This window comes from Trichococcus patagoniensis (assembly GCF_003051085.1).
GTDB lineage: Bacteria > Bacillota > Bacilli > Lactobacillales > Aerococcaceae > Trichococcus > Trichococcus patagoniensis.
Genome location: NZ_QAOM01000001.1, coordinates 57,672 through 115,342, shown reverse-complemented (window position 1 = coordinate 115,342; position 57,671 = coordinate 57,672). Strand labels below are relative to the sequence as shown.

General features: G+C 46.3%; 55 protein-coding genes (2 of these 55 cut by a window edge). 6 read left to right on the top strand and 49 right to left on the bottom strand.

Features of this window, described 5'->3' with window-relative positions; translation table 11 throughout:
• From ftsA to C8U37_RS00455, 30 genes are all read right to left on the bottom strand, one after another.
• Positions 1-1,129, bottom strand: the 5' portion of a protein-coding gene (gene ftsA, locus C8U37_RS00600; RefSeq protein ID WP_108031332.1) for a cell division protein FtsA. The gene continues 188 nt to the left of window position 1, outside the view; 1,129 of the gene's 1,317 nt are visible here — the first part of the coding sequence; the start codon lies at positions 1,127-1,129; its stop codon lies off the left edge, out of view.
• 254 nt (positions 1,130-1,383) lie between these two features.
• A complete protein-coding gene (locus tag C8U37_RS00595; protein WP_108031330.1) occupies positions 1,384-2,328 on the bottom strand; it encodes a cell division protein FtsQ/DivIB in 945 nt (314 codons plus the stop codon).
• A gap of 18 nt (positions 2,329-2,346) precedes the next feature.
• Positions 2,347-3,447 (bottom strand): undecaprenyldiphospho-muramoylpentapeptide beta-N-acetylglucosaminyltransferase, encoded by a 1,101-nt coding sequence (gene murG / locus C8U37_RS00590; RefSeq protein WP_108031328.1) that lies wholly within the window; start codon positions 3,445-3,447, stop codon positions 2,347-2,349.
• Positions 3,448-3,462: 15 nt separating this feature from the next.
• Positions 3,463-4,851, bottom strand: a complete 1,389-nt coding sequence (gene murD, locus C8U37_RS00585) for a UDP-N-acetylmuramoyl-L-alanine--D-glutamate ligase (RefSeq protein ID WP_108031326.1) — start codon at positions 4,849-4,851, stop codon at positions 3,463-3,465.
• An 18-nt stretch (positions 4,852-4,869) separates the two neighbouring features.
• Positions 4,870-5,835, bottom strand: coding sequence for a phospho-N-acetylmuramoyl-pentapeptide-transferase (gene mraY, locus C8U37_RS00580; RefSeq protein ID WP_108031324.1), 966 nt, complete (start codon positions 5,833-5,835; stop codon positions 4,870-4,872).
• Positions 5,836-5,904: 69 nt separating this feature from the next.
• Positions 5,905-8,064, bottom strand: a complete 2,160-nt coding sequence (locus C8U37_RS00575; RefSeq protein WP_108031322.1) for a penicillin-binding protein — start codon at positions 8,062-8,064, stop codon at positions 5,905-5,907.
• On the bottom strand, positions 8,061-8,441 hold the full coding sequence (locus tag C8U37_RS00570; protein ID WP_108031320.1) for a septum formation initiator family protein: 381 nt from the start codon (positions 8,439-8,441) through the stop codon (positions 8,061-8,063). Before C8U37_RS00570 ends, C8U37_RS00575 begins: the two co-directional genes overlap by 4 nt.
• Before the next feature lie 95 nt (positions 8,442-8,536).
• On the bottom strand, positions 8,537-9,487 hold the full coding sequence (gene rsmH / locus C8U37_RS00565) for a 16S rRNA (cytosine(1402)-N(4))-methyltransferase RsmH (protein ID WP_108031318.1): 951 nt from the start codon (positions 9,485-9,487) through the stop codon (positions 8,537-8,539).
• An 8-nt stretch (positions 9,488-9,495) separates the two neighbouring features.
• Positions 9,496-9,927, bottom strand: coding sequence for a division/cell wall cluster transcriptional repressor MraZ (gene mraZ, locus C8U37_RS00560; protein WP_086943378.1), 432 nt, complete (start codon positions 9,925-9,927; stop codon positions 9,496-9,498).
• 136 nt (positions 9,928-10,063) lie between these two features.
• Entirely contained in the window at positions 10,064-11,107 is a 1,044-nt protein-coding gene (locus C8U37_RS00555) for an LTA glycolipid anchor biosynthesis glycosyltransferase, IagA/BgsA family (protein WP_108031316.1), read from the bottom strand.
• 33 nt (positions 11,108-11,140) lie between these two features.
• A complete protein-coding gene (locus tag C8U37_RS00550; RefSeq protein WP_170100135.1) occupies positions 11,141-11,518 on the bottom strand; it encodes a DUF3397 family protein in 378 nt (125 codons plus the stop codon).
• Positions 11,519-11,669: 151 nt separating this feature from the next.
• Positions 11,670-11,849: a 50S ribosomal protein L32 gene (rpmF, locus tag C8U37_RS00545; protein WP_086628343.1), complete on the bottom strand. Its 180-nt coding sequence runs from the start codon at positions 11,847-11,849 to the stop codon at positions 11,670-11,672.
• Positions 11,850-11,907: 58 nt separating this feature from the next.
• On the bottom strand, positions 11,908-12,465 hold the full coding sequence (locus C8U37_RS00540; protein ID WP_170100134.1) for a YceD family protein: 558 nt from the start codon (positions 12,463-12,465) through the stop codon (positions 11,908-11,910).
• Positions 12,466-12,559: 94 nt separating this feature from the next.
• Positions 12,560-13,264, bottom strand: coding sequence for an aspartate/glutamate racemase family protein (locus C8U37_RS00535; protein ID WP_108031310.1), 705 nt, complete (start codon positions 13,262-13,264; stop codon positions 12,560-12,562).
• A 41-nt stretch (positions 13,265-13,305) separates the two neighbouring features.
• Positions 13,306-14,523 carry a carboxylate--amine ligase gene (locus C8U37_RS00530; RefSeq protein ID WP_108031308.1) on the bottom strand — a complete coding sequence of 406 codons (1,218 nt, stop codon included), beginning with the start codon at positions 14,521-14,523 and terminating at the stop codon, positions 13,306-13,308.
• Positions 14,524-14,665: 142 nt separating this feature from the next.
• A complete protein-coding gene (locus C8U37_RS00525) occupies positions 14,666-15,883 on the bottom strand; it encodes a nucleotidyltransferase (protein ID WP_108031306.1) in 1,218 nt (405 codons plus the stop codon).
• 56 nt (positions 15,884-15,939) lie between these two features.
• On the bottom strand, positions 15,940-16,683 hold the full coding sequence (locus C8U37_RS00520; protein ID WP_108031304.1) for a class I SAM-dependent DNA methyltransferase: 744 nt from the start codon (positions 16,681-16,683) through the stop codon (positions 15,940-15,942).
• A complete protein-coding gene (gene rsfS, locus C8U37_RS00515) occupies positions 16,680-17,045 on the bottom strand; it encodes a ribosome silencing factor (protein WP_108031302.1) in 366 nt (121 codons plus the stop codon). The genes C8U37_RS00520 and rsfS overlap by 4 nt, the downstream gene beginning before the upstream one ends.
• Positions 17,045-17,659, bottom strand: coding sequence for a bis(5'-nucleosyl)-tetraphosphatase (symmetrical) YqeK (gene yqeK / locus C8U37_RS00510; protein ID WP_108031300.1), 615 nt, complete (start codon positions 17,657-17,659; stop codon positions 17,045-17,047). The genes rsfS and yqeK overlap by 1 nt, the downstream gene beginning before the upstream one ends.
• On the bottom strand, positions 17,646-18,272 hold the full coding sequence (locus C8U37_RS00505; protein ID WP_108031485.1) for a nicotinate-nucleotide adenylyltransferase: 627 nt from the start codon (positions 18,270-18,272) through the stop codon (positions 17,646-17,648). Before C8U37_RS00505 ends, yqeK begins: the two co-directional genes overlap by 14 nt.
• A 77-nt stretch (positions 18,273-18,349) precedes the next feature.
• Positions 18,350-18,661 carry a ribosome assembly RNA-binding protein YhbY gene (gene yhbY, locus C8U37_RS00500; protein WP_086628351.1) on the bottom strand — a complete coding sequence of 104 codons (312 nt, stop codon included), beginning with the start codon at positions 18,659-18,661 and terminating at the stop codon, positions 18,350-18,352.
• A gap of 230 nt (positions 18,662-18,891) precedes the next feature.
• Positions 18,892-20,019 (bottom strand): ribosome biogenesis GTPase YqeH, encoded by a 1,128-nt coding sequence (gene yqeH / locus C8U37_RS00495; protein WP_108031298.1) that lies wholly within the window; start codon positions 20,017-20,019, stop codon positions 18,892-18,894.
• The gene (locus C8U37_RS00490; protein ID WP_108031296.1) at positions 20,012-20,539 is read right to left on the bottom strand and encodes a YqeG family HAD IIIA-type phosphatase; all 528 of its coding nucleotides are present in this window, start codon (positions 20,537-20,539) and stop codon (positions 20,012-20,014) included. Before C8U37_RS00490 ends, yqeH begins: the two co-directional genes overlap by 8 nt.
• 510 nt (positions 20,540-21,049) lie before the next feature.
• Positions 21,050-21,919: a homoserine kinase gene (gene thrB / locus C8U37_RS00485; RefSeq protein WP_108031294.1), complete on the bottom strand. Its 870-nt coding sequence runs from the start codon at positions 21,917-21,919 to the stop codon at positions 21,050-21,052.
• 82 nt (positions 21,920-22,001) lie between these two features.
• Positions 22,002-23,291 (bottom strand): homoserine dehydrogenase, encoded by a 1,290-nt coding sequence (locus C8U37_RS00480; RefSeq protein ID WP_108031292.1) that lies wholly within the window; start codon positions 23,289-23,291, stop codon positions 22,002-22,004.
• A 191-nt stretch (positions 23,292-23,482) separates the two neighbouring features.
• A complete protein-coding gene (locus C8U37_RS00475; RefSeq protein ID WP_086628356.1) occupies positions 23,483-23,713 on the bottom strand; it encodes a YkuJ family protein in 231 nt (76 codons plus the stop codon).
• Between the two features lie 110 nt (positions 23,714-23,823).
• Positions 23,824-24,690, bottom strand: coding sequence for an NAD(P)-dependent oxidoreductase (locus tag C8U37_RS00470; RefSeq protein WP_108031290.1), 867 nt, complete (start codon positions 24,688-24,690; stop codon positions 23,824-23,826).
• A 119-nt stretch (positions 24,691-24,809) separates the two neighbouring features.
• On the bottom strand, positions 24,810-26,015 hold the full coding sequence (locus C8U37_RS00465; protein ID WP_108031288.1) for a glycosyltransferase: 1,206 nt from the start codon (positions 26,013-26,015) through the stop codon (positions 24,810-24,812).
• A 228-nt stretch (positions 26,016-26,243) separates the two neighbouring features.
• Positions 26,244-27,977 (bottom strand): phosphoenolpyruvate--protein phosphotransferase, encoded by a 1,734-nt coding sequence (ptsP, locus tag C8U37_RS00460; protein ID WP_108031286.1) that lies wholly within the window; start codon positions 27,975-27,977, stop codon positions 26,244-26,246.
• Between the two features lies 1 nt (position 27,978).
• Positions 27,979-28,245 (bottom strand): phosphocarrier protein HPr, encoded by a 267-nt coding sequence (locus C8U37_RS00455; RefSeq protein WP_108031284.1) that lies wholly within the window; start codon positions 28,243-28,245, stop codon positions 27,979-27,981.
• Between the two features lie 398 nt (positions 28,246-28,643).
• On the opposite strand from C8U37_RS00455, the gene C8U37_RS00450 reads away from it, so the two are divergent.
• On the top strand, positions 28,644-30,842 hold the full coding sequence (locus C8U37_RS00450; RefSeq protein ID WP_108031282.1) for an ATP-dependent Clp protease ATP-binding subunit: 2,199 nt from the start codon (positions 28,644-28,646) through the stop codon (positions 30,840-30,842).
• Between the two features lie 154 nt (positions 30,843-30,996).
• Positions 30,997-31,272, top strand: a complete 276-nt coding sequence (locus tag C8U37_RS00445) for a DUF1827 family protein (RefSeq protein ID WP_068623254.1) — start codon at positions 30,997-30,999, stop codon at positions 31,270-31,272.
• A 97-nt stretch (positions 31,273-31,369) separates the two neighbouring features.
• Here C8U37_RS00445 and C8U37_RS00440 read toward each other — a convergent pair whose 3' ends face one another.
• From C8U37_RS00440 to C8U37_RS00420, 5 genes are all read right to left on the bottom strand, one after another.
• Positions 31,370-32,947: a peptide chain release factor 3 gene (locus C8U37_RS00440; protein WP_108031280.1), complete on the bottom strand. Its 1,578-nt coding sequence runs from the start codon at positions 32,945-32,947 to the stop codon at positions 31,370-31,372.
• Between the two features lie 263 nt (positions 32,948-33,210).
• Complete coding sequence (locus tag C8U37_RS00435) at positions 33,211-34,608, bottom strand: hemolysin family protein (RefSeq protein WP_108031278.1); 1,398 nt, start codon at positions 34,606-34,608, stop codon at positions 33,211-33,213.
• Between the two features lie 175 nt (positions 34,609-34,783).
• Positions 34,784-36,142 carry an FAD-dependent oxidoreductase gene (locus C8U37_RS00430; RefSeq protein WP_108031276.1) on the bottom strand — a complete coding sequence of 453 codons (1,359 nt, stop codon included), beginning with the start codon at positions 36,140-36,142 and terminating at the stop codon, positions 34,784-34,786.
• Positions 36,143-36,322: 180 nt separating this feature from the next.
• Positions 36,323-37,426, bottom strand: coding sequence for an AI-2E family transporter (locus C8U37_RS00425; protein WP_108031274.1), 1,104 nt, complete (start codon positions 37,424-37,426; stop codon positions 36,323-36,325).
• Positions 37,414-38,490 (bottom strand): M42 family metallopeptidase, encoded by a 1,077-nt coding sequence (locus tag C8U37_RS00420; protein ID WP_108031272.1) that lies wholly within the window; start codon positions 38,488-38,490, stop codon positions 37,414-37,416. The genes C8U37_RS00425 and C8U37_RS00420 overlap by 13 nt, the downstream gene beginning before the upstream one ends.
• A 154-nt stretch (positions 38,491-38,644) precedes the next feature.
• On the opposite strand from C8U37_RS00420, the gene C8U37_RS00415 reads away from it, so the two are divergent.
• Positions 38,645-39,112, top strand: a complete 468-nt coding sequence (locus tag C8U37_RS00415) for a GNAT family N-acetyltransferase (protein ID WP_245879733.1) — start codon at positions 38,645-38,647, stop codon at positions 39,110-39,112.
• A 260-nt stretch (positions 39,113-39,372) separates the two neighbouring features.
• Here the strand turns inward: C8U37_RS00415 and mgtE are convergent, their stop codons facing one another.
• From mgtE to yjbM, 5 genes are all read right to left on the bottom strand, one after another.
• The gene (gene mgtE / locus C8U37_RS00410; RefSeq protein ID WP_245879732.1) at positions 39,373-40,743 is read right to left on the bottom strand and encodes a magnesium transporter; all 1,371 of its coding nucleotides are present in this window, start codon (positions 40,741-40,743) and stop codon (positions 39,373-39,375) included.
• Positions 40,724-41,611: an RluA family pseudouridine synthase gene (locus tag C8U37_RS00405; protein ID WP_425445649.1), complete on the bottom strand. Its 888-nt coding sequence runs from the start codon at positions 41,609-41,611 to the stop codon at positions 40,724-40,726. The genes mgtE and C8U37_RS00405 overlap by 20 nt, the downstream gene beginning before the upstream one ends.
• Positions 41,612-41,914: 303 nt before the next feature.
• The gene (locus C8U37_RS00400; protein WP_108031264.1) at positions 41,915-42,868 is read right to left on the bottom strand and encodes an NAD(P)-dependent oxidoreductase; all 954 of its coding nucleotides are present in this window, start codon (positions 42,866-42,868) and stop codon (positions 41,915-41,917) included.
• 2 nt (positions 42,869-42,870) lie between these two features.
• Entirely contained in the window at positions 42,871-43,701 is an 831-nt protein-coding gene (locus C8U37_RS00395) for an NAD kinase (protein ID WP_108031262.1), read from the bottom strand.
• 32 nt (positions 43,702-43,733) lie between these two features.
• Positions 43,734-44,366, bottom strand: coding sequence for a GTP diphosphokinase (gene yjbM / locus C8U37_RS00390; RefSeq protein ID WP_108031260.1), 633 nt, complete (start codon positions 44,364-44,366; stop codon positions 43,734-43,736).
• Between the two features lie 294 nt (positions 44,367-44,660).
• Here yjbM and C8U37_RS00385 point away from each other — a divergent pair, with 294 nt between their 5' ends.
• Both C8U37_RS00385 and C8U37_RS00380 read left to right on the top strand, forming a co-directional pair.
• Positions 44,661-45,254: a CYTH domain-containing protein gene (locus tag C8U37_RS00385; protein WP_108031258.1), complete on the top strand. Its 594-nt coding sequence runs from the start codon at positions 44,661-44,663 to the stop codon at positions 45,252-45,254.
• A gap of 362 nt (positions 45,255-45,616) precedes the next feature.
• Positions 45,617-46,315: a DsbA family protein gene (locus C8U37_RS00380; protein WP_108031256.1), complete on the top strand. Its 699-nt coding sequence runs from the start codon at positions 45,617-45,619 to the stop codon at positions 46,313-46,315.
• A 78-nt stretch (positions 46,316-46,393) separates the two neighbouring features.
• Here the strand turns inward: C8U37_RS00380 and pepF are convergent, their stop codons facing one another.
• The 4 genes from pepF to spxA form a co-directional block, all read right to left on the bottom strand.
• Entirely contained in the window at positions 46,394-48,211 is a 1,818-nt protein-coding gene (gene pepF, locus C8U37_RS00375) for an oligoendopeptidase F (RefSeq protein ID WP_108031254.1), read from the bottom strand.
• A gap of 82 nt (positions 48,212-48,293) precedes the next feature.
• Positions 48,294-49,460, bottom strand: coding sequence for a competence protein CoiA (locus C8U37_RS00370; protein WP_170100133.1), 1,167 nt, complete (start codon positions 49,458-49,460; stop codon positions 48,294-48,296).
• 361 nt (positions 49,461-49,821) lie between these two features.
• Positions 49,822-50,484, bottom strand: coding sequence for an adaptor protein MecA (locus tag C8U37_RS00365; RefSeq protein ID WP_245879731.1), 663 nt, complete (start codon positions 50,482-50,484; stop codon positions 49,822-49,824).
• Positions 50,485-50,702: 218 nt separating this feature from the next.
• Positions 50,703-51,101 (bottom strand): transcriptional regulator SpxA, encoded by a 399-nt coding sequence (gene spxA / locus C8U37_RS00360; RefSeq protein ID WP_086985466.1) that lies wholly within the window; start codon positions 51,099-51,101, stop codon positions 50,703-50,705.
• 389 nt (positions 51,102-51,490) lie between these two features.
• Here spxA and trpS point away from each other — a divergent pair, with 389 nt between their 5' ends.
• Positions 51,491-52,483 (top strand): tryptophan--tRNA ligase, encoded by a 993-nt coding sequence (trpS, locus tag C8U37_RS00355; RefSeq protein ID WP_108031250.1) that lies wholly within the window; start codon positions 51,491-51,493, stop codon positions 52,481-52,483.
• Between the two features lie 219 nt (positions 52,484-52,702).
• Here the strand turns inward: trpS and lplA are convergent, their stop codons facing one another.
• The 5 genes from lplA to rplT form a co-directional block, all read right to left on the bottom strand.
• Positions 52,703-53,710, bottom strand: a complete 1,008-nt coding sequence (lplA, locus tag C8U37_RS00350; RefSeq protein ID WP_108031248.1) for a lipoate--protein ligase — start codon at positions 53,708-53,710, stop codon at positions 52,703-52,705.
• 69 nt (positions 53,711-53,779) lie between these two features.
• Positions 53,780-54,520, bottom strand: coding sequence for an MBL fold metallo-hydrolase (locus C8U37_RS00345; protein WP_108031246.1), 741 nt, complete (start codon positions 54,518-54,520; stop codon positions 53,780-53,782).
• A gap of 237 nt (positions 54,521-54,757) precedes the next feature.
• Complete coding sequence (gene hemG / locus C8U37_RS00340; RefSeq protein ID WP_170100132.1) at positions 54,758-56,188, bottom strand: protoporphyrinogen oxidase; 1,431 nt, start codon at positions 56,186-56,188, stop codon at positions 54,758-54,760.
• Between the two features lie 118 nt (positions 56,189-56,306).
• The gene (locus C8U37_RS00335; protein WP_108031242.1) at positions 56,307-57,392 is read right to left on the bottom strand and encodes a M42 family metallopeptidase; all 1,086 of its coding nucleotides are present in this window, start codon (positions 57,390-57,392) and stop codon (positions 56,307-56,309) included.
• A 111-nt stretch (positions 57,393-57,503) separates the two neighbouring features.
• A protein-coding gene (gene rplT / locus C8U37_RS00330) for a 50S ribosomal protein L20 (RefSeq protein ID WP_086628381.1) crosses the window boundary here: on the bottom strand, positions 57,504-57,671 show its 3' portion. Its footprint extends 192 nt past the window's final position; the window shows 168 of its 360 coding nt (coding positions 193-360); its start codon lies off the right edge, out of view — the gene reads right to left on this strand; its stop codon occupies positions 57,504-57,506.

The following is a 57,671-nucleotide window of genomic DNA, read 5'->3' as shown; positions in this document are numbered from 1 at the left end:
TGTCATCCAGACCCGCAACATACTTGATCAGGCCGATGCTTGTTGCATAGATCGGATTGCGCATCCCCATCTGCTCCGGAATATACAGCTTGACGTTGATTTCAAAAATTTCTTTTGCCAAGTCAACGACGCCCGGCAATGCCGCTGCGCCCCCGGTCAGAACGATACCGCCGGGTAGGTCGCGGGCTTCCACTTTATCCAAGGCACGTTTGATGTTTTCGAAGATCTGCACAAGGCGCGCTTCGATGATTTCGGCCAGATATTTCTCATCCACTTTCACTGGTTCTTCTTTCCCGATCGTTTCGACAGGGAAAAATTCTTCATCGGACGCGTCTTCGGAAATGGCATAACCATATTCGCGTTTAACGCGCTCCGCATTTTCCAACGTCGTGTTCAAGATGATGGAGATGTCCTTGGTCACAAGATCTCCGCCCTCGGGATCAACAAATGAAAATTTCAATTGATCGTCGTGCATGACAGAGGCGCTTGTTTGGCCGCCACCCATGTCGATAAGGATGGTCCCGAAATCCCGCTCGCCCTTATTCATGGCTACGCTTGAGATGGCCAATGGCTGTACAACCATATCTTCGATTTGAAGACCCGCTTTTTCTACACAACGTTTGATGTTATGGATGATTGTTTTCGGACCAGTGATCATGCTTGCGTACAATTCAAGACGTACACCGATCATGCCTCTCGGGTCCCTGATGCCGTCGAACCCATCTACGATGAACTCTTCAGGGATGACGGAAACGATTTCTCTTTCTGGTGGAACGGAACGGACTTTTGCGGCAGCAAAGACGTTTTGCACATCCTTGTCTGTGATTTCCTTGTTTTCGCTTGCGACTGCATACATCCCGTGGCAAGGTTCGATGCTGATTTGATTGCTTGGTATGCCTACGATGACGTTTGATATCTGAATATTCGCTTTTCTTTCAGCTTGACTGACTGCACTGCGGATTGACTCGACCGTTTCATCGATATCAACGATGACGCCACGGCTAAGACCTTTGGAAATTTCATTACCGACTCCAATAATGTTCATTTGATCTTTCACATATTCTGCGACTACAACTTTTATTGAAGTGGTTCCAATATCTAGACTGACGTATATTCCTGAATTCTTCATGGTTTTATTGAAACCTCCGTTTGACATAATGGCTTGTGTAAACATCCGCATTGTTCCGAAAAAAATTGTCGGTTGCTGATACGTGATGCCAGAAAGCTATACCTTATCATTTTATCATAATAACTCTTCATTTACGAAGATTTTTACAAATAATTCTATCAGAAGGAAGTCTGACAAAAGTTATTCAATCCCTCAACAATGATCGGAATCATTGTTCAAGGATTGACTGCAAGTCAATCCTAATCTCTTTCAGCTCATTCGGCTGGAGTGGTGGAATCTGCCGAGGCGGACGCTTCCTCTTCCGTTGCTTGCGCAAAGGGCGTAAAGTAGACACCCACTTCAAGATCGATGGTCCCTTTCGTCTCGCCCAATTGGCTTACGATGTCAGGGTAGTATAAGATCTTCTCGGCAAAGGATGGCAAGATCGCCTTCACTTCATTCCCATCGTTCATATAGACCGTGATTGCATAAGGATTTTCTTCCGTTCCGGTATATTTGATTTCAGAGATGCTGTTCTGGACACTGTCCGTCAATTGCATATATTGTTCGAGCAGGTCCTCCAGATTTTGGTTCATTTCAAAGCTTGTGATGATCGGGTTATTCCCGATCGGAACCTTCAATTCCGTGTCTGCCACAGTGCCGTTCTCCAGGACATTATAATAGCTGCCGCCCGAATAAACATAGGCAATGGTTTCGTGTTCCGTCACATGGATCGTGACATCGTTCATGCCGCGCAACGTCACTTCCGCTGTTTTGACTTGGGACAAAGTATTAGTGATGTAGGCATGGATCTTTTCATCATTCCAGACGACTCCCAAGGCGGTCAGTTTCCCGGTGATATGGCTGGCATCGATGATGCTTTGTTCCGGAACATCTTCGGCCCCTTCCACATAGATGTCCTTGACTTTACCGTAGGGGGAAACCAGAAAACTGCTGCCGATGGCCCCCACCAAAAAAATGCTGTACCAGCCAAGGTACCCTTGTCGTTTGCCGGTTTTCGCGGTTTCGGAAAGGTTTTTCCTTGGTTTCAACTTCGCTTTTTTCTCTTCCAACAAACGATGGGTGCGGCCGTTTATTGTGATCTGCTGCTTTATCTGCGCCTTGTTTTGCCTTTCCGCTTCAGCAGTCGCGCGCTGCCAGGGAGTCCCTGCCGACGAACTCTTACTGTTCAGCTTCTGCCGGATTTTTCCGAAAACCATCTGGCCTCCCTCCCTTTCTCACTTTTTCAAAGCCAGAATGACATCGATGATCCGGTCTGATGCATCCGTTATGCCCATCTGTTTGGCTTGGAAAGCCATTTCTTTGCGTCCCGTTTCATTGGTCATCAGCTTGTCGATGGCGTCAAACAAGGATTGTGCCTGCAGATCCTTCTCAAGGATCATTTCGGCTGCCCCATTTTTCACTAGGCTTTCCGCATTTTTTTGCTGATGGTTGTTCGTGACATACGGACTCGGGATCAGGATGCTCGGCAAACCCAAAGCCATCACTTCCGTCAATGTGGTCGCACCGCTGCGCGATACAATCAAGTCGGTACGCTTGAACAATTTCGGCATGTCATGGATGTACGGCACAATCCGGACGTTATCCAAACGGTCCGGCAGCGCGCTGATTTCCTGCTCCACTGCTTTGTAGTGGACGTCTCCGGTAGCCAGCAGCACTTGATACGGCTTGTTTTTGAAGAGCGGGTAGGCGGCTGCGAAAGATTCATTCAGCTTCCTGGCTCCGCGGCTGCCGCCAAAAATCAAAACGGTCGGCACTTCTTCCTTCAATCCGTATTCCTTCAGGTCGGCGCTTTCCTTAATGGAGGCCACTTCCTGCGCCCTTGGATTCCCCGTGAAAACAATCTTCTCTGGATAGGCGGAGAAATCACCGCGGGCATCCTCAAAACAAATGCAGATGCGGTCCACAACTCTGCTCAAAAATTTATTGGTGACGCCTGCGACTGAATTTTGCTCGTGGATGATGGTCGGCACGCCCAATTTGGAGGCGGCATACAGGACGGGGGCGCAAACATAGCCACCCGTCCCGATGACGACATCCGGCTGGAATGCTTTGATGATTTTCTTCGAGTCCGAAATGCTCTTGATCATCAGGTAGACCGTCTTCAGGTTCTGAAGCGATAAACTCCGGCGCAGCCCTTGGATCTTGACGGATTTGAAGGCCACGCCAGCCTTTGGTACGATTGTGCTTTCCAAACCGCGGTCCGTTCCCACATAAAGGAATTCACTGTCCGGATATTTTTCTTTGATTCGGTTCATCAGGGCTAACGCCGGGTAGATATGCCCGCCTGTTCCCCCACCGGATAATACTATTTTCATAAGCACATAGGTTCTCTAGAAAGAACCATCCTCCTCACTCGTGGCTTTGACCAAGGAATGGACAACATCCGTGAATGTTTTGCCGCGCACTTCAAAATTTTTGTACTGATCCCAGCTCGCGCAGGCCGGTGACAACAGGATCGTGTCGCCTTCTTCGCTGTACTGGTAACTGATCGGAACCGCACTGGCGACATGATCCGTCACGACGATTTCTTTGATGCCGGCTTGCTCGCCTGCAGCCTTCAATTTCTCGGCAGTTTCCCCGAAGACGATCAACGTCTTCACATTTTCAAGAAAGGGAACGAGCTCTTCGAAGGTATTCCCACGGTCCAATCCTCCCGCCAACAGGATGATTGGAGTCCGGAAGCTGCTCAGAGCTGTTTTGGTTGCGAGAATATTCGTTGCTTTCGAGTCATTGTAGAATTTTCTTCCGTTGAGCTCGGCTACAAATTGGATCCGGTGCTCGACGCCATAAAAGAGATGGAAGGCTGATACGATAGCCTCATTCCCTACACCAGAGAGTTTCGCCACAGCGATCGCAGCCAGTGCATTTTCGATGTTGTGTTCGCCAGGAACCCTCAAATCGGAAATAGCCATCACTTTTTCGCCCTTGAAATACAGCGAACCTTCTGATGCATAGGCGCCATCTTCAAGAACCTGCGTACGTGAAAAAGGAATGATTTGCGCTTTTGAAAGCTGCGACATGTTACGCAATTCGGCTTGATCCCAATTCAAAACAAGATAGTCAGCCGCGGTTTGATTCTCGGTTATGCGCCACTTCGCTTTGACGTATTCCTTGCGCTCCCCATGATAATCCAGATGGGCTTCCGTGATGTTCGTGATGACGGCGATGGCAGGCCGCATCGCTTCGATACCCATCAATTGGAAGCTGGACAACTCCATAACAACATCGTCGTCCGCAGTCGCCACACGCGCCACTGCCGATGCTGGCACGCCGATGTTGCCGGCTTTATAGGCTTTCCCTATTTTTCTGCCCGCATTCAACAGGTCCGTGATCATCGTCGTGGTCGTGGTCTTTCCGTTCGTGCCTGTCACACCGATCAGGCGGCCTTCGAGGATTTCCGCTGCCAACTCGACCTCTGTCAATACGGGGATTCCCAATTCGAGGGCACGTTTGACCATCGGATTGTTGTACGGGATGCCCGGGTTTTTGACCATGAACGAGAAAGATTCATCCAACAGCTCGATCGGATGGGATCCAGCGATCACTTTGATGCCGGATGAAATCAACTCCTTCGCATCCGGATTGTCGTTCAATTCCTTTGCATCATTGACTGTGACCATTGCGCCGAGTTCAAGGAGCAGTTTGGCCGCATTCATCCCGCTGAGCGCCAAACCCAGCACCAATACTTTTTTGTTTTCGAATCGATTATTTGTTTTCATGTCTTTTTCTCCTTTCGCTTAGACAAGCAGCCACAAGGCTAAGATTGCAGAAAGCAGACCTACAGCCCAGAAAGTCAGGACGACGCGCCATTCGCTCCACCCGCTCATTTCGAAATGATGATGGATCGGCGACATCTTGAAGATGCGTTTGCCGCGCAATTTGAAGGACCCTACCTGCAGCATGACGCTGGCTGTTTCAATGACGAAAACAAGGCCGATCAGCAACAAGGACCATTCCAGATGCAACGCCAGCGAAACGACGGCGAGTCCTGCGCCCAACGCCAACGAGCCGACGTCGCCCATAAAGATCTTAGCTGGTTTCTTATTGAAAAAGAAGAAACCGATCAGGCCGCCCACGATCGCAATACAAAACAGCAATACTTCCAATTGTCCTTGGCGGTATGCCAATATGCCGTACGCGGTATAGGCGATGCCTGCTGTGCCGGCAACCAATCCGTCCAATCCATCGGTCAGATTCACAGCATTCGAAAAACCTGTGATCCAGATGATCGTAAATACAGCGAACACCAACCAGTTGTGGATCTGTCCAAAGAAGGGGATTGTGATCAATGGATCCGAACCCGACAAGTAGAACAGTGCGACGAAGACGAAAGACCCCACCAATTGCGAAATGAACTTCTGCTTGGAAGTCAGCCCTTCATTTTGTTTTTTGAATATTTTCAGGAAATCATCCAAAAAGCCGATAGCTGCAAAAAACAACAGCACGAACAGCAACATAGCCAGCTTTACGGTGAGGACTTCCTTCCAGATCGCTGTCCCGATAACGGTAAGGATCGCAGCGATGATGAAGACGACCCCTCCCATCGTCGGTGTGCCGCTTTTGACTTGATGCCATTTCGGGCCTTCTTCCCTTGTGATCTGTCCGAATTGTTTCACTTTAAAATAGCCGATGAAAATTGGCATCATGCTGATTGTAATGGCAAAGCTGATCGATAAAGGCAACAGCATTTCTGTCCAATGCATATGATTTCCTCCTAATAGGTGTTTAACATTTTTTGATTGATTGTTTTTATGAGTGTTGTTTCTGAACGCTTACTCCAAAATGATCTTGACTTCCGTAGCAGCGTTCAGGATGGAACCCGTCTCCAGACTCTGGAAAACCACATAGCCTTCCCCTTCAAAAGTGAAGTTGATGCCTGCGATTTCTGACACTTTCAGGACATCGTCTTTTGACCAGCCGTAAACATCAGGCATCGTCATCGCACCTTCCGTCATGAGGATCGCCTTCTGGTTTGTGATTGTCTGTGTCCCGGCGTATGGATATTGTTGGACGATCCGGCTGCCGCTGCCGATGATTGCTGTATCATTATAGCCGACAGCAGTCAGGGCCGCCAACGCCTCATCTTTGGACATAGTTGTCACTTCAGGCATCGACGCTTGATTGACGTCTCCGGTCACTTCTGTATTCAGGTTGTCATACTCGATTGCCCTTGTCATGAATGGATTGAATATTTCCGACAAATACTTGGAACCATTCAGGCTGTCCAAGTTGGCAGGCCGTTTCATGGTCAAATACAGGATGTAGCTGGGATCATCCGCCGGCGCAAATCCGACCACCGAATAAAGATAATTGGAGTAGCCGGTGTAATATGCGCCTGTTGTGGAATTCACCACTTCTGCCGTACCCGTTTTGGCAGCGATCTCTGTCCCTTCGATCTTGTAAGCCTGTCCGGATCCATTCTCGTTGTAGACGACTTCTTTCAGGTAGGTCAGTACCGTCTGGGCGGTTTCCGCCGTGATCGGGGATCCGACTTCTTCCGGTTCGTTAACGGTGACCTCGCCCGTATTCGGATTTTCTGTGCGATCCAGATAGTTCAGTTTCATCATGGTGCCATCATTTGCGATTGCCGTAAATGCTTGCATCAATTGGAAAGGCGTAACCGTTACCCCTTGTCCGAATGCCGTATTCGCCTTTTCCAGCGGATACGTATAGCTGTAATTCCCAGTTGCTTCATTTTCCAGTCCTGAATCGGTTGATTGGCCGATGCCGAAAGCTTTCATATAGGACTCCCAAACGTCGTAACCCATCGTTTGCACCAGTTTCACGAAGGCCACGTTGCTTGAACGGGCCAATCCCTCGAGATAGGTGATATTGCCCCAACCGTCCTTATTGTAGTCACGGATGGTTCCGCCTTCCACTTCCACACTGCCGGAAGCGTACGTCGCAAACGGGCTGAATACCCCCTCGTTCACTGCTGCCGCCAAAGTCAAAATTTTGAAAGTGGAACCCGGTTCGTACGTATCCTCCACCAACAGATTCTGCCACTGGGCATCAATGCCATCTTTTGTCGTGGCGTTGAAGGTGGGCCGCTGGGAAGCCGCAAGGATCGCACCTGTATCCGGATCGACCAACATAGCTGTCATCGATTCCGGTTCGGCCTCTGCATACACTTGCGACATCAGGCTTTCGAGATAAATCTGCAGGCGACTGTCGAGGGTCAGATAAAGATTATCGCCTTCGACAGGCTCCTTTTCCTGAATCTGCGTTCCTGGAATCAGATAGCCCTTGGAATCTTCTTGATAAGTGACTTCACCATCGCTGCCGTCCAGCTCATTATCGTACAGGGATTCTATCCCCATCATGCCGACCAATTTCTTTTCTTCGTTTGTGTCTGCTTCTTCTTCGCTGGCTGAACTTTGCGCAAAACCGACAAGATGGGAAGCAAAAATCCCGTTCGGATAAAGCCTGGATGGCGTTTCCTCAAAAGTGATGCCCGGAAGGTCTTCCGCTTCAATGCTGGATTTGGTCGCATAATTCAGGTTCGTTCCTGCGCTTCCGAATTCGACCTGCTTCAAGGCCCCTTGGTTCAGGATGGTCAGAATGTCTTCTTTGCTCATGCTGATATATTGTGCCAGTGCTTCAGCTGTCTTTTCCTTGTCGACGATATGATTCGGATTTTCTGTATCTTCACTCCATTCATCGGTCAAAACGGCCACCAACGAATAAGAAGTAGCATCCAAGGCAATGGGATTACCACCTATGTCATAGATGGTACCTCTTTTTGCGGCAAGGATACTACTTCTGGTATATAAATTATTAACATGCTCGCTTAGATTCTCGCCATTTACCTTCTTGGTGATCATGATCATAGAAAAACGAAAAATAAATACAAGAAATAGTAAACCTGTCAAACCAACCATGATACGAGTCATTTTTTTTCGATTTCTTTGAGGATTAGCTGTTTTTTTCATCGCGTAACATTCCTAACGTTTGCTTCATTCATTTCCAGACCAAGTTCTTTTGCTATCTCGATGATGCGATCGTATCTTGAAAGTTCTTGGACTTCCTGCTCCAAGTTTTGATTTTCTAAACCGATCGCAACGCTATCATTTTGTAAGTCCTGTAACGCTCTGTTCTGATTGGAGAGGGTCACTTGTGTAGCCAGTGACAGCAGCAATACGACCAATGCGCTGAACAGCGTGATGGTGATGGCAAATTTTTCAAGTTTTACATATTTATCTCTAACGGCTTTGTAGCCTTTCGGTTCAGGCTGGCCTTGTTTAGGTTCTGTCAGTTTTTTCGGCAGCGTCGGTTCTGCTATCGCCGCCTTATATTCAGGTAATGCCACTTAATCCTCTCCTCCCCCGCAATAAATAGTGCAACTCAGGCACAATTTATTCGTTCCGACTGATGATCTTTCGTTACCGAGCTGCGGTGCCCCTGTTAATTCTTGACTCTTTCGATGACACGCAATTTTGCACTTTGAGAACGCGAATTTTCACTTAATTCCGCCTCGTTGGGCATGATTGGTTTGCGGCTGATCAACTTGTAGTCTGCTTCATATTCCTCGGGAAGAATAGGCAACAGCAGCAAGCTTTCCTCTTTCGAGCTCGCTTCTTTGAAAAGAACTTTAACGATCCGGTCCTCCAAGGATTGGAAGGAAATGACGCTCATGCGCCCTCCGATGTTCAGCATCTTCAAGCCATCTTCTATCGAATCTTCAATAGCGGATAATTCGTCGTTGACTGCGATGCGCAACGCTTGGAAAATGCGCTTAGCCGGATGTCCGCCTTTTCTTCTGGCAGGTGCAGGGATGCAGTCTTTGATGATTTCGACCAGTTCGCCGGTCGTCTCGATCGGTTGGGTTTCCCTGATTTTTTCGATTTTGCGGGCAATCTGTTTTGAGAATTTTTCTTCGCCATAACGATAAAAAATCTTCACTAATTCACCAAAAGGCCACTCATTCACAATGACGCGGGCCGTCAATTCCTGTTCTTGGTCCATGCGCATGTCGAGTGGTGCATCATAACGGTAACTGAACCCTCTTTCAGCTTGGTCCAATTGCGGGGAAGACACTCCCAAATCATACAGGATGCCGTCCACGCCAAATACATCACGGTCTTCCAGTTCTTCCTTGATATTCCGGAAATTGGCCTTGATGAGTGTCACCATGCCTTTTTCGATATACGTCGCCAACGTTGCTTCAGCATTTTCGATAGCGATACGGTCTTGGTCAAAGGCATACAGATGCCCATTTTCATTTAATTTTGATAAAATCACGCTGCTGTGTCCGGCACCACCTAAAGTGCAATCGACATAGATGCCATCTGGTTTGATGTTCAAACCATCGATGGACTCTTTTAACAACACGCTATAATGTTCAAATTTTTCCATTTTTACACCTACAATCCAAAGTCGATCATCGTTTCAGCAATATCTTCGAAGTTTTCGGCAGCCTCATCAGCAAATTCTTCCCACTTCTCGTTGCTCCATATTTCAATACGGTCGGCTACTCCGACAATACGACATTCTTTTTCAATTTTCGCATAATCCAATAATGTTTGAGGGATATTGATGCGCCCTTGTTTATCCAATTCAGCTTCCATAGCGGCTGAATAGAAGAAACGGGTAAAAGCACGCGCATCTTTTTTGGCAAGGGGCAGCTGTTTCAATTTCTCTTGGAGCAGCTCCCATTGGCTTAACGGATAGCCGAACAAACAGCCGTCCAAACCACGGGTGATGATGAACGTATCGCCTAATTCCTCACGAAATTTTGCGGGCATGATCAATCTGCCTTTAGCATCTATATTGTGTTTGAATTCGCCCATCAACATAAAGACACTCGCCCCCACCTTCAAATATGTTCTCAGTCTACCACATCCCCCCACTTTCCACCACATTTTCCCGAACAATTCATAAAAAAAACAAATTGATTTCGACAAATAATCGAAATCAATTTGTTATCATCTATCATTTTGTTTGCGGGACCGATATTTTGCTTTTATCGGACTTATGTAACTGGATGGCAGTTTCGTAAGCACTCCTCAATTCCGAACCGATGCAGCTGAGGTCCTTCTGGCGTATATGCTCCTGGCTTGCAGCCTTCAAAGAAGGCAGGTCACCTTCCAGAATGCCGCTGATCAACCTTCGGAAATCGTCATTCGTTTTGCCTTTGTAGACGTGCTTGCCATCGACCAGATCATCTTCATAAATCGGTATATCCCGGATCAGAATCTCCTGTCCCATGGCAAGAGCCTCCAGAAGGACGATTCCTTCCGTTTCTTCGTAGGTTGGAAAGAAAAACAGATCAGCACCGCAGTATGCGTTCCGGAGCTCATCAGGAGCCACATAACCGGCAAATTGCAGATTGGGTAATTTTGTCTCTACCGCTTCACGGATTTCTCGCGGAACTTGATGGAGGTTCAAGTACCCGAACCAGATGAACTGGTAAGCAGGCATCGATTTAGCTAAGGCGACAAAATCAAGGATCCCTTTCCGTTTGATGTAAAGTCCGACAGACATGACGACCTTGTCTGTTGCTTTATACCCGTATTTCTGGCGGAAAGACGCACCCATTTCCGCAGTCGCTTGGTAAAACGACAAATCGATTCCGTTCGAAATCGGTATGATCGGTTGTTGCAACCCCGCCCGCTGCAGCAATTTTTTGGAATAAGGGGTTGGCGTCAAAACCACATCCCCATGGCTGTAGCAGTGCAGAATCCACTTACTGAAAAGCGGTGCAGCCGCATTTGAGAAGATAAAAGAATTCTGGAAGTCCTCCTTTGTGGAGTGGGCATGATAAACAATCGGTTTCCCCTGCTTTTTAACTTTATGCAACAGACGATAAGATTGCCCGAAGTAGGTATTGATGTGCATCAGATCAAAATCATCTCTGTAATCTGTCGTAAAAGATATTCCTTCCAGTGTGAGAGCTTTTTTCTGGTGCTCGATGGCTCTGCCTAAACCGGATTTCCCGATGTATTTCATGCCTTCAGAGTACAATAATACTTTCATGTTTTCGTGCCACCTCATTCTTCAATTTTCGGACTAGCCCCTTACAAGGAAATAAATGCGCAACAGCACCAACATGTAATAAGAAAGCAGTGCCATCAAAAACAGTATTTTTATGAAATAACGATAGAACCGCTTCGGCTGATGGATCTTTTTGCGTTTGTCGAAATACAGCGTCTGCAGCAGACCGACGACGCAAGCCGCCAGCAGAAAGTGCGGCAAGAGTGAATACGTCAAACTGTAGACACTCAGCAGATGGATGCCTACGAACAAAAACGGCAACACAACATCCGCAACTGTCACTTGGATAATTTGTTTGTACCTGAGATACGACCTAAAAAATTTATTGATCAGAATGATTTCTAAAATCGGAAAAACATACAACAGAATTTCAAAATAGTGGAAGTTTTGCATCCCAACGCTCCTTAACAAAAATATGGCGTATATGCCCGCATACATACATTTTACATCATTCCGGAAAATTATGCCTCCTTGAAAAATGAGAACAAAAAAAGCCAGCAGAAAATTCATTCTGCTGACTGGAATTGCGGATGGCATTTCAGGATTAGCTTTGTTTTTCGATAACTACTTCTCCGTCATAGTGACCGCATGATGCACAAACGTGGTGGCTCTTTTTCAATTCGCCACAGTTAGGGCATGCGTTCAAGCCTGGAATTGATAACTTGAAGTGCGTACGTCTTTTTGCTTTTCTTGCTTTAGATGTTCTTCTTTTAGGTACTGCCATTTCCTTACACCTCCCTGTACTAATCGCTGTATTTAGTTAAAAATCAGCGTCAAAAATTTCACTCTGTTTTTTCTTCGTCTTCTAACAGGGCCTTCAGACCAGCTAATCGCGGATCGATCTGGTCGGTTTTTTCCTCTTGTCTCTTTCTTGCGAAAGATTCTTCGGAAACAACTTCCCATTCAGCGCCACTAGGCATTTCCTCGGACACCATCTCTTCCGGCGTGAAGACTTGTAGAGGCAGATTAAGCAGAATGTTGTCCTCGATAGCGGGGACCAGATTCACTTCATCACCTTCAAGCGGCAACACGACTTCCGCAGGGGTATCCTGCTCGAGATAGAGTGATTCACTTTCAGTGTACACTTCTTCGATTGCTAATTGCAAGGGTACATCAACTAATTCCAACGACCTTGACGAAGGCAGGGTAATCGTTAAATCGATTCGGAAATTGGCAAGCACAGAATGATTTTCGTATAATAAGAAACCTTCCGCCTTAATCGGCGACACTGCTTTGATTTCATTATTTCTTTGCATCAATGAACTTTCCCGGTCTATCATCCGAGAGAAATAGTACGGTTCACCACGATGTTCTTGTAATTCTTTTAATGGCCACTTCATTTCCATCACCCCTAAAATAACAAATTGAATTATACTAGTGAAAAAAAACTTTGTCAATGTATTTTCCTTTACATCAAAAAAGGAAAACGTTTTTTTACACTTTTAATTCTTTGGCCAACGCGATTGTTTTGTCCAAAAGCACCTTTTCCGCGTCGACGATCGGGTAGCGTTGTTCTTCATCTTCACTGTTCATCAATGAAACTTCCGTGCAACCCAACAGCACAATGTCCGCACCGCAATTTTTGAAATCTTCCAAAATTTCGTAATACAAAGGGAAAAATAAATGCGATCGCTCTTTGATGTAATAATAAATCATTTTATTGATCTTGTCTTGTAATTTTCTGTCCGGCAATACCACTTGGTAGCCTTTCTCAACGAGCCGATTTTCGTAGATGCGGCTCTGATGCGTTCCCTCTGTGGCAAATAATCCGACTTTTTTTGCGCCCTCATAGTGTTCCGCAATATAGTCGACCGTAAGATCGATCATATTCAGAATCGGAATATCCGTTTCCTTTTGAATATCATCGAAGAAATAATGGATAGTATTGCAGGGCATGATGATGAATTCTGGCTGAAGAAGATTCAACATATGAACATCTTCTATCACCGCTTCCACCGGATTCGGTTTGGTCGGATCCAAAATATATTCCGTACGATCTGGAATATCAGCGTGATTCATCAGAATGTAATTGAAATAATCTTGGTCGTTTTCGGGGAAATGACGCTTATTCATTTCAACAAGAAAGTTGGTCGTCGCCAGCGTTCCCATTCCTCCAAGAATACCAAAAAATTTTTTCATACTTTCTCATCCCTCGTTTCCCGTTTGTTTCTTGATTCAGCTCATTCCTCTGGCGGATGCTCTCTGAATTTTTTGTAATAATTGAATTTGGAAGCCAGCACATAGAATTTTCTTTTCGGGCTGACTTCAAAAGGCGCATCCAAAGGGTGCACTACTTTCCCATCTTTGTACAGCTCTTTTACTTTTTTCCGCAATACATCGGACTTGACATACTTCAGCAAAAGATTCTTTGGTGTCATAGTGAACAAGGCTTCATTCGTGTTGATCGTGACCCCAAGTTTTTTCTTGGCTATGTAATCTTCAACATAGTATTTCGCAACATTATTCCCGCTGGCGGTAACATAATAGTTGCTGACGCCAAGACGCCCGTTCAATTCAAAGAAAACATAGTCATCTTTGCGCTCATCGTACTTCACGTCAAAATTGGAGAAACCATAAAACTCGGTTTCCGCAATCAGTTTTTGAACGGAAGCAACAATCTTCTGCTCTTCCCTTGCCCAAATCGTCAGGTGGTTTCCGATGGCGGATGGCGTATGGTCTTCCAAGAGGATATGGCCGAACGCAATCAGCTTGATTTCCTTGTCCCTTGGCGAGGTGTAGACCGTCACGACACCAAGATAGGTGTCATCGCCGGGCACGTACTCCTGCAGGATCAGGTTGTCTGTGTAGCCGTTGTCGCGCACTAAATGATAGATGCGTTCAAGATCTTTTTCATCCCGTCCGATGAAGACTTTTTCTTTGCCTTCAAAATGCAGCCCCTGGTACAGGATGGCGTTCGAAGGCTTGATGATGATCGGAAATTCAAACGGCAAGCCCAGTGAAAATTCATCCATGACTACAGTCTTAGGATAAGGAACACCTGCTTTTTCACAGATGGCGTAAAAACTTTCCTTATTGGTCGCCCGCAGGAAGACATCTTCATCCACATATGGAATGATCCAATCATCACTGAAGCGGTCCTTCGTTCGGATCAACAGTTCTGCATAGCGATCGTCTGCCCCGAAGATGATTTTTTTCATATTCGGATAGTCACGGCCGATTTGCTGAATGGTCTCAAAAAAATGATCCAGGTCATCGATTCCCGGTTGGATGTAATGCTTGATGATGCGGGAATTGCCGATAGGGCCTATGATCATCGGGCTGATAAGATTCGTTTTAACTTGATACGCTTCATAGAAAGCTCTCGCCAAACTATAGGCTCCTCTGTTCCCCCCTACGATTACGGGAACGAAACTGACGGAGTTGGCTTCTTCGCTCATTTGATTGTCCTCCTTAGTGCCTAGAACCGAACATTAAAGGCTCTAGCATCTATTAACCTATCCATTATATTTCTTTGATTGTGGCCAGTCAAACGCTTCTTGCGATTTTTCATTAAAGTTTTCATTAATTTTTTTAAAAAACTTAGTCCTGATCCCTCGGCTCGTTGCGGATGTAAATGGGCGACCGGGTGAAATTCTGTTCCTCCAAAACCGGAATGGCTCCCAAACGATAGATGCGGTCACTCCTGATTTCCAGTTGCAAGTCCGCTGTATATGGCTCACGCAATTTCGTGATGATAGGGGTCTCCGTGTTTTTTTTCAAGATGTTCAGATAGCGTCTTCCGGCTTCCGTAAATCCGAGCAAGCGGATAGTACCTTCTTTTTCCTGGAAAGTAGTCGCTTCCGCTTTGGTTATCCCCAACAGGATATAGGAACAGATCCGCTGCAGCCGGGCCCAGGTCCAACGCTTGTTCTTCATGCGCCGAATGAAGGCCATAAAATCAGCTGCATCCTCAGCCTCTTTTTTCAATCTGTATTCGATGCCTTCTTCAACTTGATAGATGTTCCGGAGTTCCGCATGCGAAAGCAGCATGAGCTGATATTGCAGCATCACCCAGTATGGCGCCCAATCAAGCAGAGGACGCCTTTCCAGCGCCTCTAACGTCGCTCGCGGCACAAACCTGCCAATGTCCTTCCTTTCGGTTTCTTTTCCGTGGTGGAGTGACCATTCGCGAATGGCGGTCCCGCTTGCGAATTCTTGTCCGAAAGCATCACTGTCGTTGTGTCCGGCACCGCGCCTAAGCACGATGGCCGTTTCCATCGGTTCGGGGAATTGTTCATTTTCTTTGACATACGCCAATCCAAGCTGATTATTGGGCGTTGAAAAGGAAATAGCAGAACCTTGTGGGCGCAAGACTTCGGCAATGGCCGTTTCCATTTGCGCAGCATAGGTTCTGCCATCATTTCGGTAAGTCTGAAAAATCCGATCGATTTCCGATTCGTGTTCTCGCAAGAAGCGGCTGTGCGAAACGAAATCTTCCGCTGTTCCTTCTTCAGCACCGAATGCAAAGGCATCGCACTGCATCGCCTGCAACAAGCGGATGCCTGCTTTTGCGAACAGATCCGCGGACTGCACACTCCCCAAAATCGGCATTTCCACGACGATGTCGGCACCGTTCCGCAACGCGATTTCCGCACGCGTCCATTTATCCAACAGAGCGGGCGCGCCCCTTTGGACAAAATTGCCGCTCATTGCGACAACCATGACATCGCTGTTGGTCATCCGTCTGGCTTCCGACAATTGATAGCGGTGACCGTTATGGAAAGGATTGTATTCTGCGATTACACCACAGGCTTTCATCGAAGCGCCCCCTTTGGTTTCATTGTATGGTTTCGCAGTTTTTCACCTTGGCTTGCTTAAGCTTTTTTGCAGGCAAAAAACCAGCGCGGACTTTCCTCGCGCACGTCAGCTTCACCAAATTCGGCTGTAGCCGTCACATCGGTGAATCCGGCTTCTTCAAGGAGCCGCTTGTAGACTTCCAACGGGTACGTTCGTTCGCGATGGTATTCCGAATGGCGTTCAAACAATTCCGGATTGTTCTGGGATCCCACGAAGAAAGTCAAATCATGTTCGACACTGTTCGCGGCATCGCCGGCAAAACTTTCCCAGAGGAAGGCTCCCGCTTCATCCTGATAGATGTATTGATATCCCGGAAAAACGTTATTCACTTGATGCATCGAGTGGACGTCGAACAAAAAAACACCGCCAGGTCCGAGATTCCGGATGACGCTTTGAAAGACTTCCGCCACTTCAGCTTCATCAGACATGTAGCAAAGCGAATCGGAGAAGCACGTCACGACGTCAAAATCCCCCATCGGCTCCAATGAACGCATGTCCCCTACCGCCAACGCAAGCGTAACGCCTTCTTCCTGCATCCGGTTGTATGCAAGCGAAAGCATTTCGTCGGAGAGATCAACCCCCGTTACCCGATGGCCTTTTTTCGCCAATTCCACTGCAATCTTCCCTGTCCCGCATGCCAATTCCATGATGTCCAGACCGGATTTCCCGGCTGTATATTTTTCAACATAAAGAAGCCAGCTGTCGTAGACAGACTGGTCCATTATTTCATCATAGTAATGGGCAAAGATGTCGTAACTCATTGCTCAGTGACCATCCCCGAGATGTCAACCATTGGTGCATCACTCCATAATTTTTCGATGTTGTAATAGCCGCGTTCCTCATGGTTGAATACATGCACGATGACGTCGTTCAGATCGATCAATGTCCATTTGCCTGAATCTTTGCCTTCAACATTTTTGACTTCACCTTTGTTTTTGGCAACACTCTGCACGATTTCTTCCACGATTGCAGCGACTTGCTTTTCATTACGGCCGTTCATGACGACAAAGTAATCACCGATCGATGTCAAACCGCGTACATCCAATGCCATGATATCCTGAGCCAATTTGTCATCTGCTGCTTTAACCACTACTTCCAATAATTCTTCACTTGTCATTTTCATTATGATTTCCCCACTTTTCTTTGGATCCAACTGTTGTAGACATAGATTGTGCCGGGATAAATCGGCAGTTCTTTCTTCACCAGATGGATGATTGTTTTTTCTATTTTAAAATAAGCTGCCTCATCCAGGCTGTCCTCAGCCAGTTTTCTGGCTTCGTCTACGCCCTTGAATGCGCGTCCCGATTCGATGTAATCGGCGATGAAGAGGACTTTCCCGAGCAGCGTCATCATCTCGCCACCGATTGTATGCTGGCGGATCGCGTCAAGGATGTCCTCATCCGTGATTCCGAATACCGTTTCGGCATAATAAGCGCCGACAGGTCCGTGCATGATTTCGCTGCCGTAACCGGTCATTTCGCTGGCCATCCCTTTGGACAGGACGATTTCCTTCAGGCTTTCTGCAGCATGTTCTTTCGCGTAGTCGTGCAGGAGAGCGGCCAACGAACAAGCTTCCACGGATGCACCATATTTTTCCGCCAATTGGATGGAACAGGCTTCAACCCGCAGCACATGCTGGAAACGCGAGGGCTTCATCTGTTTTTCCACTTCCGCCAAAATGGCTTCCCGCGTCCAATCCGTATAGATTCCTGTATATGCAAGCTCAGTATTCGTCATCGAGATAGAGTCCTTCTTTCAAAATGTAGTCTTTGACGTCCTCTTTCACCAAATAACGGATCGAGCGGCCGGTTTTGACCATCTTGCGGATTTCCGTCGAACTGATGTCGATCAACGGCGCATCAACCCAAATGATCGGATAGATGCTTTCCCTTCCGTATCCCGGCCTGGCGACGCCAACGAACTGCACAAGTTGCACCAATTCATCGATGCGTTCCCACTTCGGCAAGTATTCCACCATGTCACCGCCGATGATGAAATAATAATCGGTGTCGGGATGCATGGAAGTCAATAGTTTCATCGTATCGATCGTGAAGCTCTTACCGCCCCGCTCCAACTCGATTGTTTCGATATCGAACAGCGGATTGCCCGAAATGGACAACCGCACCATCGACTCGCGATGCTTCGCCGGGATCGATTCTTTTTCATCGACATGAGGGGGCTCGGCATCGGGCATGAAATAGATCTTATCCAAGCCGAGTTGTTCCCCAACCTGCTGCGCGACGATCAGATGGCCTAAATGGGGCGGACTGAAGGTCCCTCCCATGATGCCGATGCGTTTCCGGTCCTGGAAAGCAATCTGCGTCTCGACCTCGGTTTCTTCGATGATCATATAATCCGTTTGTCCGATCAAATTTAAAGTTGTGATCAATTTTTTCTCACCTCAATAAAATATGGATTGGCCTGCCTTTAGATTTTTTCAACGACAGTCGAATAACGACGATTTTTTTCTTTGGTTGATGGTTTGAACAACACAAGCGTGCGCCCAATCTGTTGGACGACTTTCGCTTGCAGTTTTTCTTCGATCACTGCAGCGACATCTTCCGTTTCCTCATCCGTATTCTGCAGAAGAGCGATCTTCAGCAATTCTCTTTTTTCCAATGCTTCCCCGATTTGGTAAAGCATCTCTTCGTTCAATCCACCTTTACCCACTTGGAAGAGCGGATTCATATGGTGCGCTTCTTTTTTCAAATATTGTTTTTGTTTGCCTCTTAATTCCATTTGACACCTCAGTCTTTATATTCTAGAAAAATTATTTTTATTCAAAAGTGCATCACCGTTGGTATTTCACGAGTTAGTAAAATGTTCCGTGCATCCCAAAGTGTTGGCTAGCTTTACGGGTTAGCCCTTCGGAAATTAGATAAATCGTACCTATTGCGCTCTTCGATGCTCAGTCGGCACGATTTCCTAAATTTCTCTCAGGGCTGAACGAACCCGTTCCGCTTTTCTGATTATATGATCGGTTTGCGCATTACAGCGTCCACGCCTTGCGGGACCCATGCTGCGACTTTACCCGGTTTGCGGACAGTAATCCATCCCAATCCGGAAAATACGATATCGGACGGTACTTTGACATTGAACTCACGTCTGACCAACGGCGGGAAATTCTCCGCGTCTTCCACAGACGGCGGCTGAAGAAGGGTCCCCAGATGTTTTGCATAAAATTCATCCGCTTTCTCCAATTTGGTGCGGTGGATTTTCAAGTCATTCGAGAAATAACAAGTGAAGGACGATTTTTCCCCGCTGATGAAGTCAAAGCGCGATGCGCCGCCCAAGAACAGCGTCTGCTCCGGGTTCAATTGATAAGTGATCGGTTTGATTTCGTGTTGCGGCGCTACGAGCTTCAATTCTTTCGGGCTCAGCACATGCGCCATTTGATGATGATGGATGATCCCCGGCGTATCGATGAGGAAATGCCCATCGTCCAAAGGAATACGGATCTGATCCAACGTTGTGCCAGGGAACTGGGAAGTCGTGATGACATCTTCCTTGTTGCCTGTAGCCGCACGGATAATCTGGTTCATGACAGTGGATTTACCTACATTCGTAACGCCCACGACATAAACATCTCTGCCATCCCGATGCTCTTCGATGGTTTCCAACAAATCATCGATGGACGTCGCTTTCTTGCCGCTTACCAGCACAACATCAACCGGGCGCAAGCCTACTGACTGCACTTGTTCCGTCAACCATTGCTTCACACGGGACAGTTTGACCGACTTCGGCAAAACATCCACTTTATTTCCGACCACCAACACTTTATTTCCCCCCGCAAAGCGATGCAATCCGGGGATCATGCTGCCGTATACATCAAACAGGTCGATGACGTTGACGATCAAGGCATCTTCCATCGAGATGGTGTTCAGCATAGCCAAAAACTCATCATCCGTGACGGACACTTTTTCCATCTGATTGTAGTGGCGCAATCTGAAACAGCGTTGGCAATATAATTGCCCGGAATCCAATCCCTTTTGCAGAGCGGCCGCCGGGGTATACCCTCGTTCGGTCGGATCATCGGTCTGGATTTTCGCCCCACAGCCGATGCAATAGAGATCTTCTGTTAATTCTTCTTTAGTCAAGTGATTTCCTCCATATCATTCCTGGATCATTTTTCAACAATCGTTTCAGCAGTTTTCTTTCAAAGAATCGGTTTATGCGCGTATTCCATCCGTCCGAATTGATGATCGGCATTACCCACACACTCTTGACTCCCGCTCGATTTGCGCCAAAAACATCCGTAAGCAATTGGTCCCCAACCATCAGGCATTGGTCCAACGGAATCTGCAGCTGTTCTGCTGCCTTGATGTAGCCGCGGCGGGAAGGCTTCATGGATCTTGGCACATAAGACAATTGCAGCTTATCCGCGATTATCTTGATGCGCTTATCGCTGTTGTTGGAAATGATGACGACAGGTATCGCATTTTCTTTCATCAAAGCGATCCAATCCTTCAATTCCTGTGTCCCTTCCGGATTATTCCAGGCGATCAAGGTATTGTCCAGATCGGTCAGCAAACCTTTGATGTTGTTCTTTTCAAGTTGTTCCGGAGTGATGTGATAGATGGACTCCACCATCCATGTCGGTTTGAATTTATTTAACATAATGTCTCCTCATCAAAAAAATAAGAGGACGGGAAAAAGCAACAACGTCACTTTTCAAGCAGAACCCGAGAGAAATCCCTCCAAGTCGCGCCCCAAAACCGAAAAACTGCACGGCACACAATCCGAAAAAAGCATCCTGTACCCCACAAAAAAGTTTTGACCCAGCCTCACTACTATCCAATTGTATATTATAACCCCATTCCAGTAACATTATAAAGCATAAACAAAAAAATACAAGAGCGCGATGATTCGCGAGAGTGTGATGATTCGCGAGAGTGTGATGATTTGCGGGAGGGGATGAGCACTAAGAGGGCTAACACAAAGCGGACGCTTGCGCTTGGGCCTGGAAAGATGAATAACTCTCTGTTATCCATCTTTTGCGCTCCCGCGCGACCTGGAAAGATGAATAACTTTCTGTTATTCATCTTTTCTGCACGCTTTCGGCCCTAAGCTTGCGGGCACTAACCAAAAAAACAAAAAACCCGAGGATTTTACTCCTCGGGCCCACTATCATTTGATTACTTGCACACCATTTTTTTCAACATGCAGCAACTTGACTTCACTGTTTTTGACGGCGGCTTTTGCCGCAGCAACGAATGCTGCGGCTTTTTCAGGATGGATCATTGTGAGGATCGTCGTGCCGGCACCACTCAGGTAAGTTCCGTACGCTCCCATCGCATGTCCCAATTCCCGGACTTGACTCAACTCCGGAACCAAGGCGCCACGATAAGGCTCATGGAAGACATCCTGCTCCATCAATGCGCCCGCTTTTTCGATGTCACCCGAGAAAACAGCCGCCACCAGCATATTCGAGATGCTGCTGCCTTTGACAGCTTCCTTGAACGGAAGGGAATCCGGCAAAACGGCCCTGCTCGCCTTCGTCAACAATTCCTTTTCCGGAATCGTCACTACCAAGGCAACCTCAGGGAAACTTGCCTTCGTCCAATATACTTTGGAATCCAGAACAGTTCCGACAGTGAAATCCCCCGTGATCGCAGGCGTCACATTGTCTGGATGGCCTTCGATGCGTGTCGCGATTTGAATTTTATCATCAATGCTCAATTGCAGACCTGCACACTGATTGGCCAACTCGATCCCTGCAACAATGGCAGCTGAACTGCTGCCCAAACCTCTGGCAGCAGGCACTTCACTCGTCATCGTGATTTTCCTTGGTGCCATATTCGGCGCCAAAGACAATGCGGTTTCAATAATCAGATTCGTTTTATCAGTCGGGATCCCCGCTCCCAAATCATGAAGAATTTCCCACTCATCGGCCTCTTCTTTTACAGTCAATGTCAAATATAATGATACAGCCAATCCAAGGGAATCAAAACCTGGCCCCAAATTGGCGGAAGTTGCCGGTACACGGATATCAAACATCCTACTAATCAATCCTTTCCAAAAGAACGATGGTCCATCATTTCTTACTCTTTAGTGTGTTCGAAATACAAAAGAAATCCGATCAATGTTCCAATACTTTGAAATGGACTTTCAATTTCATATCATCATTATCTTCCATCGCTTGGATGATTTCATTTTCTTGCGCTTTCGACATCGGATGCGTAACGATGACAATGATCGCTTTACCGTTTGCCAATGGCTCTTGGATAATCTTATCGAAGCTCACTTCTGCAGTGGCGAAGATTTTCGCCACTTCCAAAAATTGGCCTGCACGATCGGTAACTTCCAAGCGCATGAATACAGGATTGATGACCTGCTCAGGCTTCGCGATTCGGGTCTCTACCTCATATTCATTAAAGATGTTACCAGTTATTCCCATAAGGATATTTTTAGCGATATTCATCACATCACTGACGACGGCTGTTGCGGTAGGCAACTCGCCAGCTCCGGCTCCGTAGAACATTGTTTCCCCAAGAGCTTCTCCAGCCACAAAGACAGCATTCATTTCATTGTTGACGCTGGCCAAAGGATGCGATTCCGGAACAAATACCGGTCCGACTTCCACGTTGACACTGTCGTCGATTTTTTCGGCAGTACCGATCAACTTGATTTTGTAGCCTAAACGATTCGCCAACTTGATGTCGTTGATGGAAACATTGCGGATACCCGTCACTGCTACATCATCCAAAGTCACATCATTCGTTCCGAAGGCAAGACGAGCCAAAATGACCATTTTGCGCGCTGCATCCAATCCATCGACATCGCTAGTCGGATTTTTTTCAGCGAAGCCCAATTCCTGTGCCAACGCCAAGGCTTCATCGTAAGAATAGCCCTCTTTGTCCATTTTTGTCATCATGAAGTTGGTCGTACCGTTCACGATCCCCATGACTTTTTGGATATTGTCGGAAGCGAAACTTTCCGTGATGGCACGCAAGATCGGAACACCTCCAGCAACAGCTGCTTCATACAAGAAATCGCATTTGTTCGCTTTCGCCAGCGTGACCAATTCTTTCCCATGCAAAGCCACAAGATCTTTGTTTGCTGAAACGACATGCTTCCCAGCCGCCAATGCTTTGGAGATGTAATCTTTTGCTGCCGGAACATATCCGATCAATTCTACGATGATCGAAATTTCTTCGTCATTCAAAATCTCATCAAAATTATCCGTGCAGTGAACAGACTCGCCAAAGAACGTTTTGCATTTTTCGATATCGCGGTCCAGAACGGTTTTGATGACTACTTCCTGTCCGACGACTTGCTTGATTTTATTCTGGTGGCCACCGATGATGCGGGCAACGCCAGTCCCTATCGTTCCTAGTCCTAATAAACCTACGTAAATCTTGTTTGCCATTATTCCACCTCTTCAATTATTTCCTTATTACACAGTATACTGAATGTTGCGGAATTACTCTACATAAAAATTAAAAAATTTTAATGATTGCCACTTTATTCCCATGAATAATGGAAAAGACAAAAAAAAGGCAGCGGGAAAATGAGTCGGCTCATTTTCCCGCTGCCTTAGTTCATGCAAGGATGGATGAATTAATCTTGTAATAATTCGTAAATTTCGATGGCAACTAAATCAAGATCATCAAATTGATAAGTTTGGTTTGAATCGTGTTCTTCCAATTCAAAACTTTCCGTATCGCGGTTGTATTTAACGACGCAACGTTCTACGCCTGCTTTTTCAAAACGACGGATTTCGACATCACCATTGTCTTCCATCATTACTTCTAGGCGACGAAGGATCGCTGAGAGCTGTGAAGGTTTCATGATATTTCCCCTTTCAAGACTAACTTCTTATTTATTCTAGCATTTTTTTTCTGACTGCGCATCAATTTACTGTAATTTACCTAAGAAAATCAATATTTGAGCATTGCGCCTTATTCGCCCCACCAAAGCTTCACCAGTGCTTGCGTACCGTCATCAGCGAAACCTTTGCCCGCCAATTGTTCGTAAAGGAGCGCTGCCTGTCTTGTAGCCGGCAAATTGATGCCCATCCTCTCCGCTTCATCCAGTGCGATCTTAAGGTCTTTCACAAAATGTTTGACGAAGAACCCTGCTGTGTAATCTTGCTTCAGGATCCGAGGGCCATAGTTCTTCAAAGACCAGTTTGCGGCACTGCCGGAACCGACTTGATCGATTACGCGTTCCAAATCCAATCCGGCAGCTTTCGAATAAACAAGCAATTCGGTCATGCCGGTCATCGTGCCGGCCACCATGATCTGGTTTGCCATTTTTGTGTGCTGTCCGCTGCCGGCTGGCCCTTGCAGCATCACCTTACTGGAAAATACGGAGAGGACTTCTTTTGCGGCATCGAATGTTCCTTCATCTCCGCCGACCATCGTTGTGAGCGTTCCGTTCTGCGCACCCTTGTCTCCCCCTGATACCGGAGCATCCAGAGTAGCAATGCCTTTTTCTTTTCCGAAAGCATATATTTTTTCCGCCAGAGTCGGCGTACTCGTTGTCATATCAATGAGGATATGGTGGTCATCCGCTTGCGAGAAGATTCCGGTCTCGCCAAAATAGGTCTCTTCAACGTCTGTCGGATAGCCTACCATCGTGATGACGATATCTGCTTTCGCTGTCACGTCGGCCGGCGTATCGCACCATTTTGCACCTTCAGCGATGACCGCATCGGCTTTGCTCTTCGTTCGGTTATAGACATGGACAGGATAGCCCGCTTTCAAAAGATGTCTGATCATGGACGAGCCCATGACACCTGTTCCGATAAACCCAATTTTTTCCATTAATAAATCCGCCCCTTCCAAAAGCTATGTTAACAGTATACCTTACGCCTTGCGCAGATAAAAACAAAAAAGCGCCGGGAAACAGATCATCCAAGCAATCTGCTTCCCGGCGTTCGGGCTCAACGTTTGATTTTCTCCAGGAGATTCACTCTTAATTTCAATTCTTCGCGCGGCTGCGATTCATAAATGTCGATACTTGTTTGATAATAGCTCAATACGGCATCCGCAAATGCTTTTGAAGAAATTTCCTGCATCAATTCATCCCATACTTCTTGGTTGATCGCAACATCGGAACTGTGAAAAAACTCCGCATATGCGATGATGGTCTTGCCGATTTTGTCATCCTCTTCGAATAACATCCCTAGGCTGTCCTCTGTTATCAGACCGGATAAATAGTCATTCCGTTTAGCAATGACCGGACACCAATTTACGATCGATTCCAAGTATGTCAAGCCTTGCGTCTCTGATTCGGAAGCATTGATATAAATATCCGCCATCTGATAATATTCGCTGACATCTTCATTTCTGACTTCCCCGACAAAAATCACATTAGGGATCAAATTCATTCCCGCCACCAACGCCTCCAACTCATGGCGCATCGGCCCGTCACCGACGAACACAAGCTTTGCGGATGGGTAGGATTCGACAACCTCAGGAAAGGCATGAACAAGCTTATCCAGATTTTTTTCTGAAGACAACCTGCTGAGGGAGAGCAGCACCAATTCGGAATCCGAAATGCCCAACTCTTCGCGCTTTCGGGATTTGATGCCGACAATCTGTTCGGGTATCTTGACACCCGTTGGAATGACGCGAATTTCTTTGTAGATGTTGTAGGATGCCAATTTCTCCTTCATTTGCTCACTTGGAGCAATGATGCCCATCGTACTGTTGCAGAAATAACGGGAGGCTATCTTCACCGCACGGGGTTTCACAACTTTCCCTTTAGCGATGTAGTGCAGATATTTTTCGTACATGGTGTGATAGGTATGCACCGTGGGAATCTCCAGCATGTACCCGACGAATTTCCCCGTCAAGCCCAAACTGAACTCTGTATGCGTGTGCACGATATCAATCTTCTGTTTCTTCGCTTCCTTCAACGCTTTGTTCATCCCTTTGACCGCAACCCTACGATCTTTGAAGGATAAGAACGGGATACTGGTCAAACGGATTATATTTTTTTCAGATTCGTCAGCTTTCGGGTCGGTTGTGGTAAAAATGATGACCTCATGACCTTCTGCCTCCAATTCCTCTTTCAAGGTGCGGATTGAAGTGGAAACCCCGCTCACTTGAGGAAAATACGAATCTGTAAACATGCCTATTCTCATGATTTCACCTCGAAAAAATCCCATCAAATTTATAATGACTCAATATGTTCAGTATATAGAACATTTTGATATTTGTCACTCATCCGCCAGACCTACTTTTTTAAAATATATTCGCTCGAAACGGGATGCGCAAATAACAGGTGCTGTATATCCAAGATCGGTTTTAAATCGCAGGCACACAAAAAGACCAGGCATGCAAGCATGCCCGGCCTTTTTAACCTGAATCGGCTAGTCTACTAATTTAGCTTTCATTTCTTCAACCAACGCAATGACTTCTTCAACAGTCGTGCATTCATTGATCGCTTTGTCCGCTAATGTTTCCATTTCTTTGGAATCCAAACGTTTCATCAAGCTGCGTGTTTTCAGGACGCTGGATGCGCTCATGGAGAACTCATCCAAACCAAGACCTACCAACAACGGAACCGCTGTTTGGTCGCCGGCCATCTCGCCACACATACCAGTCCATTTGCCTTCAGCATGAGAAGCATCGATAACATGCTTGATCAGCGTAAGGATAGCTGGGTTGTACGGTTGATACAAGTACGAAACTTGTTGGTTCATGCGGTCTGCCGCCATTGTGTATTGGATCAAGTCATTTGTTCCGATACTGAAGAAATCTACTTCTTTAGCGAATTGATGAGCTAAAACAGCAGCTGCTGGGATTTCGATCATGATACCAACTTGGATATCATCAGCGACTTCTACGCCATCGGCCAAAAGATTCGCTTTTTCTTCATCCAACATCGCTTTTGCTGCTCTGAATTCGTTCAGAGTTGCAATCATCGGGAACATGATGCGCAATTTACCGTAAACGGAAGCACGCAACAATGCACGCAATTGTGTACGGAACATCTCTGGTTCAGCTAAACAAATGCGGATTGCACGGTAACCCAAGAATGGATTCATTTCTTTCGGCAATTCCAGATAAGGCAATTCTTTGTCCCCACCGATATCCATTGTACGGACAACGACAGGTTTGCCTTCCATGCCTTCCAAAACAGCTTTATAAGCATCGAATTGCTCATCTTCTGTCGGGAAGTCCGAAGAATCCATGTACAGGAATTCAGTACGGTATAGACCTACCGCTTCAGCGCCGTTAGCGATAACGCCTTCCAAATCTTTAGGCGTTCCGATATTGGCTGCCAATTCGATATGTTTACCGTCTGCTGTAACTGTATCTGCATTCTTCAGTTTGTGCCATTCAGCTTGCATCGAAGAAAACTCTTCAGCTTTCTTCTTGTATGCAGCTAATGTTTCTTCATCAGGATTGATGAAGACGTCGCCATCCAAACCATCCAAAATGATGATATCGCCATCTTTGACGATTTGTGTGATCTCTTTTGAACCTACAATTGCAGGAATCTCCAAAGAGCGGGCCATGATTGCGCTGTGGGATGTACGTCCACCGATGTCGGTAACGAATCCTTTAACATAATCACGGTTCAATTGAGCAGTATCACTAGGAGTCAAATCTCTAGCAACGACAATCACTTCTTCAGTGATTGTCGATGGGTTAGGGATTTTAACACCCAACAGGTGGCTCAATACACGCTCAGTAACGTCGCGGATATCCGCTGCACGTTCTTGCATGTATGGATTGTCTTCCATCGCTTCGAACATACCGATGAACATGCCGGCAACATCAGAAAGTGCTGATTCAGCATTGACACCGTTGTCGCGGATGTTTGAATTCATTGATCCAATCATTTCTGGATCGGATAATACCATTAAATGCGCATCAAAAACTTGTGCTTCTTCTTCGCCAAGTGACACTGCCGCTTTGTCCCTGATTGCACTTACCTCTGATTTAGCGGTTTCAAAGCTTTGCAAAAGGCGAGCAATTTCGCCTTCTGAATCTTCCACTTTACGCTTCTCAAAGGATAGATCCGGTTCAGTAAGCAAATATGCTTTCGCGATTGCAATACCGTCACTAGCTGCTATTCCTTGTAAGTGGTTTTTCATATTACTCTGCTAGCCCTTCTTTTACCATTGTTGCAGTGATTCCAGCCATAGCGTCTGCTTCGTCCGGACCTTCTGCAGTGATGACAACATCAGCGCCTTGGCCTACGCCTAATGACATTACACCCATAATGGATTTTAAGTTAACTGATTTACCTTTGTATTCTAAATTGATATCTGAATTAAACTTGCTTGCAGTTTGCACCAATAAAGTTGCTGGACGTGCGTGAATCCCTGTTTCTGCGATTACGTGATATTCTTTTCTTTCCATGTCATAAACCCCTTTTGAGATGTATTTATTTAAGGTACTTTTAATACGTTTCCATTATAACAGAAAAATGGGAAACCGAATCAAAAATAACCCTTTCATTGAATAAGATTACCATCTTTCGCTTTATACTACAACTGTTTTAACCAGATTCGTTCAAATTTTTGTCATAATTGCGGAAATGCCACTAATTTAATACAACCTTCTCATATGGCTGGATGCCGTCCCGCGAATAATTTTTTTGCTTTGTTCAGGTCATACCACTTGAAAGTCAAAATAGGTCAATGTATAATGGGGGGCATAAGGTCAGAGTTGGTCAGGATACCTTCTCGCGAGATTTCCTTAGCCGTTACTACTATAATATACATGTAGCTATGATCCATATAGAAAGGAAGATTGCCATGCTTTGTCAAAATTGCGAAAAAAACCAAGCTTCCATTCATCTGTATGCCAGCGTGAATGGACAAAGACGCCAAATCGACTTATGCCAGAGTTGCTATCAAGAATTCAAAGCCGCTCAATCGCAACAAAACAATCCGAATCCAAGATCCCAAGGCCCCGTAGACCCTTTTTCTTTCGGTAATCTGGATTCCTTCTTCAAGAAAATGCAGCAAAACCAAGAACAGAATTTCCAACAGCCACCTGCCCCTGAAGCTGCCCGTGGAGGAAAAGGCGGCGGCAAAGGCGGCTTGCTTGACGAATACGGCATCAACCTGACGCAATTGGCCCGCGATGGCGGCATCGACCCTGTCATCGGAAGAGACAGTGAAATCGCACGCGTCATCGAAATCCTGAATCGCCGCACGAAAAATAATCCGGTACTCACAGGGGAAGCTGGTGTCGGCAAAACAGCCGTAGTGGAAGGCCTTGCCCAAAAAATCGTGGACGGTGATGTTCCTCAGAAATTGCTGGACAAAGAAGTGATCCGCTTGGATGTCGTCTCGCTCGTCCAAGGAACCGGCATCCGCGGCCAATTCGAAGAACGGATGCAGAAGCTGATGGATGAAATCCGCGCGAACAAACAAATCATCCTCTTCATCGATGAAATCCATGAGATTGTCGGTGCAGGAAACGCTGAGGGAAGTATGGATGCAGGCAATATCCTGAAGCCCGCCCTTGCGAGAGGCGAACTGCAATTGGTCGGAGCCACAACGCTGAACGAGTACCGCAGAATCGAAAAAGACGCTGCATTGGAACGCCGATTCCAGCCCGTCCGCGTGAATGAACCGACACCTGAACAGACGTTGATCATTCTCCAAGGCATCCGTCCGAAATACGAAGATTATCATCACGTCAAATATTCGGATAAGGCACTGGAAGCGGCTGTCAAATTGTCGCACCGCTATATCCAGGATCGTTTCCTTCCGGACAAAGCCATCGACTTGCTTGATGAGTCCGGATCCAAAAAGAACCTGACCATTAAGCCAATCGATCCGCAACAGATCGAGGAGCGCATCGAAACGGCGGAACGGGAAAAACAAGCCGCCCTGCATGCGGAAGATTATGAAAAAGCTGCCTATTATCGCGATCAGATCACAAATCTGAATAAGATGAAACAAAATCCGACGCCAGCCGATGGTGATCCCGTCGTCACGGAACAGGATATCCAAAAGATCATTGAGATCAAAACAAATATCCCGGTCGGTGAGTTGCTTGAAAAAGAACAAACGCAATTGAGGAATCTTGATGCCGATCTGAAGAAAAATGTCATCGGCCAGGACGAAGCCATCGACAAAGTATCCAAAGCGATCCGCAGAAACCGTATCGGATTAAGCCGCAAAAACCGCCCGATCGGCTCCTTCTTGTTTGTGGGACCTACCGGTGTCGGCAAGACCGAATTGGCCAAACAGTTGGCGATCGAAATGTTCGGTACAGAAGATGCGATCATCCGCTTCGACATGAGCGAATACATGGAGAAACACGCCGTCTCCAAATTGATCGGTTCGCCTCCAGGGTACATCGGCTATGACGAAGCCGGACAATTGACCGAGCGTGTCCGCCGCAGTCCCTACAGCATTCTGCTTCTGGATGAAGTCGAAAAAGCCCACCCGGATGTCATGCACCTCTTCCTGCAGATCCTTGACGACGGCCGCCTGACGGATTCCCAAGGCAGAACCGTCAGCTTCAAAGACACCATCATCATCATGACCAGCAATGCCGGCACGGGCGTCCAGGAAGCAAGTGTAGGCTTTGGCGCAGCCATGAAAGGCAAGACGCATTCCATCCTGAACCGCTTGAGCGATTACTTCAAGCCTGAATTCATCAACCGCTTCGATGCGATCGTCGAGTTCAACCAGTTGTCCAAAGAGAATTTGAGCAGCATCGTCACGCTTATGTTGGATGACGTCAACGAATTGTTGAAGGATAAGGAAATCAGCGTTACCGTCTCGCAGAAAGCAAAAGATCGCCTTATCGATCTGGGATATGACCCAAGCATGGGTGCACGCCCGCTGCGCCGCGTCATCCAGGATCAGATCGAGGACCAGGTAGCTGAATTCTACTTAGATAATCCGAAAATCAAAGATTTGTTTGTCGACGCAGATGAAGAAGGCAATCTGATTGTCGTCAGCAAAGTCGAACGCACAGAAACAAAAGACTGAACAACAAAAGGCAAGAGTTGTCACTGACTTCTCTTGCCTTTCTCGTTTGGAAGGTAATGAAAATTATTCATTTGTTTGTTTACTCTTTAAATAAATGAACAGTTGTTATATAATTATTCTATAAACAGCCAACCTAAGTTAGGGGTGTTCGTCCATGAAATTGATCGATGTTACAAATAGCCACGCTGATCTTGTACGTGAGCAATTGGCCAACACCGATGCTCAATTTGTCAAAGTGTATTCTTTGGGACAAACTACAGTCATCTTTACCGGTGCCGCAACACATGAGGATGTCATCATCCTCAACAAAAACCGTCGCGTGAAGCAAAGCGAAATCGACTTTGTTCTGACGAAATTGTTGCACCTTACCGTTGACGATGTGGAAGTTATGCCTGGTCATAACTTCGTGGAGCTATCTCATCTGAAATGATTGACATTTTCTGCAATCGAAAAAAAACTCTTCTTAACGCAAAACGCACACTGCTTTTCAGCAATGTGCGTTTTTTTTGATTTTTTGGTGATTCAAATCAAAGCAAAGCTGTCAATTTGACTTCCGGATATTTGTCTTCGAACCAACGCATAGCAAATTGGTTTTCAAAAAGGAATACAGGATTACCGAAACGGTCGCGGCACAATAGGTTACGGCTTGAGGACATGTTCGGATCCAGGTCTTCCGAGTCAATCCATCGGGCAATCTTGGAGCCCATCGGTGTCATTTCGACTTCCGCGTTGTATTCGTGCAGCAGGCGGTACTGGAAAACCTCAAACTGCAATTGGCCGACCGCACCCAGAATGTAATCCTCTGTATGGTAGGTTTTGTACAACTGGATGGCTCCTTCTTGAACCAATTGTTGCACACCTTTATGGAAAGATTTCTGCTTCATGACGTTTTTCGGAGTGACTTTCATGAACAGTTCCGGTGTAAATTGCGGCAACGCTTCGAACTGAAGGCCTTTTTTGCCTTCATAGATCGTATCGCCGATCTGGAAGTTACCTGTGTCGTATAGCCCGATGATGTCTCCGGCTACCGCCGTTTGGACTTGCTCACGGGAATCGGCCATGAACTGCGTCGTATGCGCCAGTTTGATCTTTTTGCCGGTACGGTGTACATAAACGTCCATTCCGGGTTTGAATTCACCGGAGCAGACCCGCACGAAGGCAATCCTGTCTCGGTGAGCCGGATTCATATTCGCTTGGATCTTGAAGATGAATCCGGTAAAGTTTTCATCCGTAGGTTCAACAATCTCTTCCGCTACGGTCATATGCTCACTTGGGCTCGGAGCAAAATCCACAAAGGCATCAAGAAATGTCTGGACGCCGAATCCAGTCAAAGCTGATCCGAAGAAGACAGGCGTCAATTTCCCGGCCGCGATCGCTTCTTCTGAAAAGTCGTTGCCCGCCTCTTTCAGCAATTGAACATCTTCAACCGCTTGGGTATAGATGGTTGATTGCATCACTTGGTAATCGCCTTCGATTTCGCCGTCTTCATTCAGCGGCAGAAAATCATTGTCTTCATTCTCTTCAGGATGAGTCAATTCCACACGATTATTGTAGATGTCATACAGGCCCAACAAATTTTTCCCCATGCCCATAGGCCAGTTCATCGGATAGGCATCGATCCCCAAAACTTCTTCCAACTCCGCAATCAGATCCATCGGCTCGCGGCCATCACGGTCCAATTTATTGATGAAGGTAAAGATCGGAATCCCTCTCATGCTGCAGACTTTGAATAATTTCTTTGTCTGGGGCTCAATACCCTTCCCGCTATCGATGACCATCACTGCGCTGTCCACAGCCATCAGCGTACGGTACGTATCTTCCGAGAAATCCTCATGCCCGGGTGTATCCAAAATATTGATCTGTTTTCCGTCATAATCAACCTGCATGACCGAACTGGTTACCGAAATACCCCTTTGTTTTTCGATATCCATCCAATCCGATTTGGCGAATCTGCCTGATTTTTTCCCTTTTACCGTCCCTGCTTGGCGGATTGCGCCCCCGAACAACAACAACTGCTCCGTGATGGTCGTTTTACCGGCATCCGGATGGGAAATGATGGCAAAAGTTCTTCTTGCTTTTACTTTATCTGCTAATGTTTGAGTCATATTGTTCTCCTTTTTCGAATATCTCCATCGTGACATCGTGAACGCTATCTAAACAAAAAGATAGCATGAGCAATATGCACACGCTAACCCACGACAATACCTTTGTTATTATACAAGAAATCCGAGCATTCCACAAGATTGTCGTTGCGACAGTATGCGGGCCCAAAATAAGGGTTGGTAGCCGTGTTCATGCTGATCCCGATTGCAAGAAAGCAGTCTCACCCAGACCGACTTTTATCGATCCGGGCAAAACTGCTCAGCATTCATTTTGTTTCTTCTGTTAAATCGGCAGCTTCTTCGGCATCTGCCGCTGCCTCGTCTTCTTTAAAACGTTCTTTTGCGGGCCGATCATTTTCGTTCATGTAAGATACTCCGACTTTCAGCAGACGGCGATTGTCGAACTCCAACGTTTTGATGACCAATCCGTTTTCTTCGATGGAAGCTTCCTCATTTTCTTCCGGAAACTCACCCAACTCAGTCAAAAGATAACCAGCGATCGTATCGACATCCGCTGATTCAAGTTGCGTGCCAAAATAATCATTGAAGCGATGCAAAGGCGTAGCTCCATCGGCTTCGTACACATTATCGCCGACCCGCGCAATCAGCACATAACTTTCATCGTATTCATCCTCGATGTCGCCCACGATTTCTTCCAGAATGTCCTCCAAGGTCACAATCCCGACCATGCCGCCATATTCGTCATGGAGCAACGCCAATTGGTTATGACTTTTCTTCAGGTAGGACATCAATTCATCCGTCATGATCGTTTCCGGAACAAACAGAGGCTCATTCATGATTTTGCGCAGATCGATCTGATTTATTGGGGTATTCTTGGATTCCTTCAATAAATTCTTCAGATGCAACACACCAATTATATTGTCCTTGTCATCTTCATAGATCGGTATGCGGGTATACGGGGAATCCAATGCTGCTTCTATGTTCGCCTCCATATCATCGTTCACATTCAGCATGAAAGTGTCCGTCCGCGGCACCATAACCTCCCGGGCCATTTTGTTGTCCATGGAAAGCACTCCCTTCAGCATGTTGAATTCCATCCGTTCGATGGTCCCTTCATCGCTGCTCTTTTCCAACAGCTCCCGCACTTCTTCACGCGAAAACATATCGTTGCCGCTCGAGAACGTGATCGGCGTCATTTTTTCCAGCACACTGGTGGAAAAGGACAAAAACCAAACGAAAGGTTTCATCAGCTTTTGGACGACAGTGATGAAGCCCGCACCTGCCCGCGCCACTTCTTCAGGGCGTTGCAGACCGAGTTGTTTCGGATACAGTTCACCGAAGACCAAGGAAATGTAGGAGAGCGCTAATGTCACGATCAGGATGGCAGCCTGTTCTGCGCCGGGTATATTGCTCAAGTAGGGATCGAGTCTGGCTGCGAAAGTATTGGCAGCCGAAGCACTGGAAAGGAAGCCCGCGAAAGTAATGGCAACTTGGATAGTCGCCAAAAAATCATCGGAATGGTCCAATAGCGCCAAAATTTTGCGCGCTTTTTCATCCCCTTTGATAGCTTGATTCGCCACCCTATTTTTGTTCAGTGAAACAAATGCGATTTCGGATGCCGCAAAAAATGCGTTCACCAATGTCAATACCGCAATCAGCAGCAGTTGCCAAAGCAAGGTCTGATTACTGGGGTCTGTGGTCATAGATTGTTTCTCCTTCGTTTTTATATCTCTTTGAAAGTTCATTGTTACCTTTCATTATCTAATGACCCGGCCAAAAAAACAAGTGTTTTATCCGGAAACACCGTCCATTCCACAAAGAACCCCTCCGTTAATCAACGGCGCGATTAACGGAGGGGTTCCAAAAGATGGAATTGAATTATTTAGCAGCTAACTCCGCTTCTTGTTCCAAAGCTTTTTGAGCCAACAAGTTCAAGTAGTTCCAAGGACGGTCAAAATGAGGTTGGAAGAAGAAGTCGACAAGAGCCAAGTCTTCGATCGTCATTTTGTTTTGGATAGCCAATGATAAAGTATTGGCTGATTGTGTGATGTCATACTTGGACATCAGCTGTCCGCCGACGATGCGGTTCGTACCTACTTCGTAAACAAGTTTCATCAGCACTTTTTCATTTGATGGCATGAATTCCGGACGGTAGAAGTCTTCCAGAACTACGGAACGTGTTTCAAGTCCGAAAGCTTCAGCACTTGCATCGTTCACACCGGTAGAACCGATAGTGAAGCCATTCAGGTACAATCCTGAAGTGGATTGTGTTCCGCGGTATTTCATTTTAGGTCCGTTGATGTTTTTACCGACCAACAATCCCATACGCACAGCGTTTGTTGCCAATGGAATATAGGCATGTCCGCCGTTCGGATTGTAGTTTACCGCACAGCTGTCTCCTGCTGCGTAAACGTCAGGCAAGCTTGTTTGCATGTAATCATTCACGATGATCGCACCGTTCTTCATCATATCCACTTGGCCTTTGACAAGGTCCGTATTCGGTCGGAACCCTACGCATAAGATGACCATTTCAGCTTCGTATTCTCCGCCTGTTGTAACTACTGTAGTGATATCTCCAGCTTCGTTCTCTTTGAAGCCTTTAACCATTTCATTCAATTGTACTTTTACGCCATGTGCGCGCAAGTCATCTTCAAGGATGTCCGTAAATTCAGAATCCAAATATTTATTCAAAATGCGATCCAAACCATCGACCAATGTAACTTCTTTACCGTCGTTAGCAAAAGCTTCAACTAACTCGATACCGATGTAGCCGCCGCCGACAACGACGATTTTCTTTTTATCGTCTTTGCGAGCGATGATTTCTTTCGCTTGGTTATAGTTTTTGCAAAGCAAAACATTTTTGCTTTGGATGCCTTCGATTGGCGGGATGATTGGCCATGAGCCGATCGTTAAAACTAACTTGTCATATGTGTCTTGAAATTCTTCGCCGGTAACTAAGTTTTTCACAGAAACAGTTTTAGCAGCTGTATCAATGCTTGTTACATCATGTTGCATGTTTACGTTTGCGCCTAATGAAGCAAGTTCCTCAGGGTTAGAGTAGAATAATCCTTGTGGATCTTTTACGACACCGCCGACGTAAAGCGCAATCCCGCATGACAAGAATGAAACGTTGTCGTTTCTTTCGTATACTGTTAATTCAGTACCTGGATTCTCCTTCAAAATTGTCTTCACTGCTGACGTTCCGGCATGCGTACATCCCACTACGATTACTTTCATTGTACTTCCTCCTAAAATTTCCGTATTAATATATTTTGCACAAACCAATCGCCGTAATTCTCATAATTCATAATAAAAACTGCACAAATTGATTCGTTATGCCCTTAACACTTTTTACATAATAAAGGATTCCAAAGGTAAAAAGCAATCAATAACCCTCGGAATCCACATTAATTTTTTTTATTGTTTATGCAACACTTTTTTCCTTCTGTTTTTTACATAACGGTGGACATATTGGACGATTGTTTTCACGACTGCATATGCGGGAATCGCCAATATCATTCCCAGTACACCGGAGATTTTGCCTGCAGCCAATAGTAGAAACAGAATCGTCAGCGGATGCATATCCAGCGTTTTGCCCAAAACATTCGGAGAAATGATGTTCGATTCCACTTGCTGTACCACCAACACGACGACACAGACCAACAGTGCTTTTGTCGGGGAGATTGTCAACCCGATTATCGCTGCCGGAATCAAGCCAATGTATGGCCCCAGGTAGGGAATGATGTTCGTGATGGCTGCCGTGACCCCAAGCAGGAAGGCGTACGGAAGCCCGATCAGCAGATACCCGATAAAGGTGAACGTCCCGACGAACAGACAGACGAGCGCCTGCCCGCTGATGTATTTGGCGATTGTTTTGTTGATTTCCTTGAACAACGCAAGTACATCAGAGGAATATTCATGCGGCAGCAATTGAGCGACCGCTTCAGGAAACTTATGCCCATCCTTCAGCATGTAGAAAAAAATCAATGGAATGATGATGACAAGCAACGCGATATTAGCTACGGCCGAGAGTACGGAACCGATGCTGCCCGTCAAGCCATTCAGGAAGGCGCTGATGCTGCTTTGGATATTTCCGCTCAACTGAGACAATTGGGTCGGAATATCCAGACGCTCAACCCATTCCTGTTCAATCACTTGTTGATAGAGTTTATTCAAGGAACGGATCACGCTAGGCAAATTCGTCAACAGTTCTCCGATTTGGTTCACCAGATTCGGAATGAGTCCCAGAAAAGAGAAAATGACGATGCCGATCAGCAGAACCATGACGATGAGAATGCCTATCGGCCGTTTGATGTTCAGCCTGTTCTCGAGCATTTCGATGAACGGTGTGAAGATATAATACAGAAAACCCGCCACAAGAACTGGCGTGAAGATCGTCGAGATGAAGGCGCCGATCGGATAAAAAATAAAATCGATTTTGGTGGACACCCATATCAGGCACGCCATCACCAAAAGCCAAACACTCCAGTAGAGCAGATTCGTTTTCCTTAATTGTTCCATTCAATATCCTCTTGTTTCCCAGGCTGTATGCCAATCATCGGAGCGGACAGATACGCTTCCAACAGTTTGGAGCAGGCTTCCAAGGACTTCCGATGGGTACGTTCATAAGCATGGCTTGCATCGATCCCCGGTCCGATCAAAGCGTGGCGGACATCCCAACCCGCTTTCATGGCTGCTGATGCATCACTGCCGTAAAACGGATAGATATCCAGTTTATAAGGAATTTCCTGTGATTCGCATAATCCGACCAACTGTTGCCGAAGTCCGAAGTGGTAAGGACCCGATCCATCCTTCACGCAGATGGATACGGTATATTCGTCAGTTTGTTGGTCGTCGCCCATCGCTCCCATATCTACGGCCAAATATTCCACCGTGTGCGGCGGCATATTCGAGTTGCCGCCGTAGCCGATTTCCTCATTGTTCGAAAAGAAGAAACAAGTCGTGTAAGGCAGCGTCAAGTTTTCGTCCGCGATACGGTGCAGGAACTGCAGCAGGATAGCCGCGCTGGCTTTATCGTCCAGATGCCTTGATTTGATGTACCCGGTCGGAGTAATCTCCGTCCGAGGTGCAAAGCTGATGAAATCCCCTACGCCGATACCAAGCGCAGAAACATCTTTGGCGTTGTGCACTTCTGCATCCAGCCGGATTTCCATATTGTCCTGATTGCGATCGGCCGTGCGCGCGTCTTTATAGACATGGACGCTCGTTTGGTGCAACAATATCGTTCCCGTCCAGTCTTTTCCTGTGGCCGCACTATGGATTGTACAATATTCCCCATCAATCGAATGATAAGTGAATCCGCCGATCAGGTCGATTTTCAGTCTTCCATCCGGTTTGATTGCGCGCACCATTGCCCCTAGTGTATCGATATGCGCCGTCACGAATCGCCTGCTTTGACCTTCAGTGCCTTTAACCGTCACCATCAGACTGCCCTTATGATTTCTTTCAGGTTCATACCCCTTCTGTTTCAAGTTTTCATCCAAAAAATCAATGATTTCCGCCGTATATCCTGTCGGCGACGGGATGTTTGTCAATTGTTGGATCGTTCCCATTATATTTTGCATCTTCTTCACTCCTCTTGCTGATTATATTAGTATAGCAAAATAAGCCGATAAAATGAGGCAAAAGCAATTATTTCACACAAAAAATGCCGATTCATGTAAAATGGAACGAGAGGTTCCAGAGAGCCCAATAAATTTCGAAAGCGAGGAAAGCCCCTTGTTGCATTTTGAATGGACACATAATTTACAATCACAAACTTATCAGGATGCTTTAGCTATCCGCAAAGAAGTATTCGTGGAGGAGCAGCAGGTGCCGGTCTCCATAGAAATTGATGATTTGGAGGATAAGACCTTGCATATCGTCGGATATGCAGAAGCCATCCCGGTTGCCACCGCCCGGATCTATCCTATGGAAAACGGAAAATACAAGGTGCAACGCGTTGCCATCCGCAAAGCCGTACGGGAAAAGAAATACGGCAGCATCCTGATGCAGGAAATCGAAAGGCACGTCCGCGAACTCGGCGGCAAGCGCCTGTTCCTCGGAGCCCAGAACCACGCCATCGGTTTTTACGAAAAAGCCGGCTACACCATCTGCGGCGAAGAATACGAAGAAGCCGGCATCCAGCACCATGACATGGACAAAATAATAGAGCGTGATGATTCGCGTTTAGGGGATGAGCATTAAGAGGCTATTACGAGAACGGCCGCTTTTTGGCCGTGACGTAATAGCAGCTTAAGCGGAATCCCCTGCGAATCAGAACGCGTTTAAAAAGACTTCGATGATGCACTGTGACCGTACCGGTCAAGTGTGCCATGTCTCTAAGCGATTAAAATCGCAAGAGCCATGGCAAATCCCGGGTAGAAATCGAGCACTAAGCCAACAAAAAAAACAGGCAATGGACATAGCCGAAGCGGCTGTTTATCCCTTGCCTGTTTTTTTTGCACCTACATGAGTGTGCTGATAAAATGTTTCGCGATGTTGAAATAGATCAAAACGGAAGTCAAATCGCTGAATGTTGAGATGAACGGCCCGCTTGCAACGGCAGGATCAAAGCCAAGACGATCCATCAATACCGGAATCAAGCTACCAGCCAGATTCGCCACCGTGATGGCAACCAACATGGAAATGCCGATGATCCCACCTAAGATGAAGTTCTGTTTCCAAACACCGATGACAAGCGCAATCGTGACACCAGTAACCAACCCGGAAATCAAACCGGTCGCCAACTCGGATAAAATGGTACGGAACAAATTTTTCTCCTCATCATCCTGCATGCCGATTTTGCGGACTGCGACGGCAAGTGATTGTGTCCCCGCATTACCGGATGTTCCGGTGATCAAGGTGACAAATACGGAAAGGATCGATGCTTCCGAAATCAATCCTTCATATTGGCTGATCAATGTGGACGTTCCCATACCCAAGAATAATAGCGTAATTAACCACGGTAACCGCTTGGATGCAGCCACAAATGGGTTTTCTGATTGCTCCTCAACGTCGACCCCGGCCAAACCAGAGAAGTCACTGACGGCTTCCTCATCGATGACGTCGATGATGTCATCGACAGTGATGATCCCCAGCAATACATTGTTTTCGTCGACTACCGGCACAGCCAGGAAGTCATAGTCCCTGATTTTATGGGCAACATCTTCTTGCCCTTCTTTTACATTCACCGATACAATCCGCTCACTCATGATATCGCTGATCATCATATCTTCATCATTCACGATCAGATCCCTCAAGGAAATGACCCCGACCAGCACATTATCCACATTGACGACGTAGATATAGTAAATCGTTTCCGCATCAGGCGCTTTGCTTTTAAGGATAGCCATCGCGGATCGGACCGTCTGGTTGGCTACGATAGAGACGAATTCCGGCGTCATGATGGCCCCGGCAGTTTCGTCTTCATAATTCAGCAAAGCCCGAATTTCTCTCGCTGCCTCCATAGGCATCAAGCGCAGGTAAAGCCAAATCCGCTCATCCTTCAATTGCTTCAGCATATCTACCGCATTATCGGCGTACATGTTTGCCAACATATCGGCCGCGTATTGATTGTTCATTTCCAAAAGATACGCTTCGACTGACTCGACATCTTCCTCGATGATTTCGAACATGTCAGCCATTTCATTCGCCGAGAGATAATGATACATCGTTATGCGTTCTTCAGGTGCCAAAGCCAGATAGATCTGGGCCTGATCGTAGAGGTGATAGTCCAAAAAATCGGAACGGAATCTTTCGATATCCTCGCCCTGGAGCGATTCGCGGATTTTCGCCAACGCTTCGTCTAGTTCAAATTCATATTGTGGTTCCAACACGGATATCAGCCTCCTTGTCCCTCTGTCTGCTTTCCCATTTGATGAAATCATCCGGCAACGGTGCTTCTATCTTTAAAGGTTCTCCACTGATTGGATGCACAAATGCCAATGACTCGCAATGCAGGGCTTGCCGTAACATGTCTGGGTCAGCTTTCCCTCCATAAAGGTCATCCCCAAGCAAAGGCGCACCGATTGAGGTGAAATGCACCCGAATTTGATGGGTCCTGCCCGTATGCAACTTGATTTTCACAGTCTGTCCATCCGGATAGGACTTATCCAACCAATATTCCGTCAGCGCTTGTTTTCCGTCTTCCCGGACCATTCGCGTTATGATCGAATCCTCAGTCCTGCCGATGGGGGCATCGATGAATCCATGCGTTTCTGTCAGCACTGGTTCGGATAATACCGCCCTGTACGTTTTGTCGACTTCCTTGTTGCGCAACAGCGTATCCATCAGAGCATGCGCGTATCCATGCCTTGCAAAAAGCATGACGCCGGTCGTATCACGATCCAGACGCGTGACAATATGGATGACTTGGTCCACATAGCCTTGCTGTTGATAGTAGCCTTTCACGCGATTCGCCATGGAAAGACGCGGGTGGACCTTTGATGGGATGGAAGCAGCGCCAAACGGTTTGTTCACAACCAAAAAGTGCTCGTCCTCAAACAAAATGTCCAAAGGCATGTCCACCCCGACAGTCGTTTCGTGTTCCCCTTCATCCGGAATGCGGATCATCACTTTATCGCCTTTTTCCAAGGTCGCCAATACTGTTCTTTCTTTGCCGTTCAGCCAGATACTGCCTCCATCGAATTTGATGGTGGCCAACAGACTTTTTGATACGCCCTTTGAACGTAAAAAAGTCTTCATCAGTGTCGTCTCTTCTTTTTCATATACCCAGCTAAAAATCACTTTACACTACCCCTACTCTATACCGAATCTCTGTGTGCGGGCCCGCCGCCTTAGTTTGTCCCAAGCTATTTCAAAATTGGAACAGGTTACCCAGCAAACCCAATGGTCTTGAAACCTTCAGGATTCTGCTCAGCAACATACATTCCTATTCTAACCAAAATGAGGGCATTCCACAACTCATGCCCTGTCATCGCGCAAAAAAAAATTGCCCACAAAAAGGGCTGCACCATCTGACTCGCTGGTGCAGCCCTACTTTATTTGTTAATACTCTTTTTCAAAATCGATCAGGTTGCGGCTTGGTTTGCCGTCTTTTTTGAAACGCGCTGCATTTTCTAAAACGACCTCAAACAGATTGTCCCGGAAATGCTCAACTACCCCGGAAAAATGCGGCGTAACCAGTACCTTTTCATGATTCCACAAAGGGCTGGCGGCAGGCAATGGTTCCTCATCGAACACATCCAAAGCCGCATAAGCCACTGTCCCATTGTCCAATGCCTTGATAAGGCTAGCGGTGTCCACAGTGACCCCTCGTCCCATATTCACAAAGAGAACACCTTTTTTCATGCGCGAGAAAAGAGCATCATCAAAAACGCGGTAGGTTTCATCCGTTTGGGGGAGGATGTCCACGATAACATCGGCAAAGTCGATGACCGTACCGATGTTATCCATTTTGACCGTCACATCCAAACTAGGTATCTCCTTGCCGCTGCGATTGACAGCGATGACTTTCATGCCGAAGGCTTTAGCCAATTCTCCCAGGCGATTACCGATGTGGCCTGCCCCTACGATCATCATCGTCTTGCCTTTCAGTTCCTGGAGCTCCGTGGTCTGTTCCCATTTCCGTTGCGGCTGATTCAGGATTGCAGTCCGCAATCCGCGCATATGCGAAAGCAGTACACCGATTACGTATTCAGCTATCGGTTCGCTGTGGATGCCGCTCGCATTCGTCAAATAGATTCCCTTTCTTTCAAAGGTTGCTAAGGGAAGGCTGTTCACGCCCGCCGAAATCGCTTGGACCCATCTCAATGCAGGCAACTGCCCTCCCTCCAACAGGTTGGTCAATTTGTCATTCCAGCCGACAGTCCACTCGACTGTACCGAACGCTTCTGTTTCCGCTTCATCGGTAATCATCTCGTAATCCGGGTAGAGTTCCTTAAGCGTTTCGATGTGCTGTTCCTTCAAACGCGTCTTCAGCAGCCACTTTTTAGTCGCCATATTCACCGCTCCTTTGTCCGTTCGTTCCTGTCGTTTTTCTTTACGCCGATGAATGCATCTTCGACCCGATCCCAGAAATGCGTGTGACGATAACGCGCAAAATGCACACGCTCCTGGGCAATCCGATAAACCAATCGTTCGATGCTTCTTTTCTTGAATGTCAAATGATCTACAGACAAAATCAAGCGATCTTCCTTGTGCGGATAGATGACGATCCATTCGTCTTTCGCAATGATCATGGGCGAGCTCAGCGTCCGATAGATGCGGTTATTCACTGAAGCCATCTCCGTCAGCTGAATAGCTTCCGTTCGGGGATGGATAACAGCTCCGCCAAGCGATTTACTGAAACCTGTCGAACCTGTAGGCGTGGAAACACAAAGACCATCGCCCCGGAATGTCTCGAACAGCTCATCCTTCACGTAGATATCGCAAACCATCGTCCCGTCCATTTTCTTCAGACTCGCTTCATTCAAAGCGATATAGCGGGTTTCTTCCTCCTCATCCGCATACTTGACGCGGATATCGAGCAAGGGATAGCTGACACTTTCCCCTTTATCATGCTTAAGGCTTTCGACAAGCTCCGGCAGTTCGTAGGTCCGCCAATCTGTATAAAATCCCAGGTGCCCGGTATGGATCCCCACAAAACGCACTTGGCTCAATTGGCTTTCGTACTTATGGAAAGCTGACAGCAAGGTGCCGTCGCCCCCGATCGACACCACGAGATCCGGATGGTCCGTGACAATTCCGATTTTTTCAGAGAGGCACATCTCTTTGAATTTCGCCGCGACCGATAAAGTCTCTGGCGTCTGGTTATGGACCAGTGCAATTTTCATATTTGGACTCCTCTCGATCAACCTTGTCATCTTTATTCTTTTTTATCGGAAAAATAGCGCTGTGCATCCTTGATTTCTTCGCGTATTTCCGACATCTCTTCGTCAAGTTGGAAGGCTGCTTCTGCCGCGCGTATCAGGCGGTCATGCAGTTCTTCCGGATATTCGCCCCGATATTTGTAGTTCAACGAATGTTCGATTGTTGCCCAAAAATTCATGGCCAGTGTCCTGATCTGAATTTCGACAAGTATTTTCTTCTCTTCGAAAATGCGTTGGACCGGATATTCGATCACCATATGGTATGAGCGATAACCGCTCTCTTTTTTATGTGTAACATAATCCCGTTCTATGATGATCTTAAAGTCTTTTCTTGCCCGTAAAAGGCGCACAACTTCGTGTATGTCCTCTACAAATTGGCACATGATCCGCAGGCCGGCAATATCCTGCACGTCCTGTTCCAGTCTGGTCAGGTCAATATCCCGGACTTCAGCCTTTTCCAATATGCTTTCCTTCGTTTTGACGCGGCCAGTGATGAATTCAATGGGCGCGTGCGCATTCTCATCGCGGTATTGCTTACGGATTCCCTTCAGCTTAACTTTTAATTCGTCCACCGCTTGTTCGTACGGCGCTAAAAATGAATCCCAGTTTTCAACTTCCTTATTTTCCATAGAACGACACCCTATCATATAGTATATGCTACTTTATTTTATCACAATTATTTATGATTCTATACAATTCTTGTCGAAAAGGACCGAATTCATTTTTACTTCCAATATACACGGGATGCTTTTTGAACCAGCGGCTCTAAATAATCAACTCCACCTAACTTATGATACAATAAGAATAAGTTTTCACACCGCCTGCTGGTCTATCCGCTGGTGAACTGACTGTAACGAAGGTTCGAATTTTTGAACAGCTGTCGCGACCAAAACGAACCTCAAAACCGAAAGGAAGTAATCACGATGAGCCAAAATATTGAAAAAGAATTCAAAAACCTATTGAATAAAGAAGAATACGAAGCGTTGCTTTCTGCCTTCAACCTTGATGAAACAGACCCTGTCAAACAAACCAACATCTATTTCGATACACTTGATTATAAACTCAAGGGCCTGAACAGCGGACTGCGCATCCGTATGTATGAAGATAAAAGTGAAATCACACTAAAAACGCCTATTCAGGAAAATGAAAAATTAGAAACAAACGACGATCTACCTCTTGAAGAAGCAAAAGCTTTGGTCGACTCCCACCGAATGAAGACATCGGGAAATGTGGCCGATAAACTGAAGGAGTTAGGCATAGCTATAGAAGATCTTGTGATCATCGGGCAGCTCTCAACCATTCGCTATGATTTTCCCGGGGACAAAGGGACCTACTTCTTGGATAAAAGCTTCTACCAAGATCAAATGGACTACGAATTGGAATTTGAGGCCGACTCTTTGGAAGAAGGGGCTCTCGCTTTCCAAAGTTTCCTGAAACTTCACGACATCAAAGTCCGTAAAGCGAAACAGAAAATTGAACGCATGCTGGCCTATCCCAATTCGACGACACACCAATAGTCCGTAACCGACAACGGCCCATACAGTCAGACCCATTATCCGGAAATCTAAGCGGAGAATGGGTCTTTTTGCTTATTCCCTTGCGAGAAAACAGACAAAACCGTGAAATCCTCCCTCATAAATCGGATTTAAATGCATACAAGATAAAAAAATCAGTCGATTTAGTTGCAAATTAGTTAATTGTCTCGTAAAATACACCTTGACAATGAAACAGAAGATACTGAACAAGAAAAAAGAAGGCCTCACGGAAGAACTATTGCCTGACTTCAAAAGGTAGCTCTTCGAAAAGCCTTATTGCTACTTGTTTAGGCTTTTTTTTGGTAAACTTAAAGTAAGCAAAATAGGAAAGAGGGAGGGATAAAATGTATAGGTCAAAACAGAATACAACTGATTCTATCTCTTCTCCTCAACAGATTTTTGAGCTTTATCTATTTGTGAACCCGATCGGCTACAAATGCTACCGTACGGAACAAGAAGTCCTGAAATTCATGAGTTCGTTGGATGGACCTAAAGTCCACTTCCGTTTCATAACGTTCCATAATTTCAATACCGTCACTCAGTATATGAAGCGATTAAATTTACCGGAAAAAGATTTAACCTTACGTAATCAAATATATAGTTCAATCTATGATGCCTCATTGGCATACAAGGCTGCTTTGATGCAAGGCAAAAAACGCGGCCGCAACTTTTTGCTCCATCTGCAGAAATCACTTGCGGACGGCAAAACCATCTACTCAAATGAATTGCTGGCGGAAGTGGCAGCCAAAGCCAACCTGGATGTCGACATGTTCTTTGAGGACAAAGAATCTCCTTTCGTAAAAAGCAGCTACGAAGCAGATCAGCACATCGCACAGGAGATGAACATCAAAACGAATCCGTCGCTTGTCATCTTTGATAATCTGAATTATCAATACGGCCTTTTGTTGGAGGACAACATCACTGCCGAGGTACTTCATGAAGTGATCAAAGATTGCTCGGTTGCATGCGAACAGAAGAGTGCCACTATGAAAAAAACAAATATTACGACGATCGGAAAAAACTACCTACGCATCACACACTGATGCTAAAAAGCTTCGTGGTCCATTGAGGACCACGAAGCTTTTTTTGACGTTTCAGTTTATTAATGGTGCTCTTTTTGACTACGCTTGTTGCGCTGCAATCAATTGTTCCAGTTCATTCAGACGTTCCTCGAACACTTTCATCGCATCCTCGATATAAGCGGACTGGGTCATATCCACGCCTGCTTTTTTCATCACTTCAATCGGATAGTCGCTGTTTCCTGCTTTCAGATAGGAAAGGTACTTCTCCAGCGCGCCTTCTTCACCCTCCACGATGCGTTTTGCCAATGCCGTTGCAGCCGAAAAGCCGGTAGCGTATTGGTAAACGTAATAATTATAGTAGAAATGCGGGATGCGGGTCCACTCGATGCCGATCTCAGGGTCCTTTTCGACGGTCGAACCATAATATTTGGCATTCAGTTCTGCATAATAGGAAGTCATGAAATCTTGCGTCAACGGAACACCTGCCCAGGCTTGCTGATGGATGTAGTGCTCAAATTCAGCAAATTGGGTCTGGCGGAAAATTGTCCCTTTGAAGCCGTCCAGGTAATGATTCAAAATATAGATGCGGACCTTTGGATCGGTTTGGGTCTTCAGCAAGTAATCTGTCAAAATATTTTCATTCGTCGTCGAAGCGATTTCGGCAAGGAAGATCGAATAATCCCCGTACACATACGGCTGATTTTTTCTCGTCAGATAGCTGTGCACACTGTGGCCCAATTCATGGACCAAGGTATACAGTTCATTTAATGAATCTTGCCAATTCATCAGGATATACGGATTCGTGTCATAGGCGCCGGAAGAGTAAGCTCCGCTGCGTTTGCCTTCATTCTCAAACCAGTCGATCCAGCGGCTGCCGAATGCTGCCTGGAGTATAGCCAGATAATCCTCTCCAAGCGGCTGAAGTCCTTTCAAGGTTTCTTCCGTCGCTGCCTCGATGCTGTATTTGATTGGGGCTTCCCCTGTCAATGGCGTATACATATCGTACATATGCAACTCCTCGACATCCAACAAGTTTTTGCGCAAGTCCACATAGCGATGCAGCAAAGGCAGGTGCTCATTGACCACCTGGAGCAACGTATCATAAACCGCTTCAGGAATGTGATTGTTTGCCAGCGCCGATGCACGAGCAGATTCATATTTATGCACTTTGGCTTTGTAATTGTGCGCCTTCACGTTCGTGGATAAGGTGGTCGCAAATGTATTTTTTAGACCCTCATACGTTTGGTAGAGCGCTTTGAACGCTCCTTCGCGCACTTCCCGATCCGGACTTTCCATCAATTTCCCATACAAACCGTGAGTCAGTTGGACATCTTGGCCCTCTTCATTCTTCACTGTCGGGAAGGTGATGTCTGCGTTATTTAGAACCGAAAAAGTCTTGCTTGGCGCAGCAAAAATTTCCCCGGCCCCCGCCAACAGCTCTTCTTCTCTGGCGGACAGGACATGCTCACGAGCAGAGGTTAGACTATCCAAAAGATGCGCATACGGCTGCAGCTTTTCGTTTTCTGCGAAGTATTTCTCCAGCTCGTCCTCCGGAATCTCCAGTATTTCCGGTTCGAACCAAGACGTCGCTTCACTGACGCTCGTCAAGATCGACAAGGCTTTGTCGTGCAGATTCTGATACAGGCTGTCCGCAGTATCCTGATCATTCTTCAGATGGGAGTAAACATAGACCCGTTCCAATTTCTGGTTGATCTTGAGGACTTCTTCAATCCCTTTCAGCAAAGATTGACTGCTTGAGCCGACGGATCCTTGCAAGGCCTTCACGAACGGCACTGCACCCGCTAATTCGTCCAACGCTTTCTCGAAAGCTTCATCTGTCGCAAAGATCGCTGTCAAATCCCATGTGGAAGTCTCCGGGACCTCCGCTCTCTTCAGTCGTTTCTGTGTGCTTGTCATGCGGTTTCCCCCTCTAATTTTTCAATAGTATAATTTTATCATACCTTAGGGCCGAAAGGGTACTGGCAAGAATATACAAGTTCTAACCCAAGCACGATTGATGACCATCCGTTTTTCCTTCCAACGGTGCGGAAAGCAGAACCCATTCTTCCCTGCCGATGGCTGCGGCATGCCCATCCTCGACCAGGCGCATCATGAATTGGAGCAACGGTTCCCATAAATTCGCCTCATCAACTTCCTTCGATGTCCTTGTCCGGATCATGTTCATGCGTATGCATTTTGCCAGCCAATCAAGCAACTGTTTTTTTGTGAGAGGCTTTATCGTTTCCGGACCGCTGAAATCCCGGAGAAGATAGTACCGCCAGATGTAGGCCGGTGTGCGGATGCCTAATGTTCGGCAAGGCAATTCGAACAGAACTGCAGGCAAATGATAAAGGTCTTTCCGATCGAGATAGACCGCCAACAGAAATTTCCGGTGCTCCGGGTCGGTGCGGTACCGCAACAGATTGATATCCTTCGCCTGCATATGCTTTCGTGGGACATTTTTTCCGTAAGTTTTAGGCATCAAATCGGAAGCACCCGGCAACTGCCCCTTCCTATAGAGATTCTCTAAGCAAGCACGTTTGAGTCCCTCCAAAGGAATCGCCGTCTTCACAAAATGAAAACGATCATCACTGCCCAACTTGAGGTGGTGATAGATGGCCAGTTCTTCCGTCTGGGTATCCAGAATACCGATCCAACTTCCAAGTGCGACGGAATGCTTCAAGAATTGATAGATGGACTGCGTCATTTTGATGCCACCCGGTTGATAGTTCATCCCACAAATCCACCATACTTCGTAGCCGAATCGTTGGTATCCCTGTGTCCGGGCCAACAAATCGGCAGGAGAAATCGGACTGCACTGGTACTCCACAGCAATTTTCTTTTCATCCGCAAGAACAAGCAGGAGATCCGGGCGCTGCTGCAATTCCGGCAGCCAACACTCCAACATGACTTCAAAGCCTTCACTCTTGAACTTCTCAAAAAGCAACTGCTTCCCTTTCAGGTGGGGAAGCGTTTCGCCTTCCGAAAAAACGGCACAATCCGAATGTTGACGGTGGGCAAAATGTGCAACCATGATGTTTCCTTTTTTCAGCACCAACTTCCCCTTGCAGGCCGGGCAATAATATTCTTCACCCTTCTTGTCTTTTTCTTTTGAAGCCTGGTAAGCCTGAATCAGTTCCCCATTAGCATTTCTAGCAATCAGCATAAGCAACCGCCCTTTCTGTCTGTTTCCCATAATATCCGCAAAAAAATTAGAAAAGCGTTCCAAGCCCGCTCTGCCTCGAAAGAAATTTAGGAAATCTGGCCCTGCAACGTTTCCTACGGTCACCTTGTACTGGGGCTCTAAGGGATGAATCCCTAAGAGTCCCATGCAAATGAGCATCGCAGAGCGCAATGGGTCAGATTTATCTAATTTCCGAGAGGCAGGCTTGGAACGCTAGCCATCGGTTTGGAATGCAGAATGTTGTTGCAAATGGATAAAATACCTACGGTGATGCAATATTTACTTAAAACAATCATACTATTTGAAATGCAAAAAATCCGACCCTTTTCGGGGTCGGATCAGATTATTTAAAGTAGTGTCTGGCTGATTCCAATGCGTTGTCTTGGATGACCAACTTACCGTATTCGCCCAATATCTCAACAGCAATATCAGATTCCTCAGAAAATTCCAAGGCCTTCAAAATTTCATTGTCGATATTCGTTTCCGTCATCTCATCTATGAAGTAGACAACCGCCAAATAATATTGATTATCATAATAGTAAAGCGAAGATACGCCGCTCTCCAAAAACATCCGTTTCGCCAGCTCCAAGAAGTCATCAAAACTCTGGAATTTAAATACGACTTCCAAAGGTGCCATATCATCTTCTTCAGATTCAACATCCGTTTTATCACGTGCGTTGAAACTCTTTGTCTGTTTTTTGATATAATCCACTACATGCTCCAATTGATTGGAGCCATTCGCCATGTCGAAGTCGTCTTCATTATTCATCCCTTTACTGATGAATAACTCTAATCCATTCCCATTAGGCAGCACTTGGAAAGTAATTGCATCTGATTCATGAAATTGATTATCAACATCGACTTCCTCGAGGATGCTGTAGAAAAAGCTCTCGATTTGCTTTTGATTTCCTAATAAATCCAGAAAGGTGATGCCTCTTTCCTCTAAATCAGAATTCTCAATCAAAACGCGAATTGTGTTTTCGTTGATGTTTTCCATTTCCATCATGCTTCACCCCACTTTTCTTTCCCTATTTTTCTTATACCCATTGTAAATCAAATCGCAAAAATGTAAAGACAAAAGCATAAAATCTTTCAACTTCTCATTTGTTTTCTCATCTAAGCGTGTCTTTCATATCAAAATAATGAAGTTTGCCGGTCAAAAAAGACAAGTACAGCCGTTTGTCCGGTGCACTTGTCTGTTTATTCCTGTTTAGTTGCTGTTGACTAGAAGTTTGCCAATCTCTGCGCTTTTTGTAATTCCAGCGCGCGGACTTCCCTCGGCAAGAAACGACGGATTTCGTCTTCGTTGTATCCCACTTGCAAACGTTTCTCGTCCAGAATGATCGGACGACGCAACAGGCCGGGATTATCCTCGATCAAAGTGAATAATGTATTTAAAGGTAATTCGTCTAAGTCGATGTTCAGTTCTTGGAATGCTTTGGATCGAGTGGAAATAATTTCCTCAGTGCCTTCTTCAGTCATTTTCAGGATGCTTTTGATTTCAATTTCTGTCAAAGGTTCGGAGAATATATTCCTTTCAGTATAAGGGATGTTATTGTCTTCTAGCCATGCACGTGCCTTACGACATGAGGTACAACTTGGGGAAGTATATAATGTTACCATCTCTGATCTCTCCTTTATTCGTAAGTTTTATTTGTGAACCACTTACAACTATTATTATAAACCAAGCCACGCACAATAGCTATCCTTTTTTTTAGGGTTCTACAAATTTCTGTCACATTTACGACACATTCGCACTTTTTAATAGTCAGTAAATAGTTTGTGAAAACCTTATTTAACGGCATTTCCGACTTACATATCTCAATTCCGAAATTTTACAATTTATAATAAATATCGTTTGATAATTATTTTTTTCCGAATTCAGTCTATATTTTAAAAACGCTTCCATTCCCTCCGCAATCATCCGACTTTGTGCACCAGAATTAAATCGTGAATACAAACCCGATTTGCGTTATAATGAAAAGTGACGTACTTAAACTAGGAGGCTTTCTATGAAAAAGAAAATATTTTCCGGCGTTCAGCCCAGTGGTATCCCGACAATCGGGAACTATATCGGAGCGATGAAACAATTCGTGCAGCGTCAAGAAGAGTATGACTGCACCTACTGCATCGTAAACCAGCATGCGATAACTGTTCCACAAGATCCAACCACCTTGACCGAACGGACACGTGGTTTGGCGGCTCTTTATTTAGCGCTGGGAATCGATCCTAACAAATCGACTATCTTCATCCAATCGGAAGTCCCTGCCCATGCTCAAGCTGCTTGGATCGTCCAATGCAACACTTACCTGGGCGAATTGGAGAGAATGACCCAATTCAAAGATAAATCATCCAAACAAGAGACGGTTTCGGCTGGATTGCTGACCTACCCTCCTTTGATGGTAGCGGATATCGTCCTCTACAATACGGATTTTGTCCCTGTCGGCGAAGATCAGAAGCAGCACATGGAATTGACAAGGGACTTTGTGCAGCGTTTCAACAACAAGTATGGAAAAGGCAAAAAAATCCTCTCCATGCCGGAACCTATGATTCCCGAAGACGGCGGCCGGATCATGAGCATCCAAGATCCTACCAGCAAAATGAGCAAATCCGACAAGAACACCAAAGGCTACATCTCTTTGCTGGATGAGCCAAAAGTAATCCGTAAAAAAATCAAGAGTGCCGTCACCGACTCAAGCGGCATCATTGAATACGACAAAGAAAACAAGCCTGGCATCTCGAACTTATTGACGATCTTCTCAGCCTTTACCGATCGCTCGATCGATGACTTGGTCAACGAATTCGCCGGCTCAGGCTACGGCAATTTCAAAGAAAAATTGGCCGATGCCATCGTCGCTGAATTGGAACCGATGCAGAATCGTTATTACGAATTATTGAGTTCCAAAGAATTGGATGACATTTTGGATGCAGGCGCAAAACAAGCGAATGCAATTGCCTCCGAAACCCTGAAACGCATGGAAACAGCAATCGGCCTCCACAGATAATAAGAAAAGCGGTACAAGCCCGTTCTGCCTCGAAAGAAATTTAGGAAATCTGGCCCTGAATGAGCATCGTAGAGCGCAATGGGTCAGATTTATCTAATTTCCGAGAGGCAGGCTTGGACCGCTAGCCATTAAATTCGATCAAGGAAATGCTGAACGGGTTGTTCAGCCATAAAGATGCAAAAGAGAAGCTCCGCTAGTTGCGGGGCTTCTCTTTCTTTATCAGTACAATTCTTCAAGCAATTCTTCCGCTGTCACATTGCCGAAATATTTTTTGATGTCAAGTTCATTCAATTTAGCCAGGATATCCTCTTTGGCATATTTGACACCGATAAAAGCATCCTCAACATCTTTGATTTCTCCCAGTCCAAAGAAATCTCCAAAAACCTTCAGCTGTTGGATATGCCCATCCTCCACGTTCAAGCGGACTTCAATGGATCCGATCGGAAAACGATGATGTTTTTGGATCTCGAATTTGGGTGATTTGCCGTAATTCCAATCCCAGTTGCCGAAGTACTCTTCGCGGATTTCATAAACGCGTTTCCAATCCTCATCGGTCAAATGGTATTCTTTTACTTCCTCACGCGTCTCGACATCAAAAATCGACAACAACATCAAATCGCGGAATTCTTCCGTAGTCAGGTTTTGATAAGCCTCATCAACAAAAGGTTTGATGTTGGTCACGCGGCTGCGGATCGACTTGATGCCTTTCGATTCGATTTTCTCTTTGCGTGGTTTCAATGCGCCGGTTACGGCATCCAGATCGGAATCGAATAGGATCGTCCCATGGGCGGTCATCCTTCCGTTTGTCGCATACATGGCATTCCCCGAGAATTTTTTCTCTCCGATGACCAAATCGTTTCTGCCTTTTAATTCAGCTTCTTTTACGCCTACGCTGTGCAAAAAGGAAATGACCGGTTTTGTGAATTTCCCGAAATCGCGGAATGAATCACCGTCATCCTTCGTGATGAAGCAGAAAGAGAAGTTCCCCAAATCGTGGTACACTGCACCGCCCCCGGACATACGGCGGACAATGTGTAGCTTATTTGCTTCGACATAGTCCGCATTGATTTCTTCGATCGTATTCTGGTTGCGGCCGATGATGATCGACGGCTCATTGATATAGAACAATAGGATTGGCTCATCGAAGATTTTTTCCTTCAATAAAAATGTCTCCAAGGCAATATTTACGCTAGGATCCAGCTGTCCTTGATTATCCACAAAATACATAAGTTTTTCTCTCCCATTCTTCATTCAATTTGTTGTTTCGTACTGTTTCGTTCTGATTGATGGACGCGATCAGATTGTGATGATCCGGTCCTTTTCGGCAAGCGTGACGGATACGGACGGTGCTGCCTCTTTCGCTTGATCCAGCAAGACGGATAGCTCGCCTTTTTGAGGCAAATGCGTCAGGACCAGCTGTTTGACTCCAGCAGCTTGGGCTATCGCCCCAACTTCGCCCGCAGTCATATGCGCATGGTGACGCTCATTGCCATTGAACAAGTTCGCATCAGCCAAGAACAGGTCAGCGTCCTTCACAAAAGAAACGAATGCCGCTAGATAGGCTGAATCTGCACCGAAAACGAAGACTTTCCCGGTGGCGATCTCCTCGATCCGCAACGCATAGCAAGGAACCGGATGGATGGTTTTCAAAAAACGGATCCGGAATGGCCCCAAATCCAACGTTTCCGTTGGAACATAGGCAATCCCTTCACTCACTCCCGGTATAGCCAACAAGCGGAAAAATTCCGATTCAGTATGACCGTATATCGGAAGTATTTTTTTTGATTTGCCTTCTGCAGGCTCTTTCAGCTGAAAAGTATATTGCAGGACACCCAAGTCCGCAATATGGTCCGCGTGATAGTGCGTCAGGATGACCGCATCCAAATCCAACGGGTCCAGATGATGCTCCAGAGACAACAAAGCGTTGCTGCCTACGTCGATCAGTAGTCTGAAATCAGCGGATGTCAGCAGATATGCTGTCGTACCGACATCTTTTGTGGGATAGCCGCCCATGCAGCCCAAAATTGTCAATTCCATTAAATGTCCTCCAATCCAATATCTGATAAGCAAATAATCCTATCCAGATTATATCATGCCTCAAGCCATCCTCAATGGCAAACTCTTTCACGGCAACGAAAAGAAACAGTTTCAACACTAAACAACAACAGTTCGATATCGTTGGATTCATTATAGCACCAAACAAAAACAAACACTATATGAAATCAAAAACAGTCCGCCATTATCTGTAAACATACAGATAGGCGGACTGTTCCATTATGCATTCGGACTGTCATTATTTTCCATTTTTTTCATGTAAAGGATCGCCTCATGGGCTAAGCGTTTCCCCTCAATGATGGCATTTTCCATGCCATAACCAGTGATCCCGTTCCCCCCCACAAAAACGCCTCTTTTTGCATACTCTTGACGGACTGGATAGCCTGCATCCAGCATCTCTTGCCGTTGCTGCAAACTGAAATGGGGCACAGCCTTTTCCCAGCGATAAAAAGTGGACTGCAACGGGTCCTCGCTCAGAGCCAAAATTTCCTTCACTTCATTTTTGATGATATCCACCACAAGATCATCGGCTAATTCTATCAATGTTTCTTCCAGACGTCTGCCGAATTCCACAAGCACGTAATAATAGTCCGCTTGTTCAAACAGCGGCCATTTGTTGTTCAAAACGACAACCTTCGTGCTATGGAAGGAACTTCTCCGCGGAATCACAAACCCTTGCCCTTCAGGCATGTTTTTGACTGATTTTTTATTTATTTTGAAGAAAACTGTGCCGACACTCGTGCTTTGGGCCTTCGGAAAAGCAATTTCACTAGCGAACCCCTCCAAAAACCCAAGGGATTCCTGGGGGTTTGTTGTGACGACAACACTGCCTGCCCGCATGGATTCGCGTCCGTTCAATTCAATCAACAGAATGTCTTCTGACACAGCGCTCAACGATTTCACTTTCTGATTCAGGTATAGATGGCCTTCCGTATGTTGGGCCAGACGTTTGGTTAGAGTTGCTAAACCTTCCTTGAAGCTATACTCCTGGCCGGACCCATCGGCATAGCGCATCAGCTGTTCTTTTTTGTGCTTGCCGATATGCGCCTTCCCGTAGATGGTCACCAAATTTTCATCGAACAATTTTATCGGCATCAGTTCCATGGAGCCATAGACGTTATCCGGATAGTAGGGCTCAGCCATGTAATCGACCACTTCCCGTCCCAAGCGGAATTCCAAAAAGTTGTCGGTTGAATATTCCGGGTTCTCATGCAGACTTTTGGACAGAAAAATGCTGTTCATGAATGCCCGTACCTTTGCATCCAAGGTCAGTCCATTGGCCTTCCAAATATCGTTAAGAAAAAGCGGGATGCCGTGGTAGGTTGGCATAACGTCATCAATGACCGCATTTCCATCGAACAACACCAATTTGCCCCCATAGCTGAATTGTTTTTCATTTTCCAAGCCCAATTCCTGCAGAAAACCGGAAATATCCGTCCGCCTCGAATCGAAAGCCGTTGCTCCTACATCAATCGCATACCCGTCCACATCAATCGTGTGGATCATGCCGCCAACAGAGGATCGATCCTCCAGAACTACATATTCAAACGGGAGGTTTTGTTCCCGGATGGCTTTATCGATTTCATAAGCGGCCGTCAATCCTCTCAGCCCGCCGCCGATGATCGCGATACGTCTTTTCATTTTCTCCATCCTGCCATCCCCTCCTCTCGCTTTCTTGATACCCATTTTAACATTATCTATATCTTACTCTATCCACCCACGAAAATATGTGGATACTTTTCGACAGATGTTCATGCTGTTCCTATTTTTAGACGTTTTCGCGGATCTGATTGACCGTTTCGCCATCCAAACGTTTGACTAATTCCGTGACTAATTTGACAGCATTCAGATAGTCATCTTCATGAATCATGGACGTGTGCGAATGCAGATAACGCACCGGCACTGTGATCGCAAAGGAAGGAATGCCATCCAAACTCTGATGCTGGGCGCCGGCATCCGTTCCGCCGCCCGTGATGACTGTGTACTGGAAGGGAATGCCGCATTCTTCGGCAACTCCGACGATGAAGTCGCGCAAGCCACGATGCGGAATCATCGACGCATCATAAATCAATAACTGCGGCCCTTTGCCTAATTCGGAATCCGCTTCTTGAGGCGTCATTCCCGGGGTATCCCCTGCCGTGCCTGTGTCCAAGGCGAACGCGATGTCCGGACGGATCATGTGCGTGGCCGTCTTCGCGCCGCGCAGACCTACTTCCTCCTGGACATTTCCGCCGCTGAAGATCACATTCGGGTGCCCGGCTTTGGCGACATTTTCCAACACTTTGAGCGCAACGGCCAGACCGATGCGGTTATCCCAAGCTTTCGCCAACAGGAATTTGGAATCGTTCATGCGTTTGAAGGAAATGTAAGGCGTAATCATATCGCCGGGCTTGATGCCCCATTCCGCTACTTGTTCTTTCGAAGAAGCGCCGATATCGATGAACATATCTTTGATTTCATATGGCTTTTTGCGTGCTTCCGGCGTCAGGACATGCGGCGGTTTGCAGCCGATGACCCCGTGGCAGCGCTCGCCTTTCGAGTTGGTGATTTCCACTTGCTGGGCCAGCATGACCTGATTCCACCAGCCTCCCAAAGTTTGGAATTTGATGAAGCCCTTCTCGGTTATGTTCGTGACCATGAAGCCCACTTCATCCAAGTGCCCCGCCAACAAAATGGTCGGCCCCTCTTCCGTGCCTGTATGTTTGGCAAAGAGACCGCCCAATCCGTCCTGCGAAAAGCTTTCGGCGAAAGGTTCGGCATAACGTCTGAAGACTTCGCGGACCTCGCCTTCATTGCCCGGAACGCCTCTAGCATCCGTCAGATCGATCAACATCTGTAATTCTTTCTCTTCCAAAATGATACCCCCATTGATTTAGTGACATAATATCAGTATAGCATTCACAGTAAAAAAACAAAAAAATCGCCGCACTCCCAGTCAAAGAACGGGGAGGCAACGATTCAAAAATTATTTAGCTAATGCAGCTTTAGCTTGTTCAGCTACCGCAGTGAAAGCTGCAGCGTCTGTAACAGCCAAGTCAGCCAACATTTTGCGGTTCATTTCGATACCAGCAAGTTTCAATCCGTGGATCAAAGTGCTGTAGCTCATGCCGTTGATACGAGCAGCCGCGTTGAT

Bases quoted from the DNA above. Each gene is read 5' to 3' on its own strand.
- C8U37_RS00520 (WP_108031304.1), bottom strand. From the start codon at position 16,683: ATGAGTTACGACATCTTTGCCCATTACTATGATGAAATAATGGACCAG.
- C8U37_RS00345 (WP_108031246.1), bottom strand. From the start codon at position 54,520: ATGGAATTGACAATTTTGGGCTGCATGGGCGGCTATCCCACAAAAGAT.
- spxA (WP_086985466.1), bottom strand. From the start codon at position 51,101: ATGGTAACATTATATACTTCCCCAAGTTGTACCTCATGTCGTAAGGCA.
- C8U37_RS00385 (WP_108031258.1), top strand. From the start codon at position 44,661: ATGAGCCAAAATATTGAAAAAGAATTCAAAAACCTATTGAATAAAGAA.
- C8U37_RS00405 (WP_425445649.1), bottom strand. From the start codon at position 41,611: ATGAAGACTTTTTTACGTTCAAAGGGCGTATCAAAAAGTCTGTTGGCC.
- yhbY (WP_086628351.1), bottom strand. From the start codon at position 18,661: ATGGAATTAAGAGGCAAACAAAAACAATATTTGAAAAAAGAAGCGCAC.
- C8U37_RS00540 (WP_170100134.1), bottom strand. From the start codon at position 12,465: ATGAAGTGGCCATTAAAAGAATTACAAGAACATCGTGGTGAACCGTAC.
- rpmF (WP_086628343.1), bottom strand. From the start codon at position 11,849: ATGGCAGTACCTAAAAGAAGAACATCTAAAGCAAGAAAAGCAAAAAGA.
- C8U37_RS00455 (WP_108031284.1), bottom strand. From the start codon at position 28,245: ATGGAAAGAAAAGAATATCACGTAATCGCAGAAACAGGGATTCACGCA.
- C8U37_RS00370 (WP_170100133.1), bottom strand. From the start codon at position 49,460: ATGCTGATTGCTAGAAATGCTAATGGGGAACTGATTCAGGCTTACCAG.
- mraZ (WP_086943378.1), bottom strand. From the start codon at position 9,927: ATGTTGATGGGCGAATTCAAACACAATATAGATGCTAAAGGCAGATTG.
- C8U37_RS00440 (WP_108031280.1), bottom strand. From the start codon at position 32,947: ATGACTCAAACATTAGCAGATAAAGTAAAAGCAAGAAGAACTTTTGCC.
- C8U37_RS00470 (WP_108031290.1), bottom strand. From the start codon at position 24,690: ATGGAAAAAATTGGGTTTATCGGAACAGGTGTCATGGGCTCGTCCATG.
- C8U37_RS00550 (WP_170100135.1), bottom strand. From the start codon at position 11,518: ATGCAAAACTTCCACTATTTTGAAATTCTGTTGTATGTTTTTCCGATT.
- C8U37_RS00400 (WP_108031264.1), bottom strand. From the start codon at position 42,868: ATGGCGACTAAAAAGTGGCTGCTGAAGACGCGTTTGAAGGAACAGCAC.
- C8U37_RS00535 (WP_108031310.1), bottom strand. From the start codon at position 13,264: ATGAAAAAATTTTTTGGTATTCTTGGAGGAATGGGAACGCTGGCGACG.
- C8U37_RS00530 (WP_108031308.1), bottom strand. From the start codon at position 14,523: ATGAGCGAAGAAGCCAACTCCGTCAGTTTCGTTCCCGTAATCGTAGGG.
- ptsP (WP_108031286.1), bottom strand. From the start codon at position 27,977: ATGAAAAACCACTTACAAGGAATAGCAGCTAGTGACGGTATTGCAATC.
- C8U37_RS00420 (WP_108031272.1), bottom strand. From the start codon at position 38,490: ATGCAAAATATAATGGGAACGATCCAACAATTGACAAACATCCCGTCG.
- C8U37_RS00425 (WP_108031274.1), bottom strand. From the start codon at position 37,426: ATGGAACAATTAAGGAAAACGAATCTGCTCTACTGGAGTGTTTGGCTT.
- C8U37_RS00465 (WP_108031288.1), bottom strand. From the start codon at position 26,015: ATGAGAATAGGCATGTTTACAGATTCGTATTTTCCTCAAGTGAGCGGG.
- C8U37_RS00505 (WP_108031485.1), bottom strand. From the start codon at position 18,272: ATGATCATCGAAGAAACCGAGGTCGAGACGCAGATTGCTTTCCAGGAC.
- C8U37_RS00445 (WP_068623254.1), top strand. From the start codon at position 30,997: ATGAAATTGATCGATGTTACAAATAGCCACGCTGATCTTGTACGTGAG.
- mraY (WP_108031324.1), bottom strand. From the start codon at position 5,835: ATGCATTGGACAGAAATGCTGTTGCCTTTATCGATCAGCTTTGCCATT.
- C8U37_RS00435 (WP_108031278.1), bottom strand. From the start codon at position 34,608: ATGACCACAGACCCCAGTAATCAGACCTTGCTTTGGCAACTGCTGCTG.
- rsmH (WP_108031318.1), bottom strand. From the start codon at position 9,487: ATGGAAAAATTTGAACATTATAGCGTGTTGTTAAAAGAGTCCATCGAT.
- C8U37_RS00395 (WP_108031262.1), bottom strand. From the start codon at position 43,701: ATGAAAATTGCACTGGTCCATAACCAGACGCCAGAGACTTTATCGGTC.
- murD (WP_108031326.1), bottom strand. From the start codon at position 4,851: ATGAAAACAAATAATCGATTCGAAAACAAAAAAGTATTGGTGCTGGGT.
- C8U37_RS00380 (WP_108031256.1), top strand. From the start codon at position 45,617: ATGTATAGGTCAAAACAGAATACAACTGATTCTATCTCTTCTCCTCAA.
- C8U37_RS00430 (WP_108031276.1), bottom strand. From the start codon at position 36,142: ATGAAAGTAATCGTAGTGGGATGTACGCATGCCGGAACGTCAGCAGTG.
- C8U37_RS00490 (WP_108031296.1), bottom strand. From the start codon at position 20,539: ATGTTAAATAAATTCAAACCGACATGGATGGTGGAGTCCATCTATCAC.
- rsfS (WP_108031302.1), bottom strand. From the start codon at position 17,045: ATGAAAATGACAAGTGAAGAATTATTGGAAGTAGTGGTTAAAGCAGCA.
- yjbM (WP_108031260.1), bottom strand. From the start codon at position 44,366: ATGGAAAATAAGGAAGTTGAAAACTGGGATTCATTTTTAGCGCCGTAC.
- murG (WP_108031328.1), bottom strand. From the start codon at position 3,447: ATGAAAATAGTATTATCCGGTGGGGGAACAGGCGGGCATATCTACCCG.
- C8U37_RS00480 (WP_108031292.1), bottom strand. From the start codon at position 23,291: ATGGCAAACAAGATTTACGTAGGTTTATTAGGACTAGGAACGATAGGG.
- yqeK (WP_108031300.1), bottom strand. From the start codon at position 17,659: ATGACGAATACTGAGCTTGCATATACAGGAATCTATACGGATTGGACG.
- hemG (WP_170100132.1), bottom strand. From the start codon at position 56,188: ATGGAGAAAATGAAAAGACGTATCGCGATCATCGGCGGCGGGCTGAGA.
- lplA (WP_108031248.1), bottom strand. From the start codon at position 53,710: ATGTATTTTGTGGATAATCAAGGACAGCTGGATCCTAGCGTAAATATT.
- C8U37_RS00555 (WP_108031316.1), bottom strand. From the start codon at position 11,107: ATGAAAGTATTATTGTACTCTGAAGGCATGAAATACATCGGGAAATCC.
- C8U37_RS00575 (WP_108031322.1), bottom strand. From the start codon at position 8,064: ATGAAAAAAACAGCTAATCCTCAAAGAAATCGAAAAAAAATGACTCGT.
- C8U37_RS00450 (WP_108031282.1), top strand. From the start codon at position 28,644: ATGCTTTGTCAAAATTGCGAAAAAAACCAAGCTTCCATTCATCTGTAT.
- thrB (WP_108031294.1), bottom strand. From the start codon at position 21,919: ATGTTTGATATCCGTGTACCGGCAACTTCCGCCAATTTGGGGCCAGGT.
- C8U37_RS00475 (WP_086628356.1), bottom strand. From the start codon at position 23,713: ATGAAACCTTCACAGCTCTCAGCGATCCTTCGTCGCCTAGAAGTAATG.
- trpS (WP_108031250.1), top strand. From the start codon at position 51,491: ATGAAAAAGAAAATATTTTCCGGCGTTCAGCCCAGTGGTATCCCGACA.
- C8U37_RS00525 (WP_108031306.1), bottom strand. From the start codon at position 15,883: ATGAAAGCCTGTGGTGTAATCGCAGAATACAATCCTTTCCATAACGGT.
- pepF (WP_108031254.1), bottom strand. From the start codon at position 48,211: ATGACAAGCACACAGAAACGACTGAAGAGAGCGGAGGTCCCGGAGACT.
- C8U37_RS00365 (WP_245879731.1), bottom strand. From the start codon at position 50,484: ATGATGGAAATGGAAAACATCAACGAAAACACAATTCGCGTTTTGATT.
- C8U37_RS00595 (WP_108031330.1), bottom strand. From the start codon at position 2,328: ATGGTTTTCGGAAAAATCCGGCAGAAGCTGAACAGTAAGAGTTCGTCG.